This window comes from Pseudomonas sp. MNR3A (assembly GCF_009650575.1).
Lineage (GTDB): Bacteria > Pseudomonadota > Gammaproteobacteria > Pseudomonadales > Pseudomonadaceae > Aquipseudomonas > Aquipseudomonas machongensis.
Genome location: NZ_VZZS01000025.1, coordinates 56,856 through 114,526 on the forward strand (window position 1 = coordinate 56,856; position 57,671 = coordinate 114,526).

General features: G+C 63.7%; 45 protein-coding genes and 1 riboswitch (2 of these 46 cut by a window edge). Of the genes, 17 read left to right on the forward strand and 28 right to left on the reverse strand.

What is annotated here, in order from left to right:
- Positions 1-674: the 5' portion of a phosphoserine phosphatase SerB gene (gene serB, locus F6X62_RS17040; protein ID WP_054893171.1), read on the reverse strand. The gene continues 541 nt to the left of window position 1, outside the view; 674 of the gene's 1,215 nt are visible here — the first part of the coding sequence; its start codon is at positions 672-674; its stop codon lies beyond the left edge, outside the window.
- 135 nt (positions 675-809) lie between these two features.
- On the opposite strand from serB, the gene F6X62_RS17045 reads away from it, so the two are divergent.
- On the forward strand, positions 810-2,282 hold the full coding sequence (locus tag F6X62_RS17045; RefSeq protein ID WP_054893170.1) for a hypothetical protein: 1,473 nt from the start codon (positions 810-812) through the stop codon (positions 2,280-2,282).
- A gap of 111 nt (positions 2,283-2,393) precedes the next feature.
- On the opposite strand, the gene F6X62_RS17050 is transcribed toward F6X62_RS17045, so the two are convergent.
- The 9 genes from F6X62_RS17050 to F6X62_RS17090 form a co-directional block, all read right to left on the reverse strand.
- Positions 2,394-3,104 carry a membrane integrity-associated transporter subunit PqiC gene (locus F6X62_RS17050; RefSeq protein ID WP_065863793.1) on the reverse strand — a complete coding sequence of 237 codons (711 nt, stop codon included), beginning with the start codon at positions 3,102-3,104 and terminating at the stop codon, positions 2,394-2,396.
- 173 nt (positions 3,105-3,277) lie between these two features.
- Entirely contained in the window at positions 3,278-5,533 is a 2,256-nt protein-coding gene (parC, locus tag F6X62_RS17055; RefSeq protein ID WP_153774216.1) for a DNA topoisomerase IV subunit A, read from the reverse strand.
- Between the two features lie 10 nt (positions 5,534-5,543).
- Positions 5,544-6,062 carry a TIGR02281 family clan AA aspartic protease gene (locus tag F6X62_RS17060; protein WP_054893167.1) on the reverse strand — a complete coding sequence of 173 codons (519 nt, stop codon included), beginning with the start codon at positions 6,060-6,062 and terminating at the stop codon, positions 5,544-5,546.
- On the reverse strand, positions 6,059-7,045 hold the full coding sequence (locus tag F6X62_RS17065; protein WP_153774217.1) for an esterase-like activity of phytase family protein: 987 nt from the start codon (positions 7,043-7,045) through the stop codon (positions 6,059-6,061). The genes F6X62_RS17060 and F6X62_RS17065 overlap by 4 nt, the downstream gene beginning before the upstream one ends.
- Complete coding sequence (gene parE / locus F6X62_RS17070; RefSeq protein WP_063546429.1) at positions 7,042-8,946, reverse strand: DNA topoisomerase IV subunit B; 1,905 nt, start codon at positions 8,944-8,946, stop codon at positions 7,042-7,044. The genes F6X62_RS17065 and parE overlap by 4 nt, the downstream gene beginning before the upstream one ends.
- Positions 8,947-8,981: 35 nt before the next feature.
- Positions 8,982-9,590 carry a YqiA/YcfP family alpha/beta fold hydrolase gene (locus F6X62_RS17075; protein WP_153774218.1) on the reverse strand — a complete coding sequence of 203 codons (609 nt, stop codon included), beginning with the start codon at positions 9,588-9,590 and terminating at the stop codon, positions 8,982-8,984.
- Between the two features lie 155 nt (positions 9,591-9,745).
- A complete protein-coding gene (cpdA, locus tag F6X62_RS17080; protein ID WP_232233510.1) occupies positions 9,746-10,555 on the reverse strand; it encodes a 3',5'-cyclic-AMP phosphodiesterase in 810 nt (269 codons plus the stop codon).
- An 84-nt stretch (positions 10,556-10,639) separates the two neighbouring features.
- The gene (locus F6X62_RS17085; RefSeq protein ID WP_054893162.1) at positions 10,640-11,092 is read right to left on the reverse strand and encodes a DUF1249 domain-containing protein; all 453 of its coding nucleotides are present in this window, start codon (positions 11,090-11,092) and stop codon (positions 10,640-10,642) included.
- Positions 11,083-11,700, reverse strand: a complete 618-nt coding sequence (locus F6X62_RS17090) for an NUDIX domain-containing protein (protein WP_054893161.1) — start codon at positions 11,698-11,700, stop codon at positions 11,083-11,085. The genes F6X62_RS17085 and F6X62_RS17090 overlap by 10 nt, the downstream gene beginning before the upstream one ends.
- Positions 11,701-11,872: 172 nt before the next feature.
- On the opposite strand from F6X62_RS17090, the gene F6X62_RS17095 reads away from it, so the two are divergent.
- Positions 11,873-12,619 (forward strand): RsiV family protein, encoded by a 747-nt coding sequence (locus F6X62_RS17095; RefSeq protein WP_153774219.1) that lies wholly within the window; start codon positions 11,873-11,875, stop codon positions 12,617-12,619.
- Here F6X62_RS17095 and cytX read toward each other — a convergent pair.
- Together cytX and thiC are read right to left on the reverse strand one after the other, a co-directional pair.
- Positions 12,588-13,871, reverse strand: a complete 1,284-nt coding sequence (gene cytX / locus F6X62_RS17100; protein WP_153774220.1) for a putative hydroxymethylpyrimidine transporter CytX — start codon at positions 13,869-13,871, stop codon at positions 12,588-12,590. The two genes, F6X62_RS17095 and cytX, sit on opposite strands and share 32 nt — an antisense overlap.
- A gap of 165 nt (positions 13,872-14,036) precedes the next feature.
- Positions 14,037-15,917 (reverse strand): phosphomethylpyrimidine synthase ThiC, encoded by a 1,881-nt coding sequence (gene thiC / locus F6X62_RS17105; RefSeq protein WP_054893158.1) that lies wholly within the window; start codon positions 15,915-15,917, stop codon positions 14,037-14,039.
- 158 nt (positions 15,918-16,075) lie between these two features.
- A riboswitch (TPP riboswitch) is annotated at positions 16,076-16,183 on the reverse strand.
- Positions 16,184-16,343: 160 nt separating this feature from the next.
- Between thiC and F6X62_RS17110 the strand changes: the two genes are divergently transcribed.
- Entirely contained in the window at positions 16,344-17,780 is a 1,437-nt protein-coding gene (locus tag F6X62_RS17110; RefSeq protein ID WP_054893157.1) for a TolC family outer membrane protein, read from the forward strand.
- Between the two features lie 44 nt (positions 17,781-17,824).
- Here the strand turns inward: F6X62_RS17110 and F6X62_RS17115 are convergent, their stop codons facing one another.
- The 3 genes from F6X62_RS17115 to F6X62_RS17125 all read right to left on the reverse strand — a co-directional run bounded on the left by F6X62_RS17115 (position 17,825) and on the right by F6X62_RS17125 (position 20,667).
- Entirely contained in the window at positions 17,825-18,274 is a 450-nt protein-coding gene (locus F6X62_RS17115) for a hypothetical protein (protein WP_153774221.1), read from the reverse strand.
- Positions 18,275-18,396: 122 nt separating this feature from the next.
- Entirely contained in the window at positions 18,397-19,677 is a 1,281-nt protein-coding gene (gene waaA, locus F6X62_RS17120) for a lipid IV(A) 3-deoxy-D-manno-octulosonic acid transferase (protein WP_153774222.1), read from the reverse strand.
- A gap of 99 nt (positions 19,678-19,776) precedes the next feature.
- Complete coding sequence (locus tag F6X62_RS17125) at positions 19,777-20,667, reverse strand: LysR family transcriptional regulator (protein WP_153774223.1); 891 nt, start codon at positions 20,665-20,667, stop codon at positions 19,777-19,779.
- 87 nt (positions 20,668-20,754) lie between these two features.
- Here F6X62_RS17125 and F6X62_RS17130 point away from each other — a divergent pair, with 87 nt between their 5' ends.
- The 4 genes from F6X62_RS17130 (at position 20,755) to F6X62_RS17145 (ending at position 24,145) form a co-directional block, all read left to right on the forward strand.
- Positions 20,755-21,087, forward strand: a complete 333-nt coding sequence (locus F6X62_RS17130) for a multidrug efflux SMR transporter (RefSeq protein WP_054893153.1) — start codon at positions 20,755-20,757, stop codon at positions 21,085-21,087.
- A 67-nt stretch (positions 21,088-21,154) separates the two neighbouring features.
- Positions 21,155-22,330 (forward strand): FAD-binding oxidoreductase, encoded by a 1,176-nt coding sequence (locus tag F6X62_RS17135; RefSeq protein ID WP_153774224.1) that lies wholly within the window; start codon positions 21,155-21,157, stop codon positions 22,328-22,330.
- Positions 22,327-23,139 (forward strand): aldo/keto reductase, encoded by an 813-nt coding sequence (locus F6X62_RS17140; protein ID WP_153774225.1) that lies wholly within the window; start codon positions 22,327-22,329, stop codon positions 23,137-23,139. The genes F6X62_RS17135 and F6X62_RS17140 overlap by 4 nt, the downstream gene beginning before the upstream one ends.
- A gap of 37 nt (positions 23,140-23,176) precedes the next feature.
- A complete protein-coding gene (locus F6X62_RS17145; RefSeq protein ID WP_153774226.1) occupies positions 23,177-24,145 on the forward strand; it encodes a metal ABC transporter ATPase in 969 nt (322 codons plus the stop codon).
- Between the two features lie 75 nt (positions 24,146-24,220).
- Here F6X62_RS17145 and hldE read toward each other — a convergent pair whose 3' ends face one another.
- From hldE to F6X62_RS17160, 3 genes are all read right to left on the reverse strand, one after another.
- Positions 24,221-25,642: a bifunctional D-glycero-beta-D-manno-heptose-7-phosphate kinase/D-glycero-beta-D-manno-heptose 1-phosphate adenylyltransferase HldE gene (hldE, locus tag F6X62_RS17150; protein ID WP_153774227.1), complete on the reverse strand. Its 1,422-nt coding sequence runs from the start codon at positions 25,640-25,642 to the stop codon at positions 24,221-24,223.
- A gap of 129 nt (positions 25,643-25,771) precedes the next feature.
- Positions 25,772-27,580: a lipid A export permease/ATP-binding protein MsbA gene (gene msbA, locus F6X62_RS17155; protein ID WP_054893200.1), complete on the reverse strand. Its 1,809-nt coding sequence runs from the start codon at positions 27,578-27,580 to the stop codon at positions 25,772-25,774.
- Between the two features lie 15 nt (positions 27,581-27,595).
- Complete coding sequence (locus F6X62_RS17160; RefSeq protein ID WP_153774228.1) at positions 27,596-28,771, reverse strand: O-antigen ligase; 1,176 nt, start codon at positions 28,769-28,771, stop codon at positions 27,596-27,598.
- Between the two features lie 100 nt (positions 28,772-28,871).
- Here F6X62_RS17160 and F6X62_RS17165 point away from each other — a divergent pair, with 100 nt between their 5' ends.
- Positions 28,872-29,477 carry a toluene tolerance protein gene (locus F6X62_RS17165; RefSeq protein ID WP_125931268.1) on the forward strand — a complete coding sequence of 202 codons (606 nt, stop codon included), beginning with the start codon at positions 28,872-28,874 and terminating at the stop codon, positions 29,475-29,477.
- On the opposite strand, the gene F6X62_RS17170 is transcribed toward F6X62_RS17165, so the two are convergent.
- The 9 genes from F6X62_RS17170 to putP form a co-directional block, all read right to left on the reverse strand.
- The gene (locus F6X62_RS17170) at positions 29,457-30,572 is read right to left on the reverse strand and encodes a glycosyltransferase (RefSeq protein WP_153774229.1); all 1,116 of its coding nucleotides are present in this window, start codon (positions 30,570-30,572) and stop codon (positions 29,457-29,459) included. The two genes, F6X62_RS17165 and F6X62_RS17170, sit on opposite strands and share 21 nt — an antisense overlap.
- Before the next feature lie 48 nt (positions 30,573-30,620).
- The gene (locus F6X62_RS17175) at positions 30,621-31,394 is read right to left on the reverse strand and encodes a glycosyltransferase family 2 protein (RefSeq protein ID WP_125931266.1); all 774 of its coding nucleotides are present in this window, start codon (positions 31,392-31,394) and stop codon (positions 30,621-30,623) included.
- A gap of 58 nt (positions 31,395-31,452) precedes the next feature.
- A complete protein-coding gene (locus F6X62_RS17180; RefSeq protein WP_153774230.1) occupies positions 31,453-32,409 on the reverse strand; it encodes a glycosyltransferase in 957 nt (318 codons plus the stop codon).
- Between the two features lie 46 nt (positions 32,410-32,455).
- Positions 32,456-33,859: a PIG-L deacetylase family protein gene (locus F6X62_RS17185; protein ID WP_153774231.1), complete on the reverse strand. Its 1,404-nt coding sequence runs from the start codon at positions 33,857-33,859 to the stop codon at positions 32,456-32,458.
- Positions 33,856-34,752, reverse strand: coding sequence for an antimicrobial resistance protein Mig-14 (locus F6X62_RS17190; protein ID WP_153774232.1), 897 nt, complete (start codon positions 34,750-34,752; stop codon positions 33,856-33,858). The genes F6X62_RS17185 and F6X62_RS17190 overlap by 4 nt, the downstream gene beginning before the upstream one ends.
- A complete protein-coding gene (locus F6X62_RS17195) occupies positions 34,752-35,882 on the reverse strand; it encodes a glycosyltransferase (protein WP_153774233.1) in 1,131 nt (376 codons plus the stop codon). Before F6X62_RS17195 ends, F6X62_RS17190 begins: the two co-directional genes overlap by 1 nt.
- Positions 35,866-37,623 carry a carbamoyltransferase gene (locus F6X62_RS17200; protein ID WP_065863816.1) on the reverse strand — a complete coding sequence of 586 codons (1,758 nt, stop codon included), beginning with the start codon at positions 37,621-37,623 and terminating at the stop codon, positions 35,866-35,868. Before F6X62_RS17200 ends, F6X62_RS17195 begins: the two co-directional genes overlap by 17 nt.
- Positions 37,624-37,739: 116 nt before the next feature.
- The gene (locus F6X62_RS17205; protein ID WP_054893140.1) at positions 37,740-38,576 is read right to left on the reverse strand and encodes a 23S rRNA (adenine(2030)-N(6))-methyltransferase RlmJ; all 837 of its coding nucleotides are present in this window, start codon (positions 38,574-38,576) and stop codon (positions 37,740-37,742) included.
- Positions 38,577-38,725: 149 nt separating this feature from the next.
- Positions 38,726-40,204, reverse strand: a complete 1,479-nt coding sequence (putP, locus tag F6X62_RS17210; RefSeq protein WP_054893139.1) for a sodium/proline symporter PutP — start codon at positions 40,202-40,204, stop codon at positions 38,726-38,728.
- A 74-nt stretch (positions 40,205-40,278) separates the two neighbouring features.
- Here putP and F6X62_RS17215 point away from each other — a divergent pair, with 74 nt between their 5' ends.
- Together F6X62_RS17215 and putA are read left to right on the forward strand one after the other, a co-directional pair.
- Positions 40,279-40,467 (forward strand): hypothetical protein, encoded by a 189-nt coding sequence (locus F6X62_RS17215; protein ID WP_153774234.1) that lies wholly within the window; start codon positions 40,279-40,281, stop codon positions 40,465-40,467.
- Between the two features lie 94 nt (positions 40,468-40,561).
- The gene (putA, locus tag F6X62_RS17220) at positions 40,562-44,512 is read left to right on the forward strand and encodes a trifunctional transcriptional regulator/proline dehydrogenase/L-glutamate gamma-semialdehyde dehydrogenase (protein WP_153774235.1); all 3,951 of its coding nucleotides are present in this window, start codon (positions 40,562-40,564) and stop codon (positions 44,510-44,512) included.
- 73 nt (positions 44,513-44,585) lie between these two features.
- Here the strand turns inward: putA and F6X62_RS17225 are convergent, their stop codons facing one another.
- On the reverse strand, positions 44,586-47,492 hold the full coding sequence (locus F6X62_RS17225) for an RHS repeat-associated core domain-containing protein (protein ID WP_153774236.1): 2,907 nt from the start codon (positions 47,490-47,492) through the stop codon (positions 44,586-44,588).
- A gap of 427 nt (positions 47,493-47,919) precedes the next feature.
- On the opposite strand from F6X62_RS17225, the gene F6X62_RS17230 reads away from it, so the two are divergent.
- The 7 genes from F6X62_RS17230 to yccS all read left to right on the forward strand — a co-directional run.
- On the forward strand, positions 47,920-49,722 hold the full coding sequence (locus tag F6X62_RS17230) for an acyl-CoA dehydrogenase (RefSeq protein ID WP_153774237.1): 1,803 nt from the start codon (positions 47,920-47,922) through the stop codon (positions 49,720-49,722).
- A gap of 30 nt (positions 49,723-49,752) precedes the next feature.
- A complete protein-coding gene (locus F6X62_RS17235) occupies positions 49,753-51,195 on the forward strand; it encodes a TldD/PmbA family protein (protein ID WP_153774238.1) in 1,443 nt (480 codons plus the stop codon).
- The gene (locus tag F6X62_RS17240; RefSeq protein ID WP_153774239.1) at positions 51,195-52,526 is read left to right on the forward strand and encodes a TldD/PmbA family protein; all 1,332 of its coding nucleotides are present in this window, start codon (positions 51,195-51,197) and stop codon (positions 52,524-52,526) included. The genes F6X62_RS17235 and F6X62_RS17240 overlap by 1 nt, the downstream gene beginning before the upstream one ends.
- Positions 52,527-52,596: 70 nt before the next feature.
- The gene (gene mdtD / locus F6X62_RS17245) at positions 52,597-54,024 is read left to right on the forward strand and encodes a multidrug transporter subunit MdtD (RefSeq protein WP_054893133.1); all 1,428 of its coding nucleotides are present in this window, start codon (positions 52,597-52,599) and stop codon (positions 54,022-54,024) included.
- A gap of 112 nt (positions 54,025-54,136) precedes the next feature.
- Complete coding sequence (dbpA, locus tag F6X62_RS17250) at positions 54,137-55,474, forward strand: ATP-dependent RNA helicase DbpA (protein ID WP_231100341.1); 1,338 nt, start codon at positions 54,137-54,139, stop codon at positions 55,472-55,474.
- A 145-nt stretch (positions 55,475-55,619) separates the two neighbouring features.
- Complete coding sequence (locus F6X62_RS17255) at positions 55,620-56,801, forward strand: NAD(P)/FAD-dependent oxidoreductase (RefSeq protein WP_153774240.1); 1,182 nt, start codon at positions 55,620-55,622, stop codon at positions 56,799-56,801.
- 193 nt (positions 56,802-56,994) lie between these two features.
- Positions 56,995-57,671, forward strand: partial view of a YccS family putative transporter gene (gene yccS / locus F6X62_RS17260; RefSeq protein ID WP_054893130.1) — the 5' portion only. 1,507 nt of this gene lie beyond the right edge of the window; 677 of the gene's 2,184 nt are visible here — the first part of the coding sequence; it begins with the start codon at positions 56,995-56,997; its stop codon lies off the right edge, out of view.

Sequence of the window (57,671 nt, forward strand, 5' to 3'; positions counted from 1 at the left end):
TCGGTGATCGCCGAAACCTGTTCGCCGACACCTGCAGCCTTGGCCAACTCGTCGATCACCTCGGCTTCGATCAGCGTCGAATCCATGTCGAACACCGCCAGGCGGCGATTGCGACGGAACAGGTCATCCTGCTGGAAGGCGATGTCGATACCCTGCTCGGCCGACAATGCGAAGAAATCGGCGCGCAGGGACTGGGCGTCGGTCGGCTCACCGCGCACGGAGATTTCCAGGCAGGCGCGACTCTTGTCGGTGCTGGCGTCGAGCGCCACACGTGCCGAGAGGCGCTCGATCCGCTCGATGGTCAGGCCATACTGGCTGATGACTGCACTCACCCGTTGCAACTGTTCGGGCGTGACCTTGCGGCTGAGCAGCGTGACGATGTGGCGATTGTCGCCATGGCCGTCCACCCATTGCTGGTAGTCTGCCTCGGAGATCGGCGTGTACCGCGCCTGCAGGTTCAGCTCATGGGCCTTGGACTGCACCCCTTGCAGCAGGCCGGTGGCGACTTCATTGTCGGGAATATCGACCAGAATGCCGAACGACAACGTGCCATGCATGACCGCAAGACCGATGTCGAGGATGTTCACACCGCCCTGGAGCAGGACGCCGGTGATGGCCGCAGTGAGACCCGGACGGTCTTCACCAGTGATGTTGATCAGGACGATTTCGCGCAAGACCGGGCTCCAACTCGATGAAAAATGCGCATTCTACCCACTTTCCATGACCATCGGGCGCCATCGATACTTTGCCGACAAAACGCGGGTCGCTATACTGCCCAGCATCTTTTCCGCCATAAAGAGCCGCGCTCTGTGAACCGGCCCACGCCTGTCAAAACCGACAATTTCTTTCTGATGATCTTCCGAGCCCTGCGCCAGCGTCGTATTCCCCTGGCATTGCGCATCGCCAGCCACAACATTTTCCTGGTGGCGCTGGCCTTGGTGATCTATGCCTGCGTGATGGGCCTGCAGTTCAAGCAGGCCATGCACGAGCAGGCCGATGCCGTCGGCCAGAGCCTGACCGTGCAGACCGCGACCTCGGCTACCGAGCTGCTGGTGTCCAACGACATCCTCAGCCTCAACGTGCTGCTGGGCAATCTGGTGAAGAACCCGCTGGTGGCCCACGCGGCGATCTACAGCGTCGACAACCGAATCCTCGCCGAGGCCGGGCAACGGCCAAAAAATAGCCTGCTGGGCGAGGCCGAAGGGGTCTACCAGACCAAGATCACCTTCCAGGACGTGACCGCCGGGCAACTGCGCATCAGCCTGGACATGAGCCAGTTCCAGCAACCGATGCTGATCAGCCTGCAGAGCATGGGCATTCTCGCGGCCATCCTGCTGGCGCTGGCGCTCACCCTCAGCCTGCGCCTGGGCCGCTTCATCTCAACGCCGCTGCTGCAACTGCGTGTCTGGTTGCGTGACCCGCACCCCTATACCCCGGCCATCGAGCGCCAGGACGAAATCGGCGATCTCGCTCGTCAGCTTCATGCCCGCCTGGCCCCGCCGCCACCGCCGGAGCCGGAAGAACAGGAAGACGACGAAGATGATTTTGCCGACCTGCATGTGGAGGAGCCGCCACGCAAGGCCGCACCCAAGCCTGTAGCGGCCAGGGTGGCCGCCCAGGACGACGACGCAGACGACGACGCCTTTGCCGACCTGATCGACGACACCGTGCACAGCCCCAAGGCACTGGCCATCCCAGAGTCTGACGAACCGAACACCAGCGCCGTGCTCGCCGTGCAACTCGGCTCCCAGGAGCAACTGCGCCGTCTGCCGCGCACGCGCCTGACCGAGTTGCTGGAGCGCTACCGCGACTGCCTCGACCAGGCCGCGTCGCTGTACGAGGGTGAAGTGCACACCCTTGACGACGGCAGCACGCTGTTGCTGTTCCACAGCCGTGACAGCGGCGAGGACTACCTCACCAATGCCATCTGCTGTGGCGAATTGCTGCGCGCCCTGGGCCACGCCCTGCAGATCGAGGTCGCCGACAGCGGTATCACCCTGCAGTTGCAACTGGGCCTGGCGCTGGGTGAAGACCTGCTGGGCATGGATCAGGTCGACCTGCTGATGACCGAGAAGGCCCAGGATGCCCTGGCCCTGTCACAACACAGCCGCAACCTGCTGCTGGTCGAGCGCCAGGTCAGCGACGACGCCCTGATCCGCCAGCGCGCGCGCATTCGGCCGATCGCCAGCCCTGAAGGCGCCTGCTGTGTCGAGCGACTGATGGAGCCCTACCCGTCGATGCTCGAGCGCCAGTTGGCGCGGATGCATGAGCGTCGGGCCTGAATGGCCTGATCCGCGGTGCAGTTGTAAAAGCGGCCTTGTGTCGCGAAAGGCCTGCCATCCGGCACCCACAAAAAAGCCCGCATCGCTGCGGGCTTTTTCATGTCTGTCGAATCAGAATCGATAGACTTCCATATCGGTGCGGATCGGCGAAGCCATCGGAATCCTCGACTTCTCCGGTTCCTTCTTGACCTGGACCGGAGCCGCTGGCTTTTTCGGCGCCTCTTCAGCGACCGCTGGCTGATTCGCCAGCGGCTTGACGGCAACGCTCAGTTGCTCGACCAGCTTCTGCAGCAACTGCCCCTGGGCCTGGACCTGCGAGGCCTCGCTGCCCTCATGCTGTTGCTCGAGGTGGACGATACGGTTGTCGCGCACATGGCCACGACGATCCAGTACGCGCCACTGGGCATCGAGGATCGCCGGCTGGTTGGCGCCCGAGTCCAGGCGGGTGATCGACAGCAGTACCTGCACATCCGGCGTGAAGCCGGTGCTGGCAGGTGCAAGCACGACGCGCTGGCTGTCCAGGCGCCAGGCGAGCTGACGCACCAGCAACTGGTCGATATCCGACGAAAGGCTGCCGGCCCAGCGACCGTCGGTCGCCGCGGTCAGACTGCCATCGGGCTGACGTTGCAGAAAGGTTTCACGTTGCAGGTAGTCGGCTACCGATACCGGACCGAGCACGACCGCCATGCCGGCAGCCTGCGAAGGCTGGCCGGGGTCGCCGCTGTCGAGTTGGTACAGGGCCACCGGCTGGTGCATGCTGCACCCGCTCAGCCCCAGCAGACCCGTCATCAGCAGCGCAAATGGAAGGCGCAGAAATTTCATCATCCCATCCAAGCGGCCGCCGCCCGGCAACCGCAGTGATACTCGTGTGGATTCCCGCGGGCACACGGCCACGCCGGCCCCGCAAGGGGTGTATCATCCGCGAAATAGTCGCCGGACTCCAGCATTTCCGCCCGGAACGACGCTGAAAACGCCGTTCCAGACGAACAACCGGTTTACTCCGGGCGCTCCACCACCATGCCGTCGACGCGCTGGAATCCACGTGGCAATTTGCTACCACGACGTCCGCGTTCGCCTTTGTAATGTTCGAGGTCATCCGGCTTCAGTGACAGGGTACGCTTGCCAGCCTGCAATACAAGCGTCGATCCCTCGGCAATCACCGCCAGATCGGTGACGTATTCTTCACGACTGGCCACACGATCACCCGGTACACCAATGATCTTGTTGCCCTTGCCCTTGCCCAGTTGTGGCAGGTCGGCAACCTTGAACACCAGCAGGCGGCCTTCGGTGGTGACCGCTGCCAGCCAGTCCTGCTCGCGGTCGGCGACCGGCCGCGGCGTCATCACCTTGGCGCCGTTGGGCAGGCTCAGCAGCCCTTTGCCCGCCTTGTTCTTGGCCTGCAGGTCCTCGCCCTTGACCACGAAACCGTAGCCGGCATCGGACGCCACCACATACAGCGCATCATCGTCCGGCAACAGCACGCACTCGAAGGTGGCGCCCGGCGGTGGCGTCAGACGGCCGGTCAGCGGCTCGCCCTGGCCACGGGCCGATGGCAAGCTGTGGGCTGCCAGCGAATAGCTTCGCCCAGTCGAGTCGATAAGCACCGCAAACTGGTTCGAACGCCCCGCCGCTGCGGCCTTGAAGCCATCGCCAGCCTTGTACGAAAGGCCCGTGGCATCGATGTCATGACCTTTGGCACAACGTACCCAGCCTTTTTCCGACAGCACCACGGTGACCGGCTCGGTCGGCATCAGCTCGTTTTCCGACAGAGCCTTGGCCTCGGCGCGCTCGACGATTGGCGAGCGGCGATCGTCGCCATAGGTTTCGGCGTCCTTGATCAGTTCGCTGCGTACCAGCTTGCGCAGCTTCGTCTCGCTGCCCAGCAAGGCCTGCAGCTTGGCCTGCTCCTTGAGCAACTCGTCCTGCTCGCCACGGATCTTCATCTCTTCCAGGCGCGCCAGCTGACGCAGGCGGGTCTCGAGGATGTAGTCGGCCTGGATCTCGGTCAGCTCGAAACGCTCGATCAGCGCCTGTTTGGGATGATCCTCGGTGCGGATGATGTGAATCACTTCATCCAGGTTGAGGAAGGCGGTGAGCAAGCCGTCCAGCAGGTGCAGGCGCTTCTCGACCTTGTCGAGGCGGAACTGCAGGCGCCGGCGCACGGTGCCGATGCGGAACTGCAGCCACTCCTGCAACAGCGCGCGCAGGTTCTTCAACTGAGGACGGCCATCGAGGCCGATGATGTTGACGTTGACCCGGTAGCTGTTTTCAAGATCGGTGGTGGCGAACAGGTGCTGCATCAGCTCGTCGGCATCCACACGATTGGAGCGCGGGATGATGACGATGCGGCACGGGTTCTCGTGGTCCGACTCGTCACGCAGGTCGGCGACCATCGGCAGCTTCTTGTTCTGCATCTGCGCGGCGATCTGCTCCAGCACCTTGGCGCCGGAAACCTGATGCGGCAGCGCGGTGACAACGATGTCGCCGTCTTCGACTCGGTACACCGCGCGCATGCGAATCGAGCCCTTGCCGGTTTCGTAGATCTTCTGGATCTCGGCCCGTGGCGTGACGATCTCCGCTTCGGTTGGGTAGTCAGGGCCCTGGATGTGCTCGCACAGTTGCTCGATGGTCGCCTTGGGCTCGTCGAGCAGGCGCACGCAGGCGCTGGCGACTTCGCGCAGGTTGTGCGGCGGCACGTCGGTGGCCATGCCCACGGCGATGCCGGTGGTGCCATTGAGCAGGATGTTCGGCAAACGCGCCGGCAATACCTGCGGCTCCTGCAGGGTGCCGTCGAAGTTCGGCACCCAGTCGACGGTGCCCTGGCCCAGCTCGCTGAGCAGCACTTCCGAGTAGCGCGACAGCCGCGCCTCGGTGTAACGCATGGCGGCGAACGATTTCGGATCGTCCGGCGCACCCCAGTTGCCCTGACCGTCGACCAGCGTGTAGCGGTAGCTGAACGGCTGCGCCATCAGCACCATGGCTTCATAGCACGCCGAGTCGCCGTGGGGGTGGAACTTGCCGAGCACGTCGCCGACGGTACGCGCCGACTTCTTGTGCTTGGAGTCGGCATCCAGCCCCAACTCACTCATGGCATAGACGATGCGCCGCTGCACCGGCTTGAGGCCGTCGCCGACGTGCGGCAAGGCGCGGTCCATGATCACGTACATGGAATAGTTGAGGTAGGCCTGTTCGGTGAAGTCGGCCAGGGAACGGCGTTCGACGCCTTCGAGACTGTCCAGTAAGTCGCTCATGCGAGCCTCGTCATTTCAGGTTCTGGCGCAGCAGCATGGTGCCGCCGCGCTGAGTAAATTCAAGTTGTTTCAAAGCGCTCATGCCGAGCAGCACCGTCTGTCCGTCCAGCCCCGGCACCACCAGGGCACGGACATCGCGCAGGCGGATATCGCCCAGTTGCAGGCTGTCGAGCCGCGTGCGATAGCCCTCGGTGCGGCCATTGGCGGTACTGAGCATCACCGGCGCGCCGCGCTGCAGCGCCAGATCACGAGCCAGTGCCTCGGGGATCGCCACATCGGTGGCGCCGGTATCGAGCATGAAGTGCACGACCTTGCCGTTGATCGCGCCATCGGCGACGAAGTGGCCCTGGCCATTGCTCAGCAGCCGCACCTCGATAAAGTCTTCGCCGCGTTCGGACTGCACGACACTGTTGGGGTTCTGCTGGCGATCCTCCCACTGCCCGAAAAAGCGCGTGGCGAGAAACATCGCTGCCGCCCAAGCGAGGACCATCAGGACCCGGCCCGCCCGCTTGCCCGCTGGCTGGCTCAAGGCTTCGAGCTCCAGCCGCCCGCTGGCGCGGCAAAGCGCCAGACGATAGGGCGGTTTTCACCATCGGCACGGGTGCCGTTGTTGTTGTCCAGGCCGATCCAGGCACCGTCCTTGTCGATCACCAGAGCTTCGGCCAAGCCGAACGGCTGGTCGTAGCGACGCGTGTCGACCAGGGCATCGGCGGCGAACGACCAGCAGCGCTCGACCGCACCGGTGTCGGCGTCACGCCGACAAATGCGGAAGGCATTGCGTTCCAGGGTAAACAGTTTGCCGTCGAACAGTGCAAGGTCCGCGAAATCTCGCGACAGCGCCCGCGAGCCTGGCATCTGTGACGGTTGCATCTCCACCCCTGCCTCGCTGAGCAGCACACAGCTGCGTCCGCAGGTCCATACCGCTTGCTGACGCTGCACGGCGATCAGCCCCCGACGCTCGCGCTCGGCCGCCAACCACAGGCGGTCACCGGCCGGATTGATGGCCAGGCCCTCGAACAAGGCATTGAAGTGCAACAGCATGCCGCTGGCACGGGCCTGGCGAACCATGGCCGGATCGATCCTCAGCCAGTTCGGCTCGCCCTCGACCGGCAATTGCAGCACCGCCGCATGCGCCTCGCTGACCACATAGAAGTTGCCCGCGCTGTCACAGGTGATGCCTTCGAAATCCAGCTCGCCGCCACGGATGAACGACACTGCCCAATTTCGCGACTTCAGCCCCCAGGGCAGCCCGCTCTCCGGTACCGGCGGCGGGGTGAACACCAGGGCCTCGGCACGCCACACGCCATCTTGCTGTTCAAGCCGGTAGATTCGATCGTCGTCGCGGTCCGAGACGCCCCACAGGGCGCCACGGCACTGGGCCAGGCCCGACAGGTTACCGCCGCGCATGCCCTCGATCGGGTGCTCGGCGGTGAGCTTGAGCTCCGGCCAGTCGCTGGCGAAACTCGTCAAGCTGGCCAGCGCGAGCAAGGCTGCGACAAGCAGACGAATCAAACCAGGACCTCGGCCAGGTTGCCTTTGGTCTCCAGCCAGTTCTTGCGATCGCCCGCACGCTTCTTGGCGAGCAGCATGTCCATGATCTCGGTGGTACCGGCGAGGTCATCCAGGGTGAGCTGCACCAGGCGCCGGGTGTTCGGGTCCATGGTCGTTTCGCGCAATTGTGGCGGGTTCATTTCGCCCAGCCCCTTGAATCGGGTGACCTGGGGCTTGCCGCGCTTCTTCTCGGCGACCAGACGGTCGAGAATGCCGTCTCGCTCGGCCTCGTCGAGGGCGTAGTAGATCTCCTTGCCCAGGTCGATACGGTACAGCGGCGGCATGGCAACATAGACGTGTCCGGCCTCGACTAGCGGGCGGAAATGCTGGACGAACAACGCGCACAGCAGCGTGGCGATGTGCAAGCCGTCGGAGTCGGCGTCGGCGAGAATGCAGATCTTGCCGTAGCGCAGTTGCGACAGGTCGGTGGCACCCGGATCGACCCCGATGGCCACGGCAATGTTGTGCACCTCCTGGCTGGCAAGCACTTCGCCGCCATCGACTTCCCAGGTGTTGAGGATCTTGCCGCGCAGGGGCAGGATCGCCTGGAACTCCTTGTCACGCGCCTGCTTGGCCGAACCACCTGCAGAGTCGCCCTCGACCAGGAACAGTTCGGCACGCATCGGATCCTGTCCGGCGCAGTCGGCCAGTTTGCCGGGCAATGCCGGCCCTTGGGTGATGCGCTTGCGCTCGACCTTCTTGCTCGCCTTGAGGCGTCGGCCGGCGTTGCTGATCGCCAGCTCAGCCAGTTGCATGCCCAGCTCCGGGTGGGCGTTGAGCCACAGGCTGAAGGCATCCTTGACCACACCGGAAACGAACGCCGCGGCCTCGCGGGACGACAGGCGCTCCTTGGTCTGGCCGGAGAACTGCGGTTCCTGCATCTTCATCGAGAGCACGAAGGTGATGCGCTCCCACACGTCCTCGGGCGCCAGCTTGACGCCTCGCGGCAGCAGGTTGCGGAACTCGCAGAACTCGCGCATGGCATCGAGCAGGCCTTGGCGCAGGCCGTTGACGTGGGTACCACCCTGGGCGGTAGGGATCAGGTTGACGTAGCTTTCCTGGACGCTGTCGCCACCCTCGGGCAGCCACAGCAGCGCCCAATCCACAGCTTCTTTATGACCGGCCAGGCTGCCGCAGAACGGCTCGTCGGGCAGGCGCTGGAATTCACTGACCGAGTCGACCAGGTACGAGCGCAGACCATCCTCGTAGTGCCACTCGACCTTCTCGCCGGTGCCCTTGTCCTCGAAGCTGATCGACAGCCCTGGGCACAGCACCGCCTTGGCCTTGAGCACATGCTTGAGGCGGCTGATGGAGAACTTGGCCGAATCGAAATACTTGGGATCGGGCGCGAAGTAGACACTGGTGCCGGTGTTGCGCTTGCCGACCGTGCCGATCACCTCAAGCTCGGTGGCCTTGAAGCCATCGGCGAAGGTCATCTGGTACTCGTTGCCGTCACGCTTGACCCGCACGCGGACCTGGGTCGACAGGGCGTTGACCACCGAAATGCCCACGCCGTGGAGGCCGCCGGAGAACTGGTAGTTCTTGTTGGAGAACTTGCCACCGGCGTGCAGCTTGGTAAGGATCAGCTCGACGCCCGAGACGCCTTCTTCAGGATGGATATCCACCGGCATGCCGCGACCATCGTCGCTGACTTCCAGCGAGTGGTCGGCGTGCAGCACGACCTGGATCGACCGGGCATGACCGGCGAGGGCTTCGTCGACGCTGTTGTCGATGACTTCCTGGGCCAGGTGGTTGGGCCGGCTGGTGTCGGTATACATGCCCGGCCGCTTGCGGACCGGGTCAAGGCCGGAGAGGACTTCGATGGCGTCTGCGTTATAGGCGCTAGCGCTGGGATTGGCCATGGGTTCTCGTCGTCAGTCTGGTGAATGCAAAAAGGTCAAAATACAGAAAAATCAAGCGCGTCATACTGCGCCCTGGCAATGCCGGCGAAGGCCAGCAAGGCCGGCAGACGCTGGGCGAAGCCTTGGAAGCTGTGGTCGCCGCCGGCCTCGATACGCAGGGCACAGGCACGGTAATAACGCTCGGCATGGCGATAGTCCAGCGTTTCATCGGCGGTCTGCAACCACACTTGATAGCGTGAGGCATCCTCGGGGGGTGGCACTTCCAGTTCGGCCAGGGCCTGCACGTGATCGTGGGTCAGCTCCCAGGTTTCACCGCTGTAGTGGTTGCGCTGAGTACCGAGATAGCCGTCGAAATGCTTGTGCGGGGTCACGGCCGGATTGACCAGCAAGGCCTTGAGGCCATGGCGCTCGGCCAGGTGCGTGGCATAGTAGCCGCCGAGGGAGCTGCCGACCAGCAGCGGCGTGCCGAGTTCGGCGATGCACGCTTCGAGCTGAGCCATCGCCTGGCGCGGATGATGGTGCAGTTCGGGGACGCGCAGCTGCGCGCTCAAACCGAGCTGTTGCATCACCGCCGCGAGCTGGCGCGCCTTGGTGGACAGCGGCGAGCTGTTGAAGCCATGGATATAGAGGATGGAACCCGACATGCTGCCCCCGGAATCTGTGGCTTCGCGCCCGACGATGCGGGCACAGGGACGCGCAGTGTAGCGCGTTCGCCGGGTTTTGGCGCAAGGGTGGGATTTTCGCAACACAATCTTCAAATCCAACGACAGGCGCGACCTTCGCAGGAGCGGTAAACCTGTCAGTAACCCGGGCTGTTGAAATCCAGGGTCACAACGAAATCCCTCGCCCGCTCGACGCCGGTCTCCAGCCGTCCGTCGGCATGCAACCGTAGCCAGCGATACCCTGGCTGCTCTTCACTGACCTTGAAGTCCTCGCTGCGCGCGGCGAACTGGATGCAGGTCGAGGGCGTGGCCAGCAAGCGAATACCGTCGCGGACCTCGTCCCACTCCTGATGGATGTGACCCCACAGCAACGCCTTCACCTGTGGATATGCCCGCAGACGCTGCAGCAGCTCATCGGCATTGCGCAAGCCGATCGGTGCAATCCAGGCGCAGCCGATATCCACCGGCTGGTGGTGGCAGCACACCAGGCAGTGGCGCTCCCCCACCGATGCCAGCGCGTTATCGAGGGTCGAGAGCTGGTCTTGTTCAAGAAGCCCATGGGTAGCACCCAGCACCGCCGAGTTGAGCATCACCACGCGCCAGGCGCCAATGTCGGTAACGGCATGGACCAGATCTGGCGCCACACGCGCCATGACCCTGGCCTCGTCATGGTTGCCCGGCAACCAACGGGTCGGCACGGCAAAACCATCCGTCAGCTCTCGGAACGCAGCGTAGGACGCCACGCTGGCGTCCTGGGACAGGTCCCCGGTGCACAGCAACAGGTCGATGCGTGGTTGCTCGCGACGCACCTGGCTCACCACGTGGCGCAGACTGTCACGGGTGTTGAGGCCCAGCAGGGTGCCAGCCGGATCAGCGAACAGGTGGGCGTCGGTGAGCTGCACCACATGCACCGGAGCCTGTACGGAAGGAATTGGTGAATGCGACAAAGGCCGTCTCCTTGATCGGATTCGGCACGATTATGGCCGTAGAAAGCGTTGGAGCAAATACTCGAAACCAACCGACGTCACATTTCAACGCACGGTTTCGTACTCGTGGCCGCAGGCCAGGCAATGGCTCAGCCATTCACCGAGGAACAGGTTGAGCTGGGCCTTCTCATCGGGTTGGTGCATGGCCGCGTTGGGGTACGGATAGATGCTGCGCAGGCGCCGAGCGTGCTCGGCACTCACCACTTCGGCCATGCGCGCATCGTGATAGACCTGTACCTCGAGTTGCGGCACCGGCAGCCACGGCAGGCTGTGCTCCTGGCATATCCGCAGCGTGGTGGTGTAGGGGCAGGCCAGCACTACGTCGAGCACCAGCACGCCAAGCATCTGGTCGCCCTGGGTCATGCCGATGCGTCGCGAGCTTTGCGTGGTGCGCATGTCCGGCAGCAGGCGCATCAGCCGTGCGTAATTGGCCTCGCAGGCAGCCTGCAGGCCGACGAGGTCGACCCGGTAGCGTTCGCGCAGCAGGTTCACTTCCACATCCCCCGGACTTCGTCACGGTTCAGCGCCAGCCACTGCAAGGCGATGATGCTTGCCGCGTTGGCGATGCGCCCGTCGCGAACCGCCTGCAAGGCATCCTCGAACGACCAGACGCGCACGCGGATATCCTCGCCCTCTTCTTCCAGCCCGTGCAGGCCACCGGCGCCCTCGCTGCTGCATCGCCCGAGGAACAGATGGACATACTCGTCACTGCCGCCAGGCGACGGGAAGTATCGGGTCATCGGCCACAGCGCGGAGAAGCTCAGGCCTGCCTCTTCTTCGGCTTCGCGGTGGGCGACCTCCTCAGGTTGCTCATCCTTGTCGATCAGCCCGGCGACCAGCTCGATCAGCCAGGGGTTGTCGGTCTTGTCCAGCGCACCGACGCGAAACTGTTCGATCAGCACCACTTCGTCACGCAGCGGATCGTAGGGCAGCACGCAGACGGCATCGTGGCGCACGAACAGCTCACGGCTGATCTCGCGCCCCATGCCACCGGCGAACAACTCGTGGCGCAGGCGCACCTTGTCGAGCTTGTAGAAGCCCTGGAAGCAATTGGCCCGTTCGACGATCTCGACCGCCTTGGGCACCGAATTCAAGGTGTCTGACATGGAATTCCTCATTACATCAACGACTGCGTCGCGCCATCCTACTCTGCGTGCCGCCACCTTTCATCCCTTTCCGGCGACCGGGACAGGCTGTCCTCACTCTGTTAGCTTAGTGGCGAACCGAAGGCCCTGCCGACGGTCCAAGGCCGATCATCCATGTTCTGCAAGGATCACCATGACGTTCGTCAAACTGACTGCCGTCGCCCTGCTGGCGTTGACCCTCGGCGCCTGCCAGAGCCTGTTCACGCCCAACTATCGCGCACCGCTCGAGGTCAAGCGCGACGCCTGGGAACACGTCAAACCCGGTTGCAGCGAGCGTGATTGCCCGCTGGTGAACATCGACACCGTGCACTTCCCGGCGCTGCCCAAGCTCGATGCCATCGTCGAGCGTCGCTTGCTGCAACTGACCGAAGACAACCAGCGCGGTACCACACCCACCACATTGCAGCAGTATGAGCAGCAATACCTGGCCAGCGCACAAGCGCGCAACAGCAGCTACCTGCAGGCCAAGGTACGCGAGCAGCATGACGGACTGGTGATCGTCGAGCTGTCCAGTTACCTGGACAGCGGCGGTGCCCACGGCATGCCGGGGCGGGCCTTCATCAACTATTCACGCAAGCAGGACAAGGTGCTCACGCTCCAGGACATGCTGGTGCCTGGCCAGGAAGAGACGTTCTGGAAGACCGTCGAGGAGTCGCACCGCGCCTGGCTGATCAGCACCGGCATGGACAAGGACGCCGAGTTCGTGAAGACCTGGCCATTCAAGCGTTCGCCGCACATCGCCCTGACGTACGGCGCGGTGGTGGTGAAGTATGAGGTCTACGCGATCGCGCCCTATTCCATGGGCCACGTCGAACTGAAGATCCCTTATCCGCGCCTGAACGGCGTCATCAAGCCCGAACTGTTTCCCGGCCGCGGATAGCACACAGTACCCCATAAAGGCCACCTGCCAGCAGCAAGGCTGGCAGGGTCGCCCCAAGCTCCGGCGCCTCGTTCGCCAGCAGGTGGTAGACCACCACCCCCGCCAGCCAGGCCAGCAGCGCCGGCCAATGCAGCCCCGGCACCTGCTGCGGCAGGCGGCGACGGCGGATCACGAAGTGATCCATCAGCACCACACCGAACAGCGGCGCGAACACCGAACCGATCAACAGCAGGAAGTTCTGGTACTGGGCCAGCGGTGCCAACAGTGCAATCAGGGTGCACAGCAGACCGATCGCCAGCGCCAGGTGCTCGACCTTCAGCTTCACCAGCAGCCCCGTGGACACTGCCGCCGAATGGATGTCGGCAAAGGCGTTTTCCGACTCGTCCAGCAGGATAAGCAACAGCGGGATACCCAGCCCTGCACCGGCCAGCGCCAGCAGCAAGGCATTCACCTCACCGCTCGGAGCGAACGCCAGGGTGTAGGCCACGCCCAGGCTCATCAGCCAGGCGTTGCCGATGAAAAAGCCCAGCGCGGTGCCGCCGAAGACTCGGCTGGCACGCTTGCCGAAGCGCGAGTAGTCGGCGATCAGTGGCAGCCACGATAGCGGCATGGCGATGACGATATCGAACCCCACCGCCAGCGACAGCGAGCCATCGCCCGGGCGCCGCCAGAGGTCGGCAAGATCGGCCTTGGCGAACAGATTCCATGTCAGCCACAGGCAGGCGCCGAGCAGCAGCCAGATCCCCCACTTGCGCAACACCTTGCGCACGAAGGCCAACGGGCCGCTGACGGCCAGCAGGGTTGCCAGCGCGCCGAAGCACAGGGTCCAGAGCAGCGGGCTGTTCCAGGCACTGCCTTCGCCGAAGGTGCGTGCGCCCAGCAGGCTGGCGGCGTCACGCATGACAATGATCTCGAACGATCCCCAGCCGACCAGTTGCAGCAGGTTGAGCAGCGCCGGCAGACGCGCGCCATGGCGCCCCAGCGACAGGCGAAGACCGGCCATCGCAGAGAGGCCGGTATCGCTGCCGGTCACCCCCACTGCCGCCAGCAACAGCACCCCGACCGCCGTACCGAGCACGATCGCCAGCACCGAGCCCGCCAGGCCCAGGCCCGGTGCGAGCAAGGCACCGACCTGCAGGACCATCAGGCCGATGCCGAGGGAGAACCACAACGAGAACAGGTCGCGGGCGCCGAACAGGCGCTGGCTGGAGGGGACAGGGTGATCGGGGGAGAAATGGCTGGGGGTGGTCATTGGAAGGGGCGCCAAAGGGGTTGGGATGTGTGGTGAAGCCTCCGGCACTTTCGCGGGCAAGCCCGCTCCTACGAGCTTGTGGGAGCGGGCTTGCCCGCGAAAGGGCCGGAGGCCTCGATACAAATGCAACGGCAGAGTGGCTCACCACCACCCTGCCGGCATCACTTACACCTTGTGATAAAGCTGGCTGCCTTCCTGGCGGAACCGCTCGGCCTGCTCGCGCATGCCCTGCTCGGCGGTCACATCCACGGCTTCGATCTTGGCCGCGTACTCGCGCACTTCCTGGGTGATCTTCATCGAACAGAACTTCGGCCCGCACATCGAGCAGAAGTGCGCAACCTTGGCCGATTCCTTGGGCAGGGTCTCGTCGTGGAACGAGCGTGCGGTGTCCGGATCCAGGCCGAGGTTGAACTGGTCTTCCCAGCGGAACTCGAAGCGCGCCTTGGACAGCGCGTTGTCACGGATCTGTGCACCCGGGTGGCCCTTGGCAAGGTCAGCAGCATGCGCGGCGATCTTGTAGGTGATGATGCCGGTCTTGACGTCATCCTTGTTCGGCAGGCCCAGGTGCTCCTTGGGCGTGACGTAGCAGAGCATCGCGCAGCCGAACCAGCCGATCATTGCCGCACCGATACCGGAGGTGATGTGGTCGTAGCCCGGTGCGATGTCGGTGGTCAGCGGGCCGAGGGTGTAGAACGGCGCCTCGTCGCAGCACTCCAGCTGCTTGTCCATGTTCTCCTTGATCAACTGCATCGGCACATGGCCTGGGCCTTCGATCATGCACTGCACGTCGTGCTTCCAGGCGATCTTGGTCAGCTCGCCGAGGGTTTCCAGTTCACCGAACTGGGCTGCATCGTTGGCGTCGGCGATCGAGCCCGGACGCAGGCCATCGCCCAGCGAGAAGCTGACGTCGTAGGCCTTCATGATTTCGCAGATCTCGTCGAAGTGCGTGTAGAGGAAGTTCTCCTTGTGATGCGCCAGGCACCACTTGGCCATGATCGAACCGCCACGGCTGACGATGCCGGTGACGCGCTTGGCGGTCAGCGGCACATAGCGCAGCAATACGCCGGCATGGATGGTGAAGTAGTCCACGCCCTGCTCGGCCTGCTCGATCAGGGTGTCGCGGAACAGCTCCCAGGTCAGGTCTTCGGCAACGCCGTTGACTTTTTCCAGGGCCTGGTAGATCGGCACGGTACCGATCGGGACCGGCGAGTTGCGAATGATCCACTCGCGGGTCTCGTGGATGTGCTTGCCGGTGGACAGGTCCATGACCGTGTCCGAGCCCCAACGGATACCCCAGGTCAGCTTGGCCACTTCCTCCTCGATCGAGGAACCCAGGGCGCTGTTGCCGATGTTGCCGTTGATCTTCACCAGGAAGTTGCGGCCGATGATCATCGGCTCGAGTTCGGTGTGGTTGATGTTGGCAGGGATGATCGCGCGACCGCGGGCGATCTCTTCACGTACGAATTCGGGGGTGATCTCCTTCGGGATGCTGGCCCCGAAGCTGTGACCGGCGTGCTGCTGGTCGAGCAGGCCGGCAGCGCGGGCCTCCTGCAGTTTCATGTTCTCGCGGATGGCGACGTATTCCATCTCGGCGGTGATGATGCCCTGGCGCGCGTAGTGCATCTGCGAGACGTTGGCACCGGCCTTGGCGCGGCGTGGGTTGCGGACGTGGGCGAAGCGCAGCTTGGCGAGTTCGGCGTCGTTCAGGCGCTGCTGACCGAAATTCGAGCTCAGGCCTTCCAGGCGCTCGGTATCGCCACGCGCGTCGATCCAGGCCGAACGCACATCGCCCAGGCCCTTGCGCACATCGATGATGACGTTGGGATCGGTGTAGGGGCCGGAAGTGTCATAGACCAGCACCGGCGCGTTCTTCTCGCCGCCGAAGTCGGTGGGGGTGTCGTGCAGGCTGATCTCGCGCATGGGCACGCGGATGTCCGGGCGCGAGCCCTGGACGTAGACCTTGCGCGAATTGGGCAAGGGTTGCACGGACTGCTGGTCGACTTTGGCCGACTCGCTCAGGCTGATCGCTTTTTCTTGTTTACTCATCACAGGCTCTCCAGACAGCTTCCTAGCGGGCGGAATGTCGGGGAGAACCTGAAAGGCGCGGACGCACCCCTTGGATGGAGTGCAGTGCCGGATACATGGGGTGCCTTGGCTGCATGACAGCCTGACATTCCCGGACCTGGCACAAGAGGCTCCCCGGGAAGGCGAGCAATCTTGTTCCCTACGCAGGCGCTAACCTGATCAGGTTCAACGGGATCCGGAAACTCTCCGATCTCAGCCTTCGATTCAAGGCACCCCGACAAGAACGTGCGCAGTCTAGACTGGAGTGGTCGGCAAAGCCAAGCGCGTAAATGCACGAGAGACGAAAGGTGCAACAGGCGGATTGTTGCCGACAGCCAGCGGCACTACACTGGCGCATCGCACGATACTCAACAGTTCAGAAATTCAATTTCGTACAAGGATTGCCCTATGCTGCGCAAACTTTCACTGGCGATTGCCGTGTCTTGTGCGTCCAACGGAGTGGTCTGGGCAGCGGATGTGCCCACGACGGTGAAGACCGACCTGGTCAGCGTCTACCAGGAAGCGGTGAACAACAACGCCGATCTCGCCGCCGCCCGCGCCGACTACGGCGCCCGCCGTGAAGTGGTGCCGCAGGCCAGGGCAGGCCTGCTGCCCAATCTGTCCGCCGGTGCGGAAATGATGAACACCCGCACCAAGCTGGACGAACCCTCGATCACCTCCAACCGCAGCGGTAACTCCTGGAGTGCCACGCTGTCGCAGCCGATCTTCCGTGCCGACCGCTGGTTCCAACTGCAGGCCGCCGAGGCGGTCAACGAGCAAGCGGCGCTGGAGCTGTCGGCCACCGAGCAGAACCTGATCCTGCAAACGGCCGAAAACTATTTCGCCGTCTTGCGCGCGCAGGACAACCTGGCCTCGACCAAAGCCGAGGAAGCAGCGTTCAAGCGCCAGCTCGACCAGTCCAACGAGCGTTTCGACGTCGGGCTCTCCGACAAGACCGACGTGCTGCAATCCCAGGCCAGCTACGACACCGCCCGTGCCAATCGGATCATCGCCGAGCGCCAGGTGCAGGACGCCTTCGAGGCGCTGGTGACCCTGACCAACCGCGAGTACGGGTCGCTGCAAGGTGTGGTCCACAGCTTGCCGGTGCAGGTACCGGCGCCCAACGACGCCAAGGCCTGGGTGGAGACCGCCGCACGGCAGAACCTCAACCTGCTGGCGACCAACCACGCCGTCGATGCCGCCGAGGAAACCTTGCGCCAGCGCAAGGCCGGCCACGCCCCGACCCTCGATGCCGTGGCGCGTTACCAGAAGGGCGACAACGACAACCTCGGCTTCACCAACCCTGCGCCGCAACCCGGCGTGCGCTACGGCGGTGACGTGGAGCAGACCAGCATTGGCCTGCAACTGAACATTCCGATCTATAGCGGCGGGCTGACCAGCTCACAGGTGCGTGAAGCCTATGCCCGCCTGAGCCAAAGCGAACAGCAGCGCGAAAGCCTGCGCCGCCAGGTGGTGGAGAACACTCGCAACCTGCACCGCGCGGTGAATACCGATGTGGAGCAGGTGCAGGCCCGCAAACAGTCGATCATCTCCAACCAGAGCGCCCTGGAAGCCACCGAGATCGGCTACCAGGTCGGCACCCGCAACATCGTCGACGTGCTCGACGCGCAGCGCCAGCTCTACACTTCGGTGCGCGACTATAACAACAGCCGCTACGACTACATCCTCGACAACCTTCGCCTCAAGCAGGCCGCCGGCACGCTGAGCCCGCAAGACCTTCAAGACCTGGGGCGCTACCTTAAAGCCGACTACAACCCGGACAAGGACTTCCTGCCACCGGATCTTGCGGCCGCAGCCGCGAAAAACTTCGAGCGGCGGCCCTGAAGAACATGACAAGGGGCGAGCTGGCGGCTCGCCCCTTGTGCAGTTCAGTCCATGACAAATTTCACGGTATTTCGATTACCATTCTGCGTCAGCTCATGCGTGCAGGAGGCCAACTCGGGGCCCGTCGAGCTTGCAGAGGGCTGCAGACTCGATGTTTCGACGGTGTACTTGATAGAGTAGCTGCAGGTGCGGGCACCGCTACCCAGCGAGAACGACTCGTGGAAGTCTTCACTCCCCAGCTCCCGCGGAACGAAAAACAACCCTCCCCGACTTTCATCGTCCACGTTGTACGAAGCTTGGTCGTCCACAACGAAGGTGTCACCATTCACATCGACGTTTGCGTTAGGATCCGCATGATCCACGAGCATCTCAATCCAGGGACTGTCGAAACCCCCGGCCTCGATCGGCCGAGGTGCCAGGTACGCGAATGCGGGAAGCGACGCCGTGAGCAAAGCAAAAGACAGGATAAAAGAGCGCATGTTGTAGTTCTCCATTAGAGATGCCCCAGCGGCATCCTCATGTCGAGCCTACTGCCATCCCACTCAGCCACATCGCCACATAATTACCACCCTGATCTCGTGCCGAACACATGCATGGAGATGGTCGAAAGAGGACATCATGAGCGCGTCTGAATGAGCCTCCCAAGGGCCTCGAGCAATCGTTGCAGGGCACCCTGGTTGGCCTGCATCACCGCCCTGCCCGCCTCGCCCATGCGCCGGCAATCCTGTGGAAGCTCAACTAGGCGTCGGACTGCAGCAGCCAGCCCTTCGGCATCGTCAACTTGCTGCAACGCACCGGCCTCACGCAACATCGCGCTGATCTCGAGGAAGTTGAACACGTGCGGGCCGGTAATCACCGGCAATGCGAGCGCTGCCGGCTCCAGCGGATTGTGCCCGCCAGTGGGCACCAGGCTGCCGCCGACGAAGGTGATATCGGCCAAGGCGTAGAGGAACATCAACTCGCCCATGGTATCGCCAAGCAAGGCCTGGACCTGCCCGTCTACCGCCGCACCCGAAGAACGTCGCACCGTGGTGAAACGTTCGCGACACAGCTCATGCACCGCATCGAAACGCTCCGGGTGACGTGGCACCAGGATCAGGAGTGCATCGCCATGCACCTGCAGCAGGCGCTGGTGGGCTTCGAGAATGAGCGCATCCTCGCCCTCATGAGTGCTTGCAGCGATCCACACCGGCCGCTGCAGGGCCGACCACTGCTCGCGCAACTGGCGTGCACGTGGCAGCAGCTGATCGTCCACCTTCAGGTCGAACTTGATCGAACCGGTCACCTGCACGCACTGCGCGCGGGCGCCCAGACTGCGAAAACGCTCGGCCTCGGTCTCGGTCTGTACCGCAATCAGGCTCATCTCTTCGAGCATCGGCCGGGTCAGGCCGGCGAAACGGGCATAACCGCGTGCCGAACGCTCCGACAACCGCGCATTGGCCAGGGCCACGGGAATACCGCGCCTGGCGCACTGGTGGATATGGTTGGGCCACAGTTCGGTTTCCATGATGATGCCCAGCTTCGGACGCACATGATCGAGAAAGCGCGCCGCTGCCCAGGGCAGATCATAGGGCAGATAGCAGTGCTGGACTCGTGGCTCGCTGGCGAACATCGCGCGGATACGCTCCGAGCCGGTCGGGGTCATGCAGGTCAGCGTGATGGGCAGGTCCGGGTAAGCCGTGAGCAGTGCCTTGACCATCGGCGCCGCAGCGATGCTCTCGCCCACCGATACCGCATGCACCCAGATACCGCCCTGGCGCATGGCCGGAAGCTTGCAGGCAAAGCGCTCGGCGATGCGCTGGCGATACGCTGGCGCCTTGCGCCCACGCAGGAACAGGCGCAGCGCAACCAGCGGCAGGCCCAGGTGAAACAGCAGGGTGTAGAGGGTTCTGTTCATGGCGCCGCAGTTTACTAGGGTCTGCCTGAAATGTGTCTGCACTCGCCCCTACTACGTTGAAGACAGCCCCTCAGATTCACAGGAAAAAGGTCTGTCAGACTAGCCGATTGCCCGCAGGTGCTTGGCAAAGCGCTCAGCCAGCCATTGGGCTGCCGGCCCAAGCGGCTCGTCGCGCCGCCAGGCCAGCTCGGCAACCAGCGCCGGCGGGCGCCATTCGCTATCGAGCTCGACCATGTGCGCCTGGTACGTCGGGTACTGGACCACATGCCGTGGCAGCCAGGCCCAGCCCAGACCGCGCATCAGCAACTCGGCCATGACGTAGAAGCTGTCGGCACGCCAGACCTGAGCGCTGACCGGCTCGCCGCCCGGATAGTCGCTGTCCTGTGGGGCGATGAGCAACTGCCGGTGACGCGCCAGCTGCTGACAGGTTACCCGTCCGGCATGGGCAAGCGGATGATGCGCAGCACAGACCGTGACCATCTCGACACTGCCCAGGGTACGGCGCTCCAGCGAGTCCGGGATGCTTTCGTGATGAAAAAACAAGCCGAGATCTGCCCGCCGCCCGACCAGCTTGCGCGCCACGTCGCCCTGTGCGCCACTGGCCAGTTGCACCTGGAGAAAGGGGAACTGGCTGGCCAGCTCATCAAGGCTGTCGATCACCGGCTGGTAGGGCATGGCTTCGTCCTGGGCCACCCGCAGCAGCGGTTCCTGGCCGCGCATCAAGGCCTGGGCGCGACCATCGAGCCGCTCGCACTGGCGCAACAACTCCTGAGCGTCACGCAGCAAGGCTTCACCACTTTCGGTCAGACGCGGCTGGCGACCACTGCTGCGTTCGAAAAGGATCACGCCAAGGTCTGCTTCGAGCAGCGCAATGGCGTTGCTCACGGCCGACTGCGCCTTGCGCTGGGCACGGGCCACGGCAGAAAACGAGCGTAGCTCGGCGACCTGGACGAATAGCCGCAACTGTTCAAGGTTCCACTGTTCGGCCATTACCTATCTCCAGAATCGATAGGTAATGACTTTACCGCAATCAGGAACAACCTAGAATGCCCGACCAGTAACCAGAGGAAACCGATCATGAATGCCTACACCTATCTCGCCATTGCCATCTGCGCCGAGGTCATCGCCACCGCTTCGATGAAAGCGGTCAAGGGCCTGAGTACGCCGTTGCCGTTGCTGCTGATGGTGTGTGGCTATGCCGTGGCCTTCTGGATGCTCACGCTGGTGGTGCGCAGCATTCCAGTGGGTATCGCCTACGCGGTGTGGTCCGGCATGGGGATCGTGCTGATCAGCATCGCAGCGCTGGTGATCTATGGGCAGAAGCTGGATGTACCGGCCATGCTAGGGATGGCGATGATCGTAGGGGGTGTGGTGGTGATCCAGCTCTTCTCCAAGACTGCTGGGCATTGATCGATAGGCAACATTGCCGGGCACGGGCTGTATACTGGGCAATCGTTCCAGTTTTCGAGGTGCCCGCATGCCATCCGCCATTTCCACTGACGTACTCATCGTCGGCGCCGGGGTCGCAGGCCTCTGGCTCAATGCCCGGCTACGTCGCCAGGGCTATTCGACGGTGCTGGTGGAGCGCGCCAGCCTTGGCGGCGAGCAGACCATCAAGTCCCAGGGCATCATCCATGGCGGCACCAAGTACGCCCTGCACGGCGCGCTGACCGGCGCTTCGGAGGCCATCGCCGACATGCCGCGGCGCTGGCGCGAGGCCCTGGCCGGCAGCGGCGAGCTGGACCTGCGCGACACCCGCCTGCTCTCCGATGCCCACTATCTATGGTCGCCCGGCACTTTGGCCGGCAACCTCACCAGCTTCTTCGCCAGCAAGGCCGTGCGCGGCCGGGTCGATCAGGTCAAGGGCGAGCAGTTGCCACCGGCCCTGCAGGACCGCGCCTTCAAAGGCAAGGTCTACCGTCTGGCCGAGCTGGTCATCGATGTACCCAGCCTGCTCGGCAACCTCGCGCAACTGGCCGGTGACAGCCTGCTCGCTGGCGAGCGGATCGAGCCCCTGCACGAAGGCCAGGCGCTGGTCGGCCTGAAGGTCGATGGTCGCGAGATTCGCGCCCAACGCATCGTGCTCAGTGCTGGCGGCGGCACCGAGGACCTGTTGCATGCGCTCGGCCTGAGCCAGCCCGCGCAGCAGCGCCGGCCACTGCACATGGTCCTGGCCAAAGGCCCCAACCTCAAGCCGCTGTACGCCCACTGCCTGGGCGGCGGTCCCAAGCCACGGGTCACCGTGACCACCCACCCGGCGGCCGATGGCCAGTGGGTCTGGTACCTGGGCGGCGACCTCGCCGAAGCCGATGGCGTGGCACGCGAGCCGGCCGCGCAGATTGCCGCAGCGCAAAAAGAGATCGCCGGCCTGCTGCCCTGGGTCGATCAAAGCCAGGTGCGCTGGGCCACCTTGCGCGTCGATCGCGCAGAGCCCGCACAGTCGGGCCTGGTACGCCCCGACAACGCCTTCCTCAGCGAGCAGGAGCGCCTGCTGGTTGGCTGGCCGACCAAGCTGGCGCTGGCGCCAGACTTCTCCGACCGCGTCCTGGCCGCCTTCGAGCGCGATGGTATTTGCCCGAGCGCCCAGGCCGACCTGACGGACTTGCCGCGTCCACCACTCGGCGTGCCGGCCTGGGAGCAACTGCTGCCATGAGCCTGCCGACCCTGCACGATTTCCACCGTCCCTTGGGCGACACCGGCCTGAAGGTATCGCCACTGGGGCTGGGCACGGTCAAGCTTGGCCGCGACCAGGGCGTGAAGTATCCCAACGGTTTCACCATCCCCGGCGACGACGAGGCCCGCCTGCTGCTGTCGCAGGCGCGCGAGCTGGGCATCAACCTGATCGACACCGCGCCGGCCTATGGTCGCAGTGAAGAGCGTCTCGGCCCATTGCTGCGTGGCCAGCGTAACGACTGGATCATCGTCAGCAAGGTCGGCGAAGAGTTCGAAAACGGCCTGTCCCACTTCGATTTCAGCGCCGCCCATACCCGACGCTCGGTCGAGCGCAGCCTCAAGCGCCTGGAAACCGACCGTATCGAGCTGGTTCTGGTGCATTCCGACGGTAACGACCTGGCCATCCTCGAGCAGCAAGAGGTCTACCAGACACTCGCCGCACTCAAGCAGGAGGGTAAGATCCTCGGCTATGGCTTTTCCGGCAAGACCGCCGCCGGCGGCCTGAAAGCACTGGAACAGGGCGACTGCGCGATGATCACCTACAACCTCAACGAGCAGGCGGAGCGTCCGGTGCTGGACTACGCTGCCGAACACGGCAAGGCCATCCTGGTGAAGAAGGCCCTGGCCAGCGGGCATATCTGTCTGTCTCCTGGAGTCGACCCGGTCCAGGCCAGCTTCGAGCTGCTGTTCGCCCATCCGGGGGTCAGCAGTGCTATTGTCGGCACCATCAATCCGTTGCACCTGGCCCACAACGTGGCCACCGTCGCCCGTATTCTGGGCCAGGCCTGAGCCGCTCACGCGGCCGCCGAATGCAAGGAGGAGCCTCGTGGCGCGTACGCTTATCCGCAAGAACCCGAGCAACTTCAAGACCCTGCCGCTGCATGTCGAAGCCACCCCGGAACGCCTGAGCTACCAGAGCATCGGTATGCCGCTGAACTTCGCGCAGACCCTGCAACGGCGCAAGGCGATCCAGCTGGATGACAGCGAACGCTTCGTCATCGAACTGGCCAACCTGGGCGTTTCGGTACGCCTGACCCTCAACTGGCAGAACCGCGACTACTGGGTGCTGGTGCGCCAGCGCCGCCAGGACCGCGGCGATGTCGTACTCAAGCTGATCTCCGGTTACGTACCTGCCCAGGAGCTCAACCTCCCGCTGCACACGGCCATCCAGGAAGTGGCAGAAGAATGCCTGCTGGAAACCCCGGAAGGCTGGTTGGGCGGACGTTTCAACGACACTTGGCTACCCGCCCCTTATGCCGCGGCCCTGCACTACCGCGAAGCCCTGCCCTTCACCCTGAGCCCGGCCTCGGGCGCGGCGCGGCCGGTACACTGCGGCAACCTGATGCTGCTCGAGCGACCACGGGCCTATGTGCACCTGCCCACCGCCTCGCTGCAACTGATTTACGATCTGCGTCTGCAAATACCCAAAGAGGCCAAGTCGCTCAGCCTGTTTCACGTCGACGAGCGCCTGGAAGGCGACCAACTGGTGGCTCGGCTCAACCGCAAGCGCCCTGATCTGTATCTGATGCCCCTAAAGGACGGCAAGCCACTGGCGGAGCTGTACACCCTGAAGAAGGATCAGTTGATACCCGCGAGCACACGCGGGCTATACCTGGCCGAAAGCTTCGCCCTGCAGGATGGGTGGGTGGTGAGGGAAGAGCGCGTGCGCTGGCGGGATTGGGTGCGTCAGCAAGGGCTGGTGGAGAGCCGGCCCGAGAAGCCTTCGCACCTGCAGCGGTTCAGCGACAAGGCGCGGGCGTTGCTGCAGCGGGCAAAGACCACACTGCATAAATAGCAGCAGCGGCGCCTGGCCGCTGCAACCTGCCCCGCGATCACAGGCAAGGCCGGTGATACGCGATGCAGCACCTGCTTAGTTCTTGCGGATCTTCTCGACGATCGCAGTGGTCGAGCTGTTCTCGACCAAACCCAGCACTTTCACCGTGCCGCCATAGGCCTTGACGATATCCGCACCGACCACCTGGTCGATCCCGTAGTCGCCGCCTTTGACCAGCACATCCGGCTTGACCTGGCGCAGCAGGTTTTCGGGCGTTCCCTCAGGGAAACTGATGACCCAGTCCACCGCCCCCAGGCCGGCGAGCACCGCCATGCGGCGATCAACGCTGTTGATCGGACGCCCAGGCCCCTTGAGACGGCTGACCGAAGCATCGTCGTTGATCGCAACGATGAGGCGATCCCCCTGGGAACGGGCCTGCTCCAGATACGTCACATGCCCGGCATGGAGAATGTCGAAACAACCATTGGTGAAGACGATCTTCTCGTTGTGCGCACGCGCGTCGTCGATGGCCAGCAGCAACTGCTCGAGCCCCAGCACCCCGCGCTCGGAGCCTTCTTCGCGCTGGATCGCCCGGCGCAACTCCGGAGCGCTGATGGCTGCGGTACCCAGCTTGCCGACGACGATGCCCGCAGCCAGGTTGGCCAGGGCCACCGCGTGCGGCAGGTCCTCGCCTGCGGCAATGGCAGCCGCCAGCGTCGAGATGACGGTATCGCCAGCACCGGTGACGTCGAACACCTCGCGGGCGCGGGCCGGCAGGTGCAAGGCCGGATGACCGGTGCGCAGCAGGGTCATGCCATGTTCCCCGCGGGTCACCAGCAACGCGCCGAGGTCAAGATCGTCGAGTAATTGCAAACCCTTGGCGACCAGCTCGGCTTCATCGGCGCAACGCCCGACGATGGTCTCGAACTCGCTGAGGTTGGGGGTGATCAGGCTGGCACCGCGATAGATGGAAAAATCCTTGCCCTTGGGGTCGGCCAGTACCGGGATGCCCTTGCTGCGAGCAGCCTGGATCAGCGACTGGTGGTTCTTCAGCGCGCCCTTGCCGTAATCCGACAGCACCAGCACCTTGACGCCTTCGAGCAGCGCATCGACCTCGGCCCCCAGCGACAGCGGATCGGTGGCGAAGGGCTCTTCAAAATCGATGCGCAGCAGTTGCTGGTGGCGGCTCATGACCCGCAGCTTGACGATGGTGGGCTGGTGCGCAATGCGCTGGAACACCGAGCGCACACCAGCGGCCTGCAGGCTGTTGGCCAGGCTGTCGGCCGCTTCGTCCTGGCCGGTGACGCCCACCAACGAAGCCGGGGCGCCAAGCGCCGCGATGTTCAAGGCAACGTTGGCCGCACCGCCGGGCCGATCCTCGATCTGGTCGACCTTGACCACCGGCACCGGCGCTTCAGGCGAGATACGCGAGGTACCGCCATGCCAGTAGCGGTCGAGCATCACATCGCCGACCACCAGTACCGGGGCTTGATCGAAACGCGGCATGGACAACTTCATGGGCAACCCATATGGAAAAATGAACAGGGGCAGGATATTAGCACACGGCAGCCGGCGGCTTTAACGCCAACTGCGGCGGGGGCAATTCCAGTGACAATCGGGGCGCACACGCCCCGATTCATGAGGGTTTCAGGTGATATCGGCCTTGTCCGGCTCATCGAGTCCCATGGCGTGCAGGCGGGCATAATGGCCATTAGCCTCAAGCAGTTCGGCATGGGTACCACGCTCGACCAGGCGCCCCTGGTCCATGACAAGGATCAGGTCGGCCTTCTCGATGGTCGACAGGCGGTGCGCGATCACCAGGGTGGTGCGCCCTTCCATCACATGGTCGAGCGCCGCCTGGATATGACGCTCGGACTCGGTATCCAGTGCCGAGGTCGCCTCGTCGAGGATCAGCAGGGGAGCGTTCTTCAACAGCGCCCGGGCGATTGCCAGGCGCTGGCGCTGGCCACCGGACAGCAGCACACCATTCTCGCCGACCTCGGTGTCGAAGCCCTTGGGCAGTTGGTCGACGAACTCCTTGGCGTAGGCGTCGGCCGCGGCAGCCTCGATGGCCTCGCGCGGCGCACCGGCCAGGTCGCCATAGGCGATATTGTTGGCCACGGTGTCGTTGAACAGGGTGACATGCTGGGTCACCTGAGCCACATGTCGGCGCAGGTTACGTAGGCGATAATCCTCGATTTCCACACCATCGAGCAGGATCTCGCCCTTGTTGTGGTGGTAGAAACGCGGGATCAGCGCCGCCAGTGTCGACTTGCCGCTGCCAGAACGCCCCACCAGGGCGATCATCTGCCCGGGCTCGGCGACGAAGCTGATGTCGGTCAGCACCTGACGCTCGGTGCCTGGATAGGTGAAGCTCAGGTTGCGCACCTCCAGACGGCCCTCGACACGCTCCTTCTCCACGGTACCGCCGTCCACCTCGGGCTTCTCGTCGAGCTGCTCGAAGATGCTCTCGGCGCCGGCCAGGCCCTTCTGAATGGTCGAGCTGACCTCCGAAAGCTGGCGAATCGGCTTGGGCAACAAGCCTGCCGCCGTGATGTAGGCGACCAGGTCGCCAGCCGAGGCATCGCCACGCAGGAACAGCACCAGGAACATCAGCGCGGCCATGGCGCTGTAGATCACCAGTTGCAGGGCCGGGGTGTAGAGGGCGCCGGTCTTGTTCATGCGCAGCTGCTTGTCGGTGTTGCTCTGGCTGGCATTTCTGAAACGACGCTCTTCGTAGGCTTCGCCGCCGAAGCTGCGCACCACGCGGTAGCCTTGGATGGTTTCGGAGGCCACGTGGGTGACGTCCCCCATGGCCACCTGGATCTTCTTGCTCTGCTTGCGGAATTTCTTGCTGGCAGTACTCACCATCACTGCAATGACTGGCAGGATGGCAACCATCACCAGGGTGAGCTTCCAGTTCATCCACATCAGGTAGATGAACAGGAACACCACGGTCAGGCCTTCACGGATCACCACCTTGATCGCGTCGGTGGCGGCACCGGTGACCATGGTGACGTTGAAGGTGATGCGCGAGATCAGGTGCCCGGAGTTATGACTGTCGAAGTAGCGGTTGGGCAGCACCAACAACTTGTTGAACAGCTCCAGGCGCAGGTCGTGGACCAGACAGAGGGACACCTTGGCCAGATAGTAGTTACCGAGGAACGACCCGAGCCCTTGCCAGGCAGCGATCAGGATGATCAGCAACGGCACCGCCTGCAGCAATTGCAAGTCGCGCAGGTAGGGGACGTCGGGGAACAACACCGCTTGCGGATTGCTCAGGCCATCGACGAAGTACTTGAGGATCCCCGCCAGCATCGGCTGGGTCGAGGCAAAGATCACGAAACCGATAATGCTCAGCAGGAAAATGCCGATGTAGGGTTTCACATAGCCCAGCAGCCTGAAATAGATCTTCAGGCTGGTGGGGTTGTCCGCCGGTCGCGGTGTTTCGGCCATCATCGAGCTCGCTGTTCAGATTGAACCGGAAATTTTACCACAGGCTTTTCGCTCGGCATGCACCCACGGCAACATCATCGCCAGGCCGACCGGCAACCAGCTGATGAACCACTCCGCGCGGGGGGTACCGGTGAGGCTTGCGGCGTCAAGTTGCATGGCCACGGTGGAGAACAGCCACATCCCCAGTGCCAACTTGCCCAACATGGTATCCCTGGCGCGCCAGATTTCACGCAGGGCGAACAACCATGTCGCGAGCCAAAGCAGCATGCCTGGCAGCCCAAGCTCGACGGCGACATGCGTCATCAGGTTATGGGTATGGTCGAACTCCATCCCTGGCACCTCGACCCGATAGAACGCACCAAGGCCCAGCCCGGTCCAGGGGTGCTGGCTGATCATCTGCAATGCCGCGTGAAAGATCTCCGGACGATAGGACGAGCCTCGCTGCATGGCCTGATCGTGGAACAGGTATAGCGTCAGCGCGGAGGCAATCAGGGCAAGTATGGCGATCAGCTTGCTGAATCGCTCACGCATCCAGAAAGGAGCCAGCAATACGGTGAGCAGCAACGCGATGGCTGCGCCGCGGCTCTGGCAAAGGGCGATGAAAACCCCCATGCAAGCCAGTGCCAGCACCCAGCCCAATTGCAGGAAACGATCGCGGGGAACGTCATAGAGCATTGCTACCGCCATGACCCCTATCACATAGGCTCCCAGAATCGGATGGCTAATCTGACCGATACCCTCAAGACGCATAGCCAAAGGTTTGCCGGCAAGCAGATAGAAGCGATAGATCGAAATCAACGCGGCAATCGCCAGCAATACTCCGCCGACGCGCAGCAACAGTCGCACACGACTGGCATTCATTTGCGCCAGCAGCGGGAAAGACATCAGGAACAACAGAATGTACACCAGCCGCTTGCCCTCGCGCGCCCCTTCGTCGGTGGGCGACCAGGCCAAGCTAATCGCCCCCCAGCCCAACAGCAGCGTCACCGTCGTCCAAAGCGCCGGCTGAAGGCGCCAGCTTGCAAGGAGGAGATGGCGTGCGGGCCAGGCAAGCACCAGCGTCGGCAACCAGAGAAACAGGATCAGACCTTGCTGGTAGAGCTTGTTGCTCGGCGCCAGGGCAATCGCCGCAAGGAACCAGATAAAACCGAATCCGAGCCAGGCCTGGGCCCAGCGCTTTTCATGCAACATCGCTTCTCCCCGATCAATCCGATGACACCGTCATGGTGCTACCACGTTATTTTCGGCATTATTGCCAGTCATTTTGCTGCACAAGACAAGGCACACATCCATGCAATGCTCCCGTCTCCCCCAGGCCGACTTCGACCAGCTGACTCATGGTGCCAGGATTCTGGAAGCTGACAGTCACGGCGCCAAAGTCTACCTGCTAGAGGATGGGAATATCCTCAAGGTTTTTCGTCGTAAACGTCTGATTTCATCTGCGCTGCTGCGCCCCTACTCGCAGCGTTTCATCGAAAACGCAGTACGCCTGACCCAACTGGGCATTCCCACCCTCGATGTGATCAGCCACCACAAACTGGATCTGCCTGGACGCACGGCCGTGCTCTACCGTCCGCTGCCCGGTGAAACACTCCTGCAGCGCTCCCGCCTTCCGGGATTCAGCTGGAACGACTACCTGCCACCGTTGATCGAACTGATCCAGCACCTGCATCGTTCAGGGGTCTACTTTCGTTCGTTGCACCTGGGCAATGTCGTTGTCACTCCAGAGCAACGGCTGGGGCTGATCGACGTCGCCGATATGCGCTTCCTGCGTCCACCGTTGTCTGCACGAATGGTTCGGCGCAACGTTCAGCACCTGGCCAGTTACATCGAGCGGGAGCGGCTCGGCGAGCACTTCCCGCTCGCCGAGCTGAAGTCAGCGCTGCTCGGGCGCTGAGCCTGAGCTCTTGAACACCGCCCGGGAGCCCTGGCTGAAAGCTTGCCAGGCCTGCTCCGGGTCCAGGGCGCGGCGTTGTGATGCCGCCGTTTGCTGTTCATTGAGCGTGTTGCATTCTTCGATGGCACGCACCCATGCAGACTCGTCACCAACCGGGAGATAGCGTCCGGCCTGTCCCAGTTGCTCGCGAAACACTGGCAGGTCGCTGCACAGCACCGGCACATCGGCCAGCACGGCTTCCTGAAGCACCAGCCCCAAGCCCTCGGAGCGCGACGGCACCAGCAACCAGTCGAAAGCTCTATACAGCTGCGACAGGTCTGAACGGTAGCCGCAAAGCTGCACGCTGTCGCCAAGCCCCAGGGCCTCGACCCGCGCACTCAGGCGCTCGCGCAATTCACCGTCGCCAAGGATGACCAGGCGGACATCCAAGTGCTGTCTGCATACCCTTGCAAAAGCCTCGATCAGCATCTCGAAACCCTTGCTCTCTACCAGGCGTCCGACAGCACCGAACACGAGCCTCGACTGCTGCGGCAAAGCCAGCGAGCGTCGAGCCTGGTCACGGTCGAACAGCGATGCGGCAAAGACCTGCGGATCCAGCGCGATGCGCAGGGTATGCACAGGACGCCCGAGTGCCTGCTCAAGTGCCTGGCCAAGCGTGCGCGACACCGCAGCGATACTCAGGCGATTCGCCGGCAGCATGCGCAGCAAACGAATGTCGCGCCCTCGCATACGTGTCGTCCCATGAAACAGTACGACAACCCGGGTATTCGGGAAGTGGTGCATCAGCGGCAAAATCAGCCGCGCTACCCCCATGCCGTCGAGCAGCAGTACATCAGGTCGGGCGTGTTCCAGCGCCACACGCAAACGTCTGTGCAGCCAAGGCATCAACAGGCGCCAGAACCTGCGCCCCTTGAGTACACGTGCCGGCATATGCCATTCGCGGATGGCCCCCATGCCAGAGCACATGCCCTCGCCAAGCAACAACCAGTTGCTGATCTCGGCGTCGTCTGCGACATGACACAAGATCTGTCGGTGTACTTTGTGAACGGACATGTACGGGGCACCACCCGACCACATCACATTGATGACATTCATCGGTGGAGCTCCCTCGTACGCGGCAGGCCGACCGCTGGGTCAACCGATTCAATGAGCAAGAAAGCCGATTCCGATACCGACCAATGCGCCTATTACGAGCATAGCCACAAGTTTCATCCGGTCACGCTGGCGACGCTTGGCCTTGCGCTGGGCCTCCCCCGGCAATGTCACATGACTACCGAAACCCGTATGCAAGACCGCGTCCCCCTCAAGCGTGACTGCGGTCAAGCCCAGCTCGGCGTACCGCCGAGACAGTGCTTTTTCTCCGGGATACCCCGCAAATGGTGCACAAGTCTGGTAATCGCTCAGCCGACGCAATCCTGGATTCAGAGAGAAAGCCTGCCAATCGGCTTTTTCTGAAAGCAAGGGGTAGCACGGCACATTGGCGATAACCTGACGGTCTCCCAGGCGGATGTACGGGCTATGGATCGCCAGGTCGTGAGCATGGCTGCGCAGCCATACCTGCAGGATCTGCGGGCTGGCCTCGAGGATCAGCCGGGAGTCCTCGACAAAGTGCTGGCGATAGAAGCTCCAGTCATCCTCGCAATGGAAGATGTAGGGCGTCTTGACGTGGCTGTAGGCCAGGTCGATCGACGCCAGTTGCCCCAGCTTGGGCCGGTTGACGAACACCTTGCAGTGGGCCTTCCAATGCTCGGGGACGGCAGCGTGAACCGCATCGTCTCCCGAGTCTTCGGTGATGAACACCTCACGGATCGACGCGGTGTTGTAGCGGTCGAAGCTTTCCAGCGTTGCCTTGAGCAGGTCGAAACGCCCGCAGCTGGTTACCACCAGCGTGATGTCACTGTTTTCCGAGAAGCGCACTGGGCTCCCTCCGCCTTGCGGCCATTTCCAATCCGTCCGATGGACAGGTTGATGTGGTTCAAAACCCCAGTTTCAGACGCAGACGCTGCCACGCACTGAGCGGCGCTCGTGGTCTGAGGGGGGGCATCATGTGGTCGACGATGCTACGCCCGACCTGGGCAAAACTAAAGCCAGAAACCGCCAGTTCGCGGCCATTGGCGGCGATGCGTTCGGCGAGTGCCGGATCGGCGCGCAATGTCCGCAACTTCTCCTGCAGCACCGGGATGCTGTCGTACAGCACCACGTTGTGCATGTCCTCGAGACCCAACGCACGGTTTTCCGCCTCGCCCTGGTCGAAAGCCAGCAGCACGCAGCCACAGGCCATGGCCTCGAAGTTCTTGATCATGTACTCGCCCATGCCAACGTCGGCACTGACGAAGAAGCGGATACGGTTGAGCGTATTGCAGTAGTCTTCACCGGACTTGGTACGAGTCACGACCAGGTTCTCCACCTGCCCCAGTTCATCGAGCAACGCCTTGCGGCCGCTATAGGCGACGCTCTTGGTGCTGCCGACAAAGGCCAGTTCGATATCACGCTCACGCCCCTGGTCGGTCAGCAATTGCTCGTCATAGCCCTTGGGCACGAACACCGCATCGAAACCTTCCTGGCGCAGGCGCTCGCTGACCATGTAGCCAGAGCTGATCACTCGCGCCCAAGGCAGTTTGCGGTAGTGCGCGCTGAACTTGCCGGTGTATTTGCAGGGAATGTAGTTCTGGTAGGCGTCGTGCTCGAGGATCACCAGATTAGGGATCGTGCGAATGAAGCCGACCTGGCGGATCTCCTGCTTGAAGCGCAGGAAAAAGACGATACGGTCATAGCGCTCGACGTCCACTTCACGCTTGAAGTAGCGTCGCAGGTTGCGCTGGTCGTCGCTCGACAACCAGCGCAAATCGCACTCGCAGTTGGCCGCGACGCCGTCGTACAGGCGATCGAGGATGGCCCGTTGTTCCTTCTGCACCAGAAATAGGACTTTCATTGCATTCCTTGGGGGCGTGACGCCATCGCGGTCAATCATCGGGCACTCACAGCTCGCGGCGCCAGAACAGTTCATGTCGACGCACCGCCTTGCGGAAGAATTCGTTCTCCCCATAAGGCGACGGCCGACGCCCGGCCAGCCAGCGCTGCAACAGGCGCCGCAGGCGACGCTTGAACGGCGCCGGAGGCTGCAGGTCGTGCATCATGCCCAGCGCCATGGCCTTGTCGCGCTGGGTCGGTACGTCCAGCACCAGGCTGCAGGGCGCCCAGGGTTGGCCTGCTTCGAGTTGCGGCAGCAGGGCAATGCCATCACCGCTGTCACCCATGGGCCAGCGGTCGTTGTCGTGCAGGTGGTTGGCGTAGCACAACAAGGTCTGCGGCTGCCAGTCCAACCCCTGCAAGGCTTCGAGCACGGCCGCTTGGGCACAGAGATGATCCGGGTGTGGATCGAGCTGCGGGTGCGGCATGACCAGAATCTCTGGGCGGGCCATCTGCAGCAGCACGCGCAAGTCGGCCAGCAGGTTGTTCCAGGTCGGCGCACCATCGGCATCGGCCGGCAGCGGAAACGGATTGAAACGACGGAAAGGCCGGATATCGGCCATGTCCGCCTCACGCGAGGCCGCAGGCTGATCGGGTGCAGCCTGCATGGCAGGCAATTGCAGACAGAAATAGCCCAACTGCACGCAACGGGCCTCCGGCACCCCGGCCCAACGTGGCACGGCAATACTGTCCCAGGCGCGCAGGCGCCCCTTGAGCTGCGCCGCCTCGGCCTTGGCCAGACCCATCTGTTGGTAGTGCTCGGCCTCGATCTCGCCAGCGGTCAGTGTGACCACCCAGGCCTCGTCGGCCTGGCTGTAGAGCCCGTAAGCCGCCAGCTCTGCATCGTCAGCATGGGGGGCGATCACCATGACCCGGCGACGGCGCAACTCCACAGCCGCGGTTATCCACAGGCGCGGCTCGCCCAGCAGTCGGCAGTGGCGCCCGAGCAGGCGCAGTCGCCCATCGCGCAGTGCCGCGCCAAGGCCGGTCAGGTTGAGAAAACGCACGCCATCGACGCCGCGCTCGAAGGTCTGGCTGTCATGCGTGGCGTCCGCGACCAGCTCGACCCGAGGATCGAGAAAGCGACCAAGCCACCCGGACCTCACACGAACCTCGAGGATCAGCGTGTCATCTTCGCTGAACGATGCAGCGCTCTTCAGCACGCCGTCTTGAATGCCGACGGCCTCGACACGGCTATGCTCGCCGAAGTCGAAGACATAATCTTCGCCGGGCGCGTAGAACAGATGATCGGCGAACCAGGCTTCGTGGGCGGCCCAGACCAGCGGCAGCAGCAACAATGGCAGCCACCACCAGCTCAGCGCGCCCAATGCGATCAGCAGCAACAACCCGATCACCAGCCCGAGGCGCTTGTTGCGCCGGTGGCGCTTGAGCAATTGCTGCTTGCGACTCATGCCTGGTACACCGGGACCGGGTTGCACCAACGGTCCTTGTATTCACGGTCGGCACGGCCGAATGAGAAACGCAGGGCCTTGCCACGGGCGCTGGCGTCTTCCCAGGCGGCCTGGGTATTGAGGAAGCTCAGCACGCTGCCGGGGCTGAACGCCTTGGTTTCAGGGTCCACACCACCGTTGACGTACTCGACGCTGATCCATTCGGGCGACTCGACCCGGTAAATCAGCTGGATGGCAATCGGCTTGTCCTCGAGAAACAGCACCGAGCCGATCAGCAGCTCGCGCAAGCGCTCGACCACCTCAGCCATACGCGCAGCGCCGGTCGCGGGGAAGCTCCAGCGGCGCTGGAACAGGTCGCAGTACATCGCGGCGATCTCGGCACCACTGAAGTCGGTGATCGGACGCACCACGCCACCGGCCTCCTCCAGCAGGCGCAGTTCGCGGCGCTGGTTGTAGCGAAACTTCTTCGACAGATCTTCATGCGGGCGCGCCATGGCCAATTGCTCGGCCTGGGGTTTCAAGCCCTCGAAGCGCCCGTGATTGAGCTCCGACAGGTAGCGTCCGGCGTGGCGCAAGGGCGCAGCAGCATCAACCGCTGCAGGCAGGATGAGCTCGGCATTGCCCAGGTCGAACAGCCCCTTCTTGCCATGACGCTTGAGAACATCCTTGGACAACGCCAGGTGCCGTCCCCAGGTGGGGACTGCCGCCACGAGCTCGCCGCCTTGGCGCCAGCCCAGGTAGCGCACCGGAATCTGTGCAAGTTCAGCCAGTTGCTCGACCACCAACGGATGAGTGGCGACGCTGCCGCCGAAACGCTGCCAGGTGTGCGCATACTCGTTCGCATCGATAACGGCCCAGCCGCGCTCGCGCCAGGCCTTCAGATGATTGAGCATCAGCTGCGAGCCTCCAGTGCACGCACCTGTGGTAATTGCCAGAACGCCTGGCGCACGGCTGCGTCGGAAAATCGCTCGCGCAGACGCTGCAGCATCAGTTGCGCGCATTCGCGATGCTGATCGTCGCTCAGCCCGGCCATGTGCTTCAGCCCCTGCGCCAGTTGCCCGGCGTCGCCCAGCGGGAACAACACGCCTACCCCTTCGACCACTTCGCGCGCACCGCCACAGGCCGTGGCCAACAACGGCACGCCGGCGACCATCGCCTCCAGCAGGACCATGCCGAAGGGTTCGTGGTCAGAACTCAGGGCGAACACATCGAACGCCTGGAAATAGCGACGGGCATCCGGCACCTGGCCAAGGAAGTCGACACGGTCGGCAATCCCCAGTTCGGCTGCCTGGGCCTTGAGCGTGTCTTCCAGCCGCCCCTTGCCCAGCACCACCAGACGCGCATTGGCCGGCAGGCCCGGCAACGCCTCGGCGAAACCTCGCAGCAGGGTCGCCTGGTCCTTGTCCGGGTGCAGACGGCCGACGTTGCCGACGATCCACGCCTGTGCATCGAGCCCCAGAGCACGCCGTGCCTCGTCGCGCGGCACGAGACTGGCCTGCAGCGCCTCGACGTCGATACGGTTGTACAGCGTCTGGATGCGTTCGTGCGGCCACTGCGCCAGACAGCGGCGCATGTCGTCACGCACCGCGTCGGACACACCCAGCAGACTCAAGCGCTTGCGAAACAGGTTGGCGAACAGACGTCGCCCCTTGCGCTGGTAATCGCCGAAGGCATGATGCACGCCGATCACCGGCAAGCCGGTGCCGAGCAGCGCGACATAGATCGGCTTGAAGCGGTGGGCGATGCAGAACCTGAAACGGCGCTCGGCCGCGATCTTGCGCAGCGCGCGGATCGCGCCCAGCTTCAGGCCGCGTACGGCCTTGGAGCTGAACTCGAGAAACAGCACTTCGTCGGATGCACAGCCTGCAGCCACCTGCGCGTTGGCCTTGCCGGTAAGGAAGACCGTGGTGACCTTGTAGCCACGCCCCTCGAACAGGCTGGCGTACTGACGGGCGCAGTCGAGGAACGGCCCGTCGTAGCCATGGCAGAACTGCAGGACACGCAGGTCAGAGCGGCTGGTCATACGCGGCCGCGCCGTCCTTGACCACCAGGATGTCTTCCATGATCAGGTATTGCAGGTCCGAACCGTAGAACATGTTCAACGCGTCGGTAGGCGAGCAGATCATCGGTTCGCCACGGCGGTTGAGCGAAGTGTTCAGCGACACGCCGTTGCCGGTCAGCTCCTCGAGCGCCTTCATCATGTCGTAGTAGCGCGGGTTGTACTCGCGCTTGAGCACCTGGGCACGCGAGGTGCCGTCCTCGTGCACCACTTCCGGCACACGGGTCTTCCACTCTTCGGCCACTTCGAAAGTGAAGGTCATGAACGGAGCAGGATGGTCGATCTTGATCATCTGCGGTGCAACGGTGTCGAGCATCGACGGGCAGAATGGTCTCCAGCGCTCGCGGAACTTGATCTGCTCGTTGATACGATCGGCAACGTTCGGCACGCTCGGGCAGCCGATGATCGAACGACCACCCAGTGCACGCGGGCCGAACTCCATGCGACCCTGGAACCAGGCCACCGGATTGCCATCGACCATGATCTTGGCGATGCGCTGCGGCATGTCGCTGAGCTTGCGCCACTTCGGCGCATTCGGATGGCGGGCACAGGCAGCGATAACGTCCTCGTTGGAGTACGCAGGGCCGAGGTAGACGTGCTCCATCTTCTCGACCGGCACGCCACGGGCGTGGGACACGTAGGCCGCTGCACCGACCGCGGTACCGGCGTCGCCGGAGGCCGGCTGGACGAACAGCTCCTTGAGGTCGGGGCGGGCGATGATCTTCTGGTTCAGCTTGACGTTCAGCGCACAGCCACCGGCGAAGGCCAGCTTGCCGGTCTCTTTGAGGATGTCGCCCAGGTAATGGTCGATCATCTGCAAGGCGAGCTTTTCGAACAGCGCCTGCATGCTGGCCGCGTAATGGATGTACGGCTCGTCGGCGATATCGCCTTCGCGCTTGGGGCCCAGCCATTCGATCAGCTTGGGTGAGAAGTAGAAGCCCTTGCCCTTCTCTTTATAGCGACGCAGGCCGATAACGTTGGCGTACTCGGTGTTGATCACCAGTTCGCCGTTCTCGAAGCTGGCCAGACGGGAGAAATCGTACTTGCTGGCGTCGCCATACGGGGCCATGCCCATGACCTTGAACTCGCCATCGAGCATCTCGAAGCCCAGGAACTCGGTGATCGCGCCGTACAGGCCGCCCAGCGAATCCGGGTCGAAGAACTCCTTGATCTTGTGGATCTTGCCGTTTTCGCCGTAGCCGAAGAAGGTGGTGGCGTACTCGCCCTTGCCGTCGATGCCCAGGATCGCGGTCTTTTCCTTGAAGCCCGAGCAGTGATAAGCGCTGGAGGCGTGGGCCAGGTGGTGCTCGACCGGTTCGATCTTGACCTTTTTCGGGTCGAAGCCCAGTTGCTCCAGGCACCAGACGATCTTCTTGCGGTAGCGCTTGTAGCGACGGTTGCCCATCAGGATCGCATCGAGGGCGCGGTCCGGGGCGTACCAGTAGCGCTTGGCGTAGTGCCAGCGGGCCTTGCCGAACAGGCTGATGGGGGCGAACGGAATGGCCACCACATCAACGTCGGACGGTTTGATACCGGCTTGCTCCAGGCAGAACTTCGCCGATTCGTAGGGCATGCGGTTCTTCGCATGCTTGTCACGCACGAAGCGCTCTTCTTCTGCAGCGGCAACCAGCTTGCCGTCGATGTACAAGGCCGCGGAAGGGTCATGGCTAAGGGCGCCGGACAGGCCAAGAATCGTCAATGCCAAGGGACTAGCCTCTTCATTCGGTAGAGATGCGCCAGCGGCCTCGTGGGCGGCTGGCGGCTAAAGGGCGGGATTATAACGCAAAGATCAGGGACACACTGCCCCTTGTGGGAGCGGGGTTATTCGGCGATCAGCCAGTCCATGCGGAAGCTGCCCGCCGTCTGTGCCAGCTCCCTGGCCAGCCAGGGCAGCAGCTCCTTGAGCTCCTCCTCCAGCCCCCATGGCGGGTTGGCGATGGCGAGGCCCGAGCCGTTCAGCCCCTGCGGGCTGTCCTGGTGATGCACATAGAGTTCGACGCGCAGCAGCTTGGGCGCGCCGGTGCTGGTCAGGTCCTGGTAGAAACGGGTCAGCGAGCGCTGGTCCTTGATCGGATACCAGATGGCCGCGACGGTCTGGCGCATGCGACCGATCGCCTCCTTCATCGCCACGGTGCAGCGCTTGAGTTCGTCGGCCTGCTCGAAGGGCGGGTCGATCAGCATGATCGCGCGCTTTTCCTGCACCGGCAGCAGCGCGCGCGGCACATGCCAGCCCTCGCCCAGGTGCACGGTGACCCGCGGATCCTTCTTCATGTTTTCCTTGAGCAAAGGCCCGTCTTCGGGGTGTTTCTCGTTGAGCAGTGCGCGATCCTGCTGGCGCATCAGGCGCCGTGCCAACTCCGGCGAGCCGGGGTAGTAGCGCAACTCGCCATCGGCGTTGAGGCGCTTGATGATGCGCAGGTAGTCAGCGGTGGCAGCCGGCAGGTCTTCACGATTCCACAGGCGGGCAACGCCTTCGAGATATTCACCGGTACGCGTGGCCTGGTCGCCTTGCAGGTCGTACAGACCCAGGCCGGCATGGGTGTCGATATAGGCGAACGGCTGTTCCTTGCGCGACATCAAGGCGATGAGGCGGGTCAGCACGATGTGCTTGAGGACGTCGGCATGATTGCCGGCGTGGAAGGCGTGACGATAGTTCATGGCAACTCCTGCGGGGGCGGCAAGTTTACCTTGCCTTGCGGGCGGAGTCAGGCCTGGCCGTCGATCGGCACAAGGGCCATTCGCGGGCAGGCCCGCCCCCCACAGGAGCGGGCCCGCCCGCGAAGCAGCTGTCGCCGAATCAGCAGGTGTTACTTGTCTGCGTGATATGCAGCATCAGCCGTTTCAAACCGCGAAACCATGCTGCCGCTCGGACGCCCCAGCTTGCTCACCACGATGATGGCGATGGTGGCGAACAGGAAGCCCGGGATGATTTCGTACAGGCCAAGCCCGACGTAGTTCTTCCACAGGATCACGGTCAGTGCACCCACCACGATCCCCGCCAGGGCACCGTTGCGGGTCATGCCCTTCCACAATACCGACAGCAGCACCACCGGCCCGAACGCAGCACCGAAGCCCGCCCAAGCATAAGCCACGAGGCCCAGCACACGGTTGTCAGGGTTCGCCGCCAGGGCGATGGCGATCAATGCCACGGCCAGCACCATCATTCGACCGACCCAGACCAGCTCGGTCTGCGAAGCCCCCTTGCGCAGGAAAGCCTTGTAGAAGTCCTCGGTCAGCGCACTCGAGCACACCAGCAACTGGCAGCTCAGGGTGCTCATGACCGCCGCCAGGATGGCCGACAGCAGCACACCGGCGACCCACGGATTGAACAGGATCTTCGCCAGCTCGATGAACACACGCTCGTGGTTCTCGGTGACCGGGCCGGCCAGATCAGGGTTGGCCGAGAAGTAGGCGATGCCGAAGAAGCCCACGGCGCAAGTGCCCGCCAGGCACAGGATCATCCAGGTCATGGAGATGCGGCGTGCGTTGGCGATCGACTTCACCGAGTCGGCAGCCATGAAACGCGCCAGGATGTGCGGCTGGCCGAAGTAGCCCAGGCCCCAACCCATCAGCGAGATGATGCCGATGAAGGTGGCGCCGCGGAACATGTCGAAGTTCGCCGCGTTCTGCGCTTCGATCGCCAGCATCGTGGTGTCGAAGCCGCCGGTGGAGATCAGCACGATGATCGGCGTGAGGATCAGCGCGAAGATCATCAGCGAGGCCTGCACGGTGTCGGTCCAGCTCACCGCCAGGAAACCACCGACGAAGGTGTAGGCGATAGTCGCCGCAGCACCGGCCCACAGCGCCGTCTCGTAGGACATGCCGAAGGTGCTTTCGAACAGACGCGCGCCGGCAACGATGCCCGAGGCGCAGTAGATGGTGAAGAACACCAGGATCACGATGGCCGAGATCACCCGCAGCAGGCCGCTGTTGTCTTCGAAACGGCTGGCGAAGTAGTCGGGCAGCGTCAGCGCATCACCGTTGTGCTCGGTCTGCACCCGCAGACGGCCGGCGACGAACAGCCAGTTCAGGTAGGCACCGACAGTCAGGCCGATGGCGATCCAGGCCTCCGACAGGCCCGACATGTAGATGGCGCCCGGCAGGCCCATCAGCAGCCAGCCGCTCATGTCGGAAGCGCCAGCCGAAAGCGCGGTGACCACGCTGCCAAGGCTGCGACCGCCAAGGATGTAGTCGGAGAGGTTCTTGGTGGAGCGATAGGCCGCGAAGCCGATCAGCACCATTGCCGCGATGTAGATCACAAAGGTGATCGTGATTGGATTGCCCATGGTTGTGCCCTGGCGTTGTTGTTATCTCTTGCACCCGACCTTCATAAGACGGTTGCACCCAGGCGGCGAATCCTATGCAACAACATGAATCGGGTGCAACCATTTTTCATTTGCAAGTTGCACCTGGAAATGTCTTTTCAGTTAAAACCCCTTTTTTGCTCCTTTTTGAAGCAAAAGCGACGCTTTTAATAAGCAAAGGCAGCAAAAACGACCCTTTCCGCTGTTTAGCGTCTTGCGCCAGACGAGTTGCACCTTTTTCATGAAAAATTCGGGTTGCACCCGGTTGCACCCGAGAGGTGCCTGGCGCTAATCTTGCCGCCAGCTTAGCCACGCCCGTGGCAATAACGAGGATAAGAAATGGCGACGACCACCCTTGGGGTCAAACTCGACGACCCGACCCGTGAGCGACTCAAAGCGGCTGCGCAGTCCATCGACCGCACCCCGCACTGGTTGATCAAGCAAGCGATCTTCAATTACCTGGAGAAGCTCGAGGGTGGTGCAACCCTGAACGAAATCAACGGCCACGCCGCACAGCTCGGTGACGACGCCGGCGAACTTCCGGCCGACCACGCCCACCAGTGCTTCCTCGAATTCGCCGAAAGCATTCTGCCGCAGTCCGTGCTGCGCGCAGCGATCACCGCAGCGTACCGTCGCCCCGAGCAGGAAGTGGTGCCGATGCTGCTGGAGCAGGCACGCCTGCCGGCCCCGCTGGCCGAAGCGACCAACAAGATGGCCGCAGGCCTGGCCGACAAGCTGCGCAACCAGAAGAGCGCCAGCGGCCGCGCCGGCATCGTCCAGGGCCTGCTGCAGGAGTTCTCGCTGTCGTCCCAGGAAGGCGTGGCGTTGATGTGCCTGGCCGAAGCCCTGCTGCGCATCCCCGACAAAGGTACCCGCGACGCGCTGATCCGCGACAAGATCAGCACGGGCAACTGGCAGCCACACCTGGGCAATAGCCCATCGCTGTTCGTCAATGCCGCCACCTGGGGCCTCCTGCTGACTGGCAAGCTGGTCTCCACCCACAACGAATCCGGCCTGACCTCCTCGCTCACCCGCATCATCGGCAAGAGTGGCGAGCCGATGATCCGCAAGGGCGTCGACATGGCCATGCGCCTGATGGGCGAGCAGTTCGTCACCGGCGAGACCATCGCCGAAGCCCTGGCCAACGCCAGCCGCTTCGAATCCAAGGGCTTCCGCTACAGCTACGACATGCTCGGCGAAGCCGCACTGACCGAGCACGACGCCCAGAAGTACCTGGCCTCCTACGAGCAGGCGATCCACTCGATCGGCAAGGCCTCGCACGGGCGCGGCATCTATGAAGGCCCGGGCATCTCGATCAAGCTCTCGGCGCTGCACCCGCGCTACAGCCGCGCGCAATACGAGCGCGTGATGGAAGAACTGTACCCGCGCCTGCTGTCGCTGACCCAACTGGCCAAGCAGTACGACATCGGCCTGAACATCGACGCCGAGGAAGCCGACCGCCTGGAGCTGTCGCTGGACCTGCTCGAACGCCTGTGCTTCGAGCCATCGCTGTCGGGCTGGAACGGTATCGGTTTCGTCATCCAGGCCTACCAGAAGCGCTGCCCGTACGTGATCGACTCGGTCATCGACCTGGCCAAGCGCAGCCGTCACCGCCTGATGATCCGACTGGTCAAGGGCGCCTACTGGGACAGCGAGATCAAGCGCGCCCAGGTCGAAGGCCTGGAGGGCTACCCGGTCTACACCCGCAAGGTCTACACCGACGTGTCCTACATCGCCTGCGCCCGCAAGCTGTTGTCGGTGCCGGAAGCCATCTACCCGCAGTTCGCCACTCACAACGCCCACACCTTGTCGGCCATCTACCATATTGCCGGCCAGAACTATTATCCAGGCCAGTACGAGTTCCAGTGCCTGCACGGCATGGGCGAGCCCCTGTACGAGCAGGTCGTCGGCAAGATCGCCGATGGCAAGCTGAACCGTCCGTGCCGCGTCTATGCGCCGGTCGGCACCCACGAAACCCTGCTGGCCTACCTGGTGCGCCGTCTGCTGGAAAACGGCGCCAACACCTCGTTCGTCAACCGTATCGCCGACCACTCGATCTCCATCCAGGAACTGGTCGCCGACCCGGTCGCGAGCATCGAGCGCATGGCCACTCAGGAAGGCAGCGTCGGCCTGCCGCATCCGCGCATTCCACTGCCGCGCGACCTCTATGGCAGCGAGCGCGCCAACTCGGCCGGCATCGACATGGCCAACGAACACCGCCTGGCGTCGCTGTCCTGCGCCATGCTGGCAACCGCACACAACGACTGGAAGGCTGCCCCGCTGCTGGCCTGCGCCACCAGCCAGGAAGCCGCTGCGCCAGTGCTCAACCCAGCCGATCACCGCGACGTGGTGGGCCATGTGCAAGAGGCGAGCGTCACCGACGTCGACAACGCCATCCAGTGTGCCCTCAATGCCGCGCCAATCTGGCAAGCCACCCCGCCGGCCGAGCGCGCCGCGATCCTGGAGCGCACCGCCGACCTGATGGAAGCCGAGATCCAGCCGCTGATGGGCCTGCTCATCCGCGAGGCTGGCAAGACCTTCGCCAACGCCATCGCCGAAGTGCGCGAAGCCGTGGACTTCCTGCGCTACTACGCAGTGCAGGCGCGCAACGACTTCAGCAACGACGCCTGCCGCCCGCTCGGCCCGGTCGTGTGCATCAGCCCATGGAACTTCCCTCTGGCGATCTTCACCGGCCAGGTGGCCGCCGCACTGGCCGCCGGTAACCCGGTGCTGGCCAAGCCGGCCGAACAGACCCCGCTGGTCGCGGCCCAGGCCGTGCGCCTGTTGCTCGAAGCCGGTATCCCTGAAGGCGTGCTGCAACTGCTGCCGGGGCGCGGCGAAACCGTCGGCGCCGGCCTGGTCGGCGACGAGCGGGTCAAGGGCGTGATGTTCACCGGCTCCACCGAAGTCGCGCGCCTGCTGCAACGCAACGTCGCCGGTCGCCTGGATGCCCAGGGTCGTCCGATCCCGCTGATCGCCGAAACCGGCGGGCAGAACGCGATGATCGTCGACTCCTCGGCGCTGACTGAACAGGTGGTGATCGATGTGGTGTCGTCGGCCTTCGACAGCGCCGGCCAGCGCTGCTCGGCGCTGCGCGTGCTGTGCCTGCAGGAAGATTCCGCCGACCGCGTGATCGAGATGCTCAAGGGAGCCATGGCGCAGAACCGCATGGGCAATCCCGAGCGCCTGTCGGTGGACATCGGCCCGGTGATCGACGCTGAAGCCAAGGCTGGCATCGAGAAGCACATCCAGGCCATGCGTGAGAAAGGTCGCAGCGTCTACCAGGTGGCCATCGCCGAATCCGAGGAGTGCAAGCGCGGCACCTTCGTCATGCCTACCCTGATCGAGCTGGAAAGCTTCGACGAGCTCAAGCGCGAGATCTTCGGCCCAGTGCTGCACGTGGTGCGCTACAACCGCAAGCACCTCGACCAACTGATCGCGCAGATCAACGCCTCCGGCTACGGCCTGACGCTGGGCGTGCACACGCGCATCGACGAGACCATCGCCAAGGTGGTGGACAACGTCAACGCCGGCAACATGTACGTCAACCGCAACATCGTCGGTGCCGTGGTCGGCGTGCAGCCATTCGGTGGTGAAGGACTGTCCGGCACCGGCCCGAAAGCCGGTGGTCCGCTGTACCTGTACCGCCTGCTGTCGACCCGTCCGGCTGACGCCATCGCCCGCCACTTCCAGCGCGCCGACGGTGAGACCAAGGCCGACACCACCCTGCGCGACCAACTGCTCAAGCCGCTGCAGGTGCTTAAGGCCTGGGCTTCGAGCAACCAGCCCGAGCTGGTGGAACTGTGCGAGCAGTTCGCCGAACAGTCGCAAAGTGGCATCACCCGTGTCCTGCCTGGACCGACCGGCGAGCGCAACACCTACACCGTATTGCCTCGCGAGCATGTGCTGTGCCTGGCCGACAATGAGGCTGACCTGCTCGCGCAGCTCGCCGCGGTGCTGGCAGTGGGCAGCTCGGCGGTGTGGGCCGACGGCGAGCCGGCCAAGGGCCTGCGCGGTCGCCTGCCGAAAGACCTGCAAGGCAAGATCAAGCTGGTGGCCGACTGGAGCAAGGATGAAGTGGCGTTCGACGCGGTCATCCACCACGGCGACTCCGACCAGTTGCGCGCGGTGTGCCAGCAGGTCGCCAAGCGTGCCGGGGCCATCGTGGGTGTGCATGGGCTGTCCAGCGGTGATCCGCAGATCGCGCTGGAGCGGTTGGTGATCGAGCGTGCGGTGAGCGTGAACACCGCGGCTGCGGGGGGTAACGCCAGCCTGATGACCATCGGCTGAACGTACTGACGCCATCGCGGGCAAGCCCGCTCCCACCGGTTCAGCAGCGAAACGGTGGCAGCGGGCAACCCACCTATTGTTTTTTTTTCGATTTCCAGAATTTGAATCTGGATAAAACGGGTGACTTTTTGGTCACCGGTTGCTCCGGCAAAACATGCAAAAGCGTTATCTTTTGCAGGCTGGGCACATGCTTCTGAAGGTTATAAGTTACCGTTCCATTCTCGGTAGATGTGGCCAGAAATACAGTCTGCTGGGTAATCGCATCCACCTTAGCTATAAAATCCCCTGTCGCCACATCCTTCAGGCTGAAGACCTGTCTCGAGGTGATCGATACCTCGTCCCGTTCGCCTCTTGCGCCCCTGTGAATCTGGTATTCAGAGGCCGCGCCCGGGGCCGCTGACCATATGCCGCGCACCTCGCCGTTCTCGTTGAACGCCCCGCCGGCAGGCTCGATGGAATAGAGTAAGCTGGTCATCTCGGCAGCAAGTGCTTGATGTGCAAGCGTCGAAATAATCTCTAGCTGCTGCGAGCTGAAATACTCCCTAACGTTGTGTACAAGCATGGGGATTTCCTCCCCGTTTTCTATCAGAGTGTACGTGCTACGCGTAAAGTCCTTGGCAAACTGTTCAGTCACCCCTAGATCCTCCGCGAGCTGCGCAGCCGGACCAAGAGCTTCTTGCTCGCTGTTGCCCGACGGACCTATGACCCTTTCCAGTTCAGTGGGTTGATACGCTTCACTCTCACGCATCCAATACACCGTTAATTTCTTTTGACGTTGCGTCTCGTGGCTGACATTGCCCTTTAGTACAACCCCAGGCTTCAGATTTTTAAAAATCTCCGGAAACTCGATCAACTTGTCCAACGCAGCGAAGTCAGCCCCGAACTCCGACTCAAAACTGTGTAATCCATTGGCATCCCTGCGCGTCACCGGATTGTTGCGCACCATGCAATACAAGTTAAGGCCATCCACCGCACCCGCCGGGTCTGCGCTCAGCCACCGCCCGACCCACGGCTGGTAGTAGCGATAACCGTAGTAGTACAACCCAGTCGCATCTCGTTCCTTGCCTGAATAACGCAAGGTCTTGTAACTCCCTTCAAGCTCGCTACGGGCTGCCCACAACGCGGTTCCCCCAAAAGGGTAATACGCTTCATGGCTGATCAGTCTGCCCGCGCCGTCGACCTCCAGGATGCCGCTGCCCAGTGGCGTGTCGTAGCTGTAGCGCAGTTGATCGTTCTCCAACCCTTCAGGCACCTCGCTGCACCAGTGCAACATTCGCACCTGTGCATGACCGGGCTCACCGACCGAAATAACCTGCAACTCCTCCTCAAGGTAGGCATCGCGGGTAGTGCAGCGCAATTCAAGCCCGGGTAAATAGGTGACTCGAAGCGTGTGCCGGCTTGCAGCGCTCCACTGCGTGTTGACTTTCAGGACTCGCATGCTGGCATTGTCATAACGGTAGTGCTCATGGTCATCCCGCCCCTCCTCGCGTTGCTGGGAGATGACCTGATGCAACTCCCCTTGAGGCGTCCAGCACAGGGGATTGCCGGGTAACAGCGAGATCTGCTGACCCTTGGCCGTGAACAACGCCTCAACCTCGGCAGGAGTCTTCGCCATTGTGCCCAGCACCGCCCGATTGCTGCGGTCACTGACTGCGATCTCGACGACACGACAGTGATTGCTAGCAGGCACCCGGTGCACCATGCGCGTCAGGTTGCCAGCAGTGTCATAGATAAAGTTGCGGGTATAACAGGTGAAGAGCGTCTCATCATGGGGAGAAGGAGACGGCGTGTCGTACTCTCCCGACCGCGATGACGCATTGACCTGCTCCCTTCCGCAGGCGCTGACCAATTGATAAAGGCTGTCGTAATGGTAGGTTGTCTGCGGTTCCGCCACCTGGTTGCGCCAGAACCGCCTATTGTCGGTCTCGTCACGTTCGCTCACCACATTGCCCACAGGGTCGAACGTATACTGCAAATCCTGCAGGAGCCTCGCACCCAGGGCATGACTCGCAGGCCGCTCGATCCGTAGCCGAGCCTGGCGTTGCGTTCGTGGCTCGAAGAAATAGGTGCTCAACACACCGTTACCATGCAGTTCACGGGTCTTATGTCCACCTGCCAGGTAACTCGTCGACCGGACGATCTCGCACTCTTGAGAGCCTTTGCGCCTCAGCCAGCTTGCCTGGAGCCGACCCGCGATGTCATAGGTGACACGCCGCAGGTGCCCTGCTGCATCGACAATGCTCGATACTGTTCCGGTTGCGTCCACGACCGAACACGTAGTGCGTGCCTGTGCAATCGGCTCAAGTGCGCGATCCCATTCATCGACGCTCTCACCTTGCCAATCGACCACTGTCCGAACTTCATCTCCCTGCCCCAGAAGACGTCGGGTGACAGACAGCGTGGTCCCCGTCATGGCGATGGCGTCGTGCAAGGCAAGGCCGGCAGTGTCGTAAAGACGTATACAGCGACCCGCCAGGTTTCGCCCCCGCTCCAGTGCACTGCTACCCCCATAGACAAAGCGCTGGGTCATGCGGGGAACACCACCGCCAACTGTATCGCTGATGCTCGACAAACGGCCCGCCAGACCGTGAGCCTCGTACACCGATCGACGCACCACCGCCTGGCTGTAATCGTCACGCCCTTCTGCACCTGCCGCGATTGCACTGATACGCACCAAAGGCCGACTATCGATATCAGCCAAGGCAACTTCAATGCCCGCGTCGACACTCTGAACACGCAGCACTTTGCCAGCGAAATCGTTGGCCAACGCGAAGTTCACCAGACCGCGCCCAGCCATACGCGGGTCGCTGCTACGATCCAGGAAATCACGAGGATCATGCCTGTGCCGCGTGATGAGCAGGGTGGTCTGCCCAAGCGCAAGCCCATCACGATGGCAGGTGATTTCCCGTACCTTCAGCTTGCGAGCAAACACCGATACCGATGGGGTTTGGCAATGGACTAATGGCGCGTTGCTGGTCATTGGGCAATGCTCCAGTGCGGGTCTAGAGGGCAAGCAGCCCCCCAATCAGAGCTCAACGGGGATCCGGCAAAGGCCTAGGCTCTGTCTTAAATGTGTCTGCGCGAAGGCCAGACAAGGCGAAACAGGGGAAGGAACGCCCGGGGCCGCGCCCGACGGTACTGGAGTGCATGAGCATTCCGAGCCCCGTCTCAACGCAGTATGGGCGAGTGCAGGTGCATTTCAGACAGAGCCTAGGCTACCCCAGTGATGCACAAGCCACACCTGACAGAAATACCAGTGGAGCAGCGCAAGGTATTTCGACAAGCGAGCGCCACTGATGGCACACCTGCGCTCAGCCTTCTGGAGTGTCATCACGCACACCCATGAGCCTGTGCAGCCACTATCCCTGGCTCTAGACTTGCAGCATCTCGAACCCAGGAATCCCGCCATGTCCGAGCAACTTCTCAGCAGCCGCAACCTCGCCTTCGAACTCTACGAGGTCCTCGACGCCGAGGCCCTGACCCAGCGCCCACGCTTCGCCGAGCACAACCGCGAGACCTTCGACGCAGCGCTTGGTACGGCTCGCACGATTGCCGAGAAGTACTTCGCCCCGCACAACCGCAAGGGCGACGAGCACGAGCCGCGTTATGTCGACGGTCGTGCCGAGCTGATTCCCGAGGTCAAGCCTGCGGTAGAGGCGTTCCTCGAGGCGGGCTTCCTCAACGCCAACCGCGACTTCGACGTCGGCGGCATGCAGTTGCCGAGCCTGGTTTCGCAAGCCTGCTTTGCTCACTTCCAGGCAGCCAACGCTGGCACCACGGCCTACCCCTTCCTGACCATGGGCGCAGCCAACCTGATCGAGAGCTTCGGCAGCGACGAGCAGAAGCGCCTGTTCCTGCAGCCGATGATCGAAGGTCGCTACTTCGGCACCATGGCCCTGACCGAGCCCCACGCCGGCTCGTCGCTGGCCGATATCCGCACCCGTGCAGAAGCCGCAGGCGATGGCAGCTATCGGCTCAAGGGCAACAAGATCTTCATCTCCGGCGGCGACCACGAGCTGTCGCAGAACATCGTGCACATGGTCCTGGCCAAGCTGCCGGATGCACCGCCCGGGGTGAAAGGCATTTCGCTGTTCATCGTGCCCAAGTACCTGGTCAACGACGACGGCAGCCTCGGCGCTCGCAACGACGTGCTGCTGGCCGGGCTGTTCCACAAGATGGGCTGGCGTGGCACGACCTCCACGGCGTTGAATTTCGGTGACAACGGCCAGTGCGTCGGCTATCTGGTCGGCAAGCCACACCAGGGCCTGGCGTGCATGTTCCAGATGATGAACGAGGCGCGCATCGGCGTCGGCATGGGCGCGGTGATGCTCGGCTACGCCGGCTACCTGTACTCGCTGGACTACGCCCGCCACCGCCCGCAAGGCCGCCAGGTGGACAACAAGGATCCCAGCAGCCCAGCAGTGCCGATCATCGAGCACGCCGATGTAAGACGCATGCTGCTGGCGCAGAAGGCCTACGTGGAGGGTGCCTTCGACCTGGGCCTGTATGCCGCCCGGTTGTTCGACGACACCCACAGCGCACCCGACGAGGCGGCACGCGCCCAAGCCCAGGAACTGCTCGACCTGCTCACCCCGATCGTCAAGTCCTGGCCTTCGACGTTCTGTCTCAAGGCCAACGAACTGGCGATCCAGATCCTCGGTGGCCACGGCTACACCCGCGAATACCCAGTAGAGCAGTACTACCGCGACAACCGCCTGAACCCGATCCACGAAGGCACCGAAGGCATCCAGTCGCTCGACCTGCTCGGGCGCAAGCTGGCGCAGAACGGCGGCGCCGGGCTCAAGCAGCTGATTCGCCTGATCGCCAGCACTGCTGAGCGCGCCAGTCATCACCCCAACCTGGACACACTGCGCCAGCCGCTGGAGCAACTGGTCAACCGCCTGCAGGCCGTGACCCTGGCACTGCTCGGCGACCTGGCCCAGGGCAAGGTCGCCGGCGCGCTGGCAAACTCGGCGCTGTACCTCAAGGTGTTCGGCCACTGCGTGATCGGCTGGCGCTGGCTGGAGCAGGCCATACAGGCCGAACGCGGGCTGATGAAGGGGGTCGATGTCGATCGCGATTTTTACTGTGGCAAGTTGCAGGCCGCACGTTATTTCCTGACTTGGGAAGTGCCAGGCTGCCATACTGAGCTCGCACTGCTCGAGGCACGCGACGACACTTGCCTGGGCATGCAAGAGGGGTGGTTCTAGGGGGAGCCACCGCGAACCGGAGGTTCCCGCATGTTCGATTCCAGCGCCCTGCTGCGCCAGCGCTTCGCAGCGCTGCGCAGCACGGCCGAACTGTTCTCGCTTCGCCACGTGAAGCAATCGCATCAATCGCTGTCGGTGCGGCGCAACGTCGCCGAACCGCCATTCTTCAGCCAGGACGAAGGTGCCATGCTCACCGTGCGCCTGAACGGCGTCGAGGCCTACGCCGCCACCGCCGACCTGTCGCAGAGCGGCCTGCAACGCGCCCTGGAACACGCCGAGGCCCTGGCCCGGCAGATCACCGGCCACCACCTGCTCGACCTGCGCGACCAACCGGTGCCGAGCACGCGCCACGACCATATCTCGCCCAACTTCGACCAATCGCTGCCAAACCTTGCAGATTGCCTCGAGCTGCTCGCCACCGAATCGGCCAGTGTGCCCAAGGACGAACGTCTGGTGGACTGGCAGGCGAGCCTGGGCATCACCCTGGCCGAGCAGACTTACCTGAACTCGGCCGGCGCCGAGCTGCGCAACGCGCAGCGCTTCATCTTTCCGGGCCTTGGTGTCACCGCCAGCGATGGCCGCGACAGCCAGAGCCGCAGCCTGGGCCGGGAGAACTTTGGCCAGCAGGGTGGCTTCGAAATCATCCAGCGCTGCGGCCTGGTCGGCGCCGCCCGGCGTATCGCCGACGAAGCCCTGCAACTGCTGCTGGCGCCCAACACCCCGAGCGGTGCGCGCGACCTGCTGCTGATGCCCGATCAGATGATGCTGCAGATCCACGAGTCCATCGGCCATCCACTGGAGATGGACCGCATTCTCGGCGACGAGCGCAACTACGCGGGCACCAGCTTCGTCAAGAGCAGCGATTTCGGGCAGTTGCAATACGGCTCGCCCCTGCTGAACGTGACCTTCGACCCCACCATCGACGATGAGCTGGCCAGCTACAGCTTCGACGACGACGGCACCGCGGCCAGCAAACAATTCCTGATCCGCGAGGGCAAGCTACTGCGCCCGCTGGGCGGCGCCCTGTCGCAGTTCCGCTCGGGGCTCGACGGCGTGGCCAACAGCCGCGCCTGTGGCTGGAACCGCGCGCCGATCGACCGCATGGCCAACCTCAACATCGAGCCGGGCGACCAGTCGCTCGACCAACTCATCGGAGGGATCGAGCACGGCATCCTGATGCGCACCAACCGCTCCTGGTCCATCGACGATGCGCGCAACAAGTTCCAGTTCGGCTGCGAATGGGGCCAACTGATCGAACACGGCGAGCTCAAGGGTGTCGTCAAGAACCCCAACTATCGCGGCATCTCCGCGCAGTTCTGGCGCAACCTGTCGGCAGTGGGCGATAGCAGCACCTTCCAGGTGCTTGGCACACCCAACTGCGGCAAGGGCGAACCCAACCAGGTCATCCGGGTCGGCCATGCCTCGCCGGCCTGCGTGTTCCGCCAGATCGACGTATTCGGAGGAGACGCCTGATGAGCACCCCCTATCAAGAACGCTTCGAGGCATTGGTCAGTGCCCTGCGCGAGGCGCTGCACCCCGGCGAGCAGTTCACCCTCGGCTACAGCGCCGAGCAGTCGCGCTTCGTGCGTTTCAACCATGCCAAGGTGCGCCAGGCCGGCGAAGTGGCCCAGGCCAGCGCACTGTTGCGTCTGGTGCGTGACGGGCGTCAGGCCGAACAGCAGTTCACCCTCGGTGACGATGCGCAACTGGATCGCCAGCGCCTGCAAGATGCCCTGGCGCAACTGCGCCAGACCTTGCCGCTGCTGCCGCTCGACCCCTACCTGAAACTCGACGAAAGCGCCTGGCACAGCCACAGCGTGCAAGAACCGGCGCTGCCCGACTTCACTGAAGTACTGGCGCTGGTCGAGCAGCAGGCAGGCAACCTCGATCTGGTCGGCATCTACGCCGCCGGCCCGATCTGCCGGGGTTTCGCCAGCTCGTTCGGGGCCTTCGGCTGGCACCAGGCCAACAGCTTCAATTTCGACTGGAGCCTGTTCCACAGCAACGGCCAGGCGGTGAAGGCCAACTATGCAGGCCAGGTCTGGAGCAGCGAGGCCTTCAGCGCACGCCTGCAACTGGCCCGCGAACAGCTTGAGTACCTGGGGCGCCCGACGATCACCCTCAAGCCTGGCCGCTACCGCGCCTACCTGGCGCCAGCGGCCATGGACGAGATCGCGGGCATGCTCGGCTGGGGAGGCTTCTCGGCCCAGGCCCTGGCCACCGGCAACAGCCCATTGCAACGCCTGTACACCGGTGATGCCCAGCTCGATCCACGGGTTGGCTTCTCGGAGCAGGTCAGCGGTTCGCTGAGCCCGTCGTTCTCCAGCGAGGGCTCGCCCCGCGAGGACGTAGCGCTGATCGTCGAAGGCCGGGGCAGCGCGCGCCTGGTCAGCCCTCGCAGCGCGGCAGAGTTCGCCCTGCAGGGCAACGGCGCCGACAGCTACGAGGCACCGTGCGCCCTGAGCCTGGCACCTGGGGAGCTGGCGTCGGCGGATATCCTGGCGCGCCTGGGCACCGGGCTGTACATCAGCAACCTCTGGTACCTGAACTATTCAGACCTGCCGGCAGCGCGCATGACCGGCCTGACGCGCTTCGCCACGTTCTGGGTGGAAGACGGCCAGATCCAGGGCCCGGTCAGCACCATGCGCTTCGACGACAGCCTCTACAATCTGCTGGGCCCTCAGCTGGAGGACCTGACCCGCGAACGCGAGCTGATCCTGTCGACCAGCACCTATGGGCAACGGCAAACCGGATCGAGTCATCTGCCCGGGGCGTTGGTCAGAGGATTGACGCTGACACTGTAACGCCACGCCCCTGTGGGAGCGCCGGTTAGGCGCTTCCACAGGGAACTGCGCACTTTTCAGGATAGAGGCCATGCCCGAACGCGCCCCGCTCGACCCTACCACCGCCCGCTGGATCCCCTGGGTGGTGGCCATCGCCTTCTTCATGCAGTCGCTCGACGGCACCATCCTCAACACCGCGCTGCCGGCCATGGCCCGCTCGCTGGCAGAAGACCCGCTGCGCATGCAGGGCGTGATCATCGCCTACATGCTCACCGTAGCCCTGCTGATTCCGGCTTCGGGCTGGATCGCCGACCGCTTCGGCACCAAGCACATCTTCTTCGGCGCCATCCTGCTGTTCAGCCTGGGCTCGCTGCTGTGCGCGGCGGCCAACAGCCTGGGCTTTCTGATCATCGCCCGCGTCATCCAGGGCCTGGGCGGTGCCCTGATGCTGCCGGTCGGGCGATTGGTGGTGCTGCGCGCCTACCCACGCTCGGAGCTGGTGCGGATCATGAGCTTCATCACCATTCCCGGCCTGCTGGGCCCGCTGCTGGGCCCAACCGTCGGCGGCTGGCTGGTGGAAATCCTCAGTTGGCACTGGATCTTCCTGCTCAACCTGCCGGTCGGCGCGCTGGGGTGCTACGCGGTATGGAAGTTCATCCCCGACCTGCGCGGCAGCGAACGCACCACCTTCGATGGACCCGGATTCATCCTGTTCGGCGCCGCGATGGTGCTGATCACCATCGCCATGGAGGGCCTGGGCGAGTTGCACCTGCCACACCTGCGGGTGATGTTGCTGCTGTTCGCCGGCATGGCCTGCCTTGCCGCCTACTGGCTGCGCGCCGGGCGTGACCCGGAGCCGCTGTTCTCGCCCAGCCTGTTCCGCGTACGTACCTTTGCCATCGGCATCCTCGGCAACCTGTTCGCCCGCCTGGGCAGCGGCGCCCTGCCCTTCCTGGTGCCGCTGCTGCTGCAGGTGGCGCTGGGCTATTCGCCGGCCCAGGCCGGCATGAGCATGATCCCGCTGGCCGCCGCGGCGATGATCGCCAAGTCGGTGGCGCGGCCACTGATCGAACGCCTCGGCTATCGCATCATCCTCACCGGCAACACGCTGTTGCTGGGGGTACTGCTGGCCAGCCTGGGACTGGTCGACGAACAGACGCCCTATTGGCTGCTGCTGATGCAGTTGGGCTTGCTGGGCGCGGTGAATTCGCTGCAGTTCACCGCGATGAACACGGTGACGCTGATCGACCTCGACGACGCCAGCGCCAGCAGCGGCAACAGCCTGCTGTCGGTGGTCGCACAACTGTCGCTGAGCCTGGGCGTGGCCTGCGCCGGTGCGCTGCTCGGCGGCTTTACCGCCTCGGGGAGCGCAGAGGGAGTGGAAACCACGCTGGGCGCGTTCCAGTTGACCTTCCTGACCATCGGCCTGATGGCGATGCTGGCCGCGGCGATTTTCCTGCAACTGTCGCCGACGGACGGAAGGCGTGCCCGTCGTCCGGAAGAACACGTGGAAACGTAGGGCGAATGGCCATGAGGCTGGTAGACTGTGCGGCATTTTTCGCTTCGCACCGCAGGCCCGCCTCGTGACCACCGAATCCACCGCTTTCGCCTCCCTGCCGCTGTCCGCCGCCATGCTGGCCAACCTGGACGCCCTGGGCTATGCCTCGATGACCCCGATCCAGGCCCAGAGCCTGCCGGTCATCCTCAAGGGCCAGGACCTGATCGCCCAGGCCAAGACCGGCAGCGGCAAGACCGCCGCCTTCGGCATCGGCCTGCTCAATCCGATCAACCCGCGCTTCTTCGGCTGCCAGGCGCTGGTGCTGTGCCCGACGCGCGAACTGGCCGACCAGGTCGCCAAGGAGCTGCGCCGCCTGGCCCGCGCCGAGGACAACATCAAGATCCTCACCCTCTGCGGCGGCGTCTCGCTGGGTCCGCAGATCGCCTCGCTGGAGCACGGTGCGCACATCATCGTCGGCACCCCGGGCCGCATCCAGCAGCACCTGGACAAGGGCACCCTGGACCTGAAGGGGCTCAACACCCTGGTACTCGACGAAGCCGACCGCATGCTCGACATGGGCTTCTTCGACGCCATCGCCGCAATCATCGGCAAGACCCCATCGCGCCGCCAGACCCTGCTGTTCTCGGCCACCTACCCGGCCGGCATCGCGCAACTGGCCGCCGACTTCATGCGCAAGCCGCAGCAGGTCACGGTCGAGAGCCAGCACAGCGACAACCAGATCGAGCAGCGTTTCATCGAGATCGACCCGCAGCAGCGCCTGGAGGCGGTTACCCGCGTACTGGGCCACTACCGCCCGCAGTCGTGCGTGGCGTTCTGCTTCACCAAGCAGCAGTGCGAGGATCTGGTCGCCCACCTGACCGCCAAGGGCATCGTCGCCCAGGCCCTGCACGGTGATCTGGAACAGCGTGACCGCGACCAGGTGCTGACGATGTTCGCCAACCGCAGCAGCTCGGTGCTGGTGGCCACCGATGTCGCCGCCCGCGGCCTGGATATCGACGGCCTGGACCTTGTGATCAACGTGGAACTGGCGCGCGATGCCGAGATCCATGTGCACCGCGTCGGGCGTACCGGCCGCGCCGGCGAGAAAGGCGTGGCGATCAGCCTGGTGGCCCCGGCCGAAGGCCACCGCGCCCAGGCCATCGAAGACCTGCAGAAGCGCCCGCTGCGCTGGGAGCAGTTGGACAGCCTGAAGAGCAAGGGCGGTGAACCACTGCTGCCGACCATGACCACCCTGTGCATCGCCGCCGGGCGCAAGGACAAACTGCGTCCGGGCGATATCCTCGGCGCCCTGACCGGCGATGCCGGGCTGCCGGGCAAGCAGGTGGGCAAGATCGCGATTTTCGATTTCGTGGCCTTCGTGGCGGTCGAGCGGGCCGTGGCCAAGCAGGCGATGCAGCGGCTGAACAGCGGCAAGATCAAGGGACGAGCCCTGAAGGTCCGTATCGTCTGAACTATTTTGCGGCTGCTTTGCAGCCCATCGCAGGCAAGCCAGCTCCCACAGGGAATGCACCCGGCCTAGACTCTGGGGATCCTGTGGGAGCTGGCTTGCCTGCGATGGACCGCGAAGCGGCCCCGGCAATCCATGAGGTAACACCGTGCACTCCACCGACGTGATCATCCTCGGCGCCGGCGCCGCCGGCCTGATGTGTGCCCAGCTCAGCGCGCGCCGCGGCCGCCGCGTGCTGCTGCTCGACCATGCCAACAAGCCGGGCAAGAAAATCCTCATGTCCGGTGGCGGGCGCTGCAACTTCACCAACATGTACACCGAGCCCGCCAATTTCCTTTCGCAGAACCCGCATTTTTGCAAGTCGGCGCTGGCCCGCTACACCCAGTGGGACTTCATCGATCTGGTCGCCAAGCACGGCGTGCCGTACCACGAGAAGAAGCTCGGCCAGCTGTTCTGCGACAACAAGTCCAGCGACATCCTCGACATGCTCCTGGCCGAGTGCGACGAGGCTGGCGCCGAGCTGCGGATGAACACCAGCATCGAACGGATCGAGAAAACCGACAGCGGTTATCGCCTGCAGACCAGTGCCGGAGAATTTGCCTGCCAGTCGCTGGTGATCGCGACCGGCGGTCTGTCGATCCCGACCCTGGGCGCAACCGGCTTCGGCTACCAGGTCGCCCGCCAGTTCGGCCACGCCCTGCTGCCGACCCGCGCCGCGCTGGTGCCGTTCACCATTACCGAGCCCCAGCTCAAGGCATTGTGCACTGAGCTCTCCGGCACGTCGCTGGACTGCATTGCCAGTTGCAACGGCACCAGTTTTCGCGAAAACCTGCTGTTCACTCACCGCGGCCTGAGCGGCCCGGCGATCCTGCAGATTTCCTCGTACTGGGAAGCGGGCGACACGCTGGAGATCAACCTGTTGCCCGACCGCGACGCACTGGAGTGGCTGCAAGGCGTGCAGGCCGAGCGCCCCAACAGCGAGCTGAAGACCGTGCTGGGCGAGGTGTTCACCCGCAAGCTGGCGACCCTGCTGGCCGAGCAGTGGTTCGTTTCGAAACCCCTGAAGCAGTACACCCCGGCAGAATTGACCCAGATCGCCGGGCAGCTCGCGGCTTGGCAACTGGTTCCTGCAGGCACCGAAGGCTACCGCACCGCGGAAGTGACCCTGGGCGGCGTCGACACCCGCGAGGTGTCGTCCAAGACCATGGAATCGCTCAAGAGCCCGGGATTGTTCTTCATCGGCGAGGTGCTGGACGTCAGCGGCCACCTGGGCGGGTTCAATTTCCAGTGGGCGTGGGCTTCTGCCAACGCAGCGGCGCAGTTCGTTTAGAGTAGAATCCTTTCAGCACGGAACGCTTCTTGCTGGTCTGTGCCGGGAAGATTTGACCGAGTGCGCTGCCTTTCGCGGGCAAGCCCGCTCCCACAGGATAGTGCTGGCCTTGTGGGAGCGGGCTTGCCCGCGAAAGGCAGCGCAGCCGCGTCGGTCCCAAGGTCCTCATTCGAACTCTGTCCAGCAGGCCACTATGTCATCGAGCTCGTTCCGCCATTCATTGCGTCGCTTGTGGGGCCAAGACAAGTTCAGCTATGCCATCCGGGTGACCATCGCCCTGACCGGCACCATGGCCTGGTGCTGGTACCAGAACGAGATGAGCCTGCTCATCCCGTTGTTCCTCGGCATCATCGCCAGCGCCCTGGCCGAGACCGACGACGGCTGGCAGGGCCGTCTCAGTGCGCTGGCCGTCACGCTGGTATGTTTCGCCATCGCCGCGTTGTCGGTCGAGCTGCTCTTCCCCTACCCCTGGATCTTCGCCGGCTCACTGGCCCTGGCAGCCTTTGGCCTGACGATGCTCGGTGCCCTTGGCGAACGCTATGGAGCCATCGCCTCGGCGACGCTGATCCTGTCGGTGTACACCATGATCGGCGTTGACCAGCGCGGCGGCGTGGTCACGGATTTCTGGCACGAGCCGCTGCTGCTGGTGGCTGGTGCCGCGTGGTACGGGGCGCTCTCGGTACTCTGGCAGGCGCTGTTCTCCAACCAGCCGGTGCAGCAGAGCCTGGCCAAGCTGTTCTACGAGCTGGGCAGCTACCTCAAGCTCAAGGCCAGCCTGTTCGAACCGGTGCGCACCCTCGACGTGGAGGCCACGCGCCTGGAGCTGGCCAAGCAGAACGGCAAGGTGGTGGCCGCGCTCAATGCCGCCAA

What these genes read in the sequence shown, in the direction of transcription:
- F6X62_RS17140 (WP_153774225.1), top strand. Translation starts at nt 22,327, where the DNA reads ATGAGCCTGCCGACCCTGCACGATTTCCACCGTCCCTTGGGCGACACC.
- hldE (WP_153774227.1), bottom strand. Translation starts at nt 25,642, where the DNA reads ATGAAGTTGTCCATGCCGCGTTTCGATCAAGCCCCGGTACTGGTGGTC.
- F6X62_RS17110 (WP_054893157.1), top strand. Translation starts at nt 16,344, where the DNA reads ATGCTGCGCAAACTTTCACTGGCGATTGCCGTGTCTTGTGCGTCCAAC.
- F6X62_RS17160 (WP_153774228.1), bottom strand. Translation starts at nt 28,771, where the DNA reads ATGTTGCATGAAAAGCGCTGGGCCCAGGCCTGGCTCGGATTCGGTTTT.
- F6X62_RS17130 (WP_054893153.1), top strand. Translation starts at nt 20,755, where the DNA reads ATGAATGCCTACACCTATCTCGCCATTGCCATCTGCGCCGAGGTCATC.
- thiC (WP_054893158.1), bottom strand. Translation starts at nt 15,917, where the DNA reads ATGAGTAAACAAGAAAAAGCGATCAGCCTGAGCGAGTCGGCCAAAGTC.
- waaA (WP_153774222.1), bottom strand. Translation starts at nt 19,677, where the DNA reads ATGAACAGAACCCTCTACACCCTGCTGTTTCACCTGGGCCTGCCGCTG.
- mdtD (WP_054893133.1), top strand. Translation starts at nt 52,597, where the DNA reads ATGCCCGAACGCGCCCCGCTCGACCCTACCACCGCCCGCTGGATCCCC.
- F6X62_RS17165 (WP_125931268.1), top strand. Translation starts at nt 28,872, where the DNA reads ATGCAATGCTCCCGTCTCCCCCAGGCCGACTTCGACCAGCTGACTCAT.
- putP (WP_054893139.1), bottom strand. Translation starts at nt 40,204, where the DNA reads ATGGGCAATCCAATCACGATCACCTTTGTGATCTACATCGCGGCAATG.
- F6X62_RS17170 (WP_153774229.1), bottom strand. Translation starts at nt 30,572, where the DNA reads ATGAATGTCATCAATGTGATGTGGTCGGGTGGTGCCCCGTACATGTCC.
- F6X62_RS17180 (WP_153774230.1), bottom strand. Translation starts at nt 32,409, where the DNA reads ATGAAAGTCCTATTTCTGGTGCAGAAGGAACAACGGGCCATCCTCGAT.
- F6X62_RS17135 (WP_153774224.1), top strand. Translation starts at nt 21,155, where the DNA reads ATGCCATCCGCCATTTCCACTGACGTACTCATCGTCGGCGCCGGGGTC.
- F6X62_RS17240 (WP_153774239.1), top strand. Translation starts at nt 51,195, where the DNA reads ATGAGCACCCCCTATCAAGAACGCTTCGAGGCATTGGTCAGTGCCCTG.
- F6X62_RS17125 (WP_153774223.1), bottom strand. Translation starts at nt 20,667, where the DNA reads ATGGCCGAACAGTGGAACCTTGAACAGTTGCGGCTATTCGTCCAGGTC.
- F6X62_RS17225 (WP_153774236.1), bottom strand. Translation starts at nt 47,492, where the DNA reads ATGACCAGCAACGCGCCATTAGTCCATTGCCAAACCCCATCGGTATCG.
- F6X62_RS17195 (WP_153774233.1), bottom strand. Translation starts at nt 35,882, where the DNA reads ATGACCAGCCGCTCTGACCTGCGTGTCCTGCAGTTCTGCCATGGCTAC.
- F6X62_RS17050 (WP_065863793.1), bottom strand. Translation starts at nt 3,104, where the DNA reads ATGAAATTTCTGCGCCTTCCATTTGCGCTGCTGATGACGGGTCTGCTG.
- F6X62_RS17185 (WP_153774231.1), bottom strand. Translation starts at nt 33,859, where the DNA reads ATGAGTCGCAAGCAGCAATTGCTCAAGCGCCACCGGCGCAACAAGCGC.
- F6X62_RS17235 (WP_153774238.1), top strand. Translation starts at nt 49,753, where the DNA reads ATGTTCGATTCCAGCGCCCTGCTGCGCCAGCGCTTCGCAGCGCTGCGC.
- dbpA (WP_231100341.1), top strand. Translation starts at nt 54,137, where the DNA reads ATGCTGGCCAACCTGGACGCCCTGGGCTATGCCTCGATGACCCCGATC.
- F6X62_RS17075 (WP_153774218.1), bottom strand. Translation starts at nt 9,590, where the DNA reads ATGTCGGGTTCCATCCTCTATATCCATGGCTTCAACAGCTCGCCGCTG.
- F6X62_RS17095 (WP_153774219.1), top strand. Translation starts at nt 11,873, where the DNA reads ATGACGTTCGTCAAACTGACTGCCGTCGCCCTGCTGGCGTTGACCCTC.
- parE (WP_063546429.1), bottom strand. Translation starts at nt 8,946, where the DNA reads ATGGCCAATCCCAGCGCTAGCGCCTATAACGCAGACGCCATCGAAGTC.
- cytX (WP_153774220.1), bottom strand. Translation starts at nt 13,871, where the DNA reads ATGACCACCCCCAGCCATTTCTCCCCCGATCACCCTGTCCCCTCCAGC.
- F6X62_RS17115 (WP_153774221.1), bottom strand. Translation starts at nt 18,274, where the DNA reads ATGGAGAACTACAACATGCGCTCTTTTATCCTGTCTTTTGCTTTGCTC.
- F6X62_RS17205 (WP_054893140.1), bottom strand. Translation starts at nt 38,576, where the DNA reads ATGAACTATCGTCACGCCTTCCACGCCGGCAATCATGCCGACGTCCTC.
- F6X62_RS17215 (WP_153774234.1), top strand. Translation starts at nt 40,279, where the DNA reads ATGCAACAACATGAATCGGGTGCAACCATTTTTCATTTGCAAGTTGCA.
- msbA (WP_054893200.1), bottom strand. Translation starts at nt 27,580, where the DNA reads ATGGCCGAAACACCGCGACCGGCGGACAACCCCACCAGCCTGAAGATC.
- F6X62_RS17090 (WP_054893161.1), bottom strand. Translation starts at nt 11,700, where the DNA reads ATGTCAGACACCTTGAATTCGGTGCCCAAGGCGGTCGAGATCGTCGAA.
- putA (WP_153774235.1), top strand. Translation starts at nt 40,562, where the DNA reads ATGGCGACGACCACCCTTGGGGTCAAACTCGACGACCCGACCCGTGAG.
- F6X62_RS17230 (WP_153774237.1), top strand. Translation starts at nt 47,920, where the DNA reads ATGTCCGAGCAACTTCTCAGCAGCCGCAACCTCGCCTTCGAACTCTAC.
- parC (WP_153774216.1), bottom strand. Translation starts at nt 5,533, where the DNA reads ATGAGCGACTTACTGGACAGTCTCGAAGGCGTCGAACGCCGTTCCCTG.
- F6X62_RS17190 (WP_153774232.1), bottom strand. Translation starts at nt 34,752, where the DNA reads ATGCTCAATCATCTGAAGGCCTGGCGCGAGCGCGGCTGGGCCGTTATC.